Origin of the sequence: Endozoicomonas sp. ALD040, assembly GCF_049275945.1 — a bacterium.
Taxonomy (GTDB): domain Bacteria; phylum Pseudomonadota; class Gammaproteobacteria; order Pseudomonadales; family Endozoicomonadaceae; genus Endozoicomonas_A.
Map to the genome: position 1 here is coordinate 3,004,394 of NZ_CP184829.1, position 57,671 is coordinate 3,062,064.

Annotated in this window: 37 protein-coding genes, 1 pseudogene and 2 riboswitches (2 of these 40 running past the window's edge); of the genes and pseudogenes, 19 read left to right on the forward strand and 19 right to left on the reverse strand. The window is 47.3% G+C overall.

From position 1 onward, the window contains the following. The 10 genes and pseudogenes from ACOJUN_RS10715 to ACOJUN_RS10760 form a co-directional block, all read right to left on the reverse strand. A protein-coding gene (locus ACOJUN_RS10715; protein WP_422136620.1) for an RING finger domain-containing protein crosses the window boundary here: on the reverse strand, positions 1 to 3,282 show its 5' portion. The gene continues 12 nt to the left of window position 1, outside the view; 3,282 of the gene's 3,294 nt are visible here — the first part of the coding sequence; it begins with the start codon at positions 3,280 to 3,282; the stop codon falls past the left edge of the window. Positions 3,283 to 3,523: 241 nt separating this feature from the next. Further along, entirely contained in the window at positions 3,524 to 7,261 is a 3,738-nt protein-coding gene (locus ACOJUN_RS10720) for an RING finger domain-containing protein (RefSeq protein WP_422136621.1), read from the reverse strand. 267 nt (positions 7,262 to 7,528) lie between these two features. Beyond that, positions 7,529 to 10,384: a CHY zinc finger protein gene (locus ACOJUN_RS10725; protein ID WP_422136622.1), complete on the reverse strand. Its 2,856-nt coding sequence runs from the start codon at positions 10,382 to 10,384 to the stop codon at positions 7,529 to 7,531. Between the two features lie 534 nt (positions 10,385 to 10,918). Next, positions 10,919 to 13,744 carry a CHY zinc finger protein gene (locus ACOJUN_RS10730; protein WP_422136623.1) on the reverse strand — a complete coding sequence of 942 codons (2,826 nt, stop codon included), beginning with the start codon at positions 13,742 to 13,744 and terminating at the stop codon, positions 10,919 to 10,921. A gap of 268 nt (positions 13,745 to 14,012) precedes the next feature. Next, entirely contained in the window at positions 14,013 to 17,303 is a 3,291-nt protein-coding gene (locus ACOJUN_RS10735; RefSeq protein WP_422136624.1) for a hypothetical protein, read from the reverse strand. Between the two features lie 357 nt (positions 17,304 to 17,660). Next, positions 17,661 to 21,011, reverse strand: coding sequence for an RING finger domain-containing protein (locus tag ACOJUN_RS10740; protein ID WP_422136625.1), 3,351 nt, complete (start codon positions 21,009 to 21,011; stop codon positions 17,661 to 17,663). A gap of 330 nt (positions 21,012 to 21,341) precedes the next feature. Next, entirely contained in the window at positions 21,342 to 24,320 is a 2,979-nt protein-coding gene (locus ACOJUN_RS10745; RefSeq protein WP_422136626.1) for a CHY zinc finger protein, read from the reverse strand. Positions 24,321 to 24,559: 239 nt separating this feature from the next. Then, positions 24,560 to 26,521 carry an RING finger and CHY zinc finger domain-containing protein gene (locus ACOJUN_RS10750; protein WP_422136627.1) on the reverse strand — a complete coding sequence of 654 codons (1,962 nt, stop codon included), beginning with the start codon at positions 26,519 to 26,521 and terminating at the stop codon, positions 24,560 to 24,562. Between the two features lie 292 nt (positions 26,522 to 26,813). Then, on the reverse strand, positions 26,814 to 27,245 hold the full coding sequence (locus ACOJUN_RS10755) for a hypothetical protein (protein ID WP_422137151.1): 432 nt from the start codon (positions 27,243 to 27,245) through the stop codon (positions 26,814 to 26,816). A gap of 3 nt (positions 27,246 to 27,248) precedes the next feature. Further along, positions 27,249 to 27,386: pseudogene (locus ACOJUN_RS10760) on the reverse strand (RING finger domain-containing protein); the annotation flags it as partial. A 159-nt stretch (positions 27,387 to 27,545) separates the two neighbouring features. On the opposite strand from ACOJUN_RS10760, the gene xerC reads away from it, so the two are divergent. From xerC to ACOJUN_RS10780, 4 genes are all read left to right on the forward strand, one after another. After that, a complete protein-coding gene (gene xerC / locus ACOJUN_RS10765; RefSeq protein WP_422136628.1) occupies positions 27,546 to 28,559 on the forward strand; it encodes a tyrosine recombinase XerC in 1,014 nt (337 codons plus the stop codon). Beyond that, positions 28,559 to 29,266, forward strand: a complete 708-nt coding sequence (locus tag ACOJUN_RS10770; protein ID WP_422136629.1) for an HAD family hydrolase — start codon at positions 28,559 to 28,561, stop codon at positions 29,264 to 29,266. Before xerC ends, ACOJUN_RS10770 begins: the two co-directional genes overlap by 1 nt. A 155-nt stretch (positions 29,267 to 29,421) precedes the next feature. Then, positions 29,422 to 30,039, forward strand: coding sequence for a hypothetical protein (locus tag ACOJUN_RS10775; protein ID WP_422136630.1), 618 nt, complete (start codon positions 29,422 to 29,424; stop codon positions 30,037 to 30,039). A gap of 102 nt (positions 30,040 to 30,141) precedes the next feature. After that, a complete protein-coding gene (locus ACOJUN_RS10780) occupies positions 30,142 to 30,738 on the forward strand; it encodes a hypothetical protein (RefSeq protein WP_422136631.1) in 597 nt (198 codons plus the stop codon). Between the two features lie 62 nt (positions 30,739 to 30,800). On the opposite strand, the gene ACOJUN_RS10785 is transcribed toward ACOJUN_RS10780, so the two are convergent. The 5 genes from ACOJUN_RS10785 to mutM all read right to left on the reverse strand — a co-directional run bounded on the left by ACOJUN_RS10785 (position 30,801) and on the right by mutM (position 35,205). Next, a complete protein-coding gene (locus ACOJUN_RS10785; protein ID WP_422136632.1) occupies positions 30,801 to 31,757 on the reverse strand; it encodes an ABC transporter substrate-binding protein in 957 nt (318 codons plus the stop codon). Between the two features lie 21 nt (positions 31,758 to 31,778). Further along, positions 31,779 to 32,531, reverse strand: a complete 753-nt coding sequence (locus tag ACOJUN_RS10790; protein WP_422136633.1) for an ABC transporter permease — start codon at positions 32,529 to 32,531, stop codon at positions 31,779 to 31,781. Continuing rightward, positions 32,528 to 33,313 (reverse strand): ABC transporter ATP-binding protein, encoded by a 786-nt coding sequence (locus ACOJUN_RS10795; protein WP_422136634.1) that lies wholly within the window; start codon positions 33,311 to 33,313, stop codon positions 32,528 to 32,530. The genes ACOJUN_RS10790 and ACOJUN_RS10795 overlap by 4 nt, the downstream gene beginning before the upstream one ends. Before the next feature lie 10 nt (positions 33,314 to 33,323). Then, positions 33,324 to 34,142 carry a bifunctional hydroxymethylpyrimidine kinase/phosphomethylpyrimidine kinase gene (gene thiD, locus ACOJUN_RS10800; RefSeq protein ID WP_422136635.1) on the reverse strand — a complete coding sequence of 273 codons (819 nt, stop codon included), beginning with the start codon at positions 34,140 to 34,142 and terminating at the stop codon, positions 33,324 to 33,326. Positions 34,143 to 34,222: 80 nt separating this feature from the next. Further along, positions 34,223 to 34,325: riboswitch (TPP riboswitch) on the reverse strand. A 64-nt stretch (positions 34,326 to 34,389) separates the two neighbouring features. Then, positions 34,390 to 35,205, reverse strand: a complete 816-nt coding sequence (gene mutM / locus ACOJUN_RS10805; RefSeq protein ID WP_422136636.1) for a bifunctional DNA-formamidopyrimidine glycosylase/DNA-(apurinic or apyrimidinic site) lyase — start codon at positions 35,203 to 35,205, stop codon at positions 34,390 to 34,392. Between the two features lie 191 nt (positions 35,206 to 35,396). Between mutM and ACOJUN_RS10810 the strand changes: the two genes are divergently transcribed. The 5 genes from ACOJUN_RS10810 to ACOJUN_RS10830 all read left to right on the forward strand — a co-directional run bounded on the left by ACOJUN_RS10810 (position 35,397) and on the right by ACOJUN_RS10830 (position 40,329). Then, positions 35,397 to 36,770, forward strand: a complete 1,374-nt coding sequence (locus ACOJUN_RS10810) for an MATE family efflux transporter (RefSeq protein ID WP_422136637.1) — start codon at positions 35,397 to 35,399, stop codon at positions 36,768 to 36,770. 582 nt (positions 36,771 to 37,352) lie between these two features. Beyond that, positions 37,353 to 38,162 carry a hypothetical protein gene (locus tag ACOJUN_RS10815; protein ID WP_422136638.1) on the forward strand — a complete coding sequence of 270 codons (810 nt, stop codon included), beginning with the start codon at positions 37,353 to 37,355 and terminating at the stop codon, positions 38,160 to 38,162. 181 nt (positions 38,163 to 38,343) lie between these two features. Next, positions 38,344 to 39,354 (forward strand): tryptophan--tRNA ligase, encoded by a 1,011-nt coding sequence (locus ACOJUN_RS10820; protein WP_422136639.1) that lies wholly within the window; start codon positions 38,344 to 38,346, stop codon positions 39,352 to 39,354. Positions 39,355 to 39,565: 211 nt separating this feature from the next. Further along, a complete protein-coding gene (locus tag ACOJUN_RS10825; RefSeq protein WP_422136640.1) occupies positions 39,566 to 39,724 on the forward strand; it encodes a DUF5993 family protein in 159 nt (52 codons plus the stop codon). Between the two features lie 20 nt (positions 39,725 to 39,744). Next, positions 39,745 to 40,329: a disulfide bond formation protein B gene (locus ACOJUN_RS10830; protein ID WP_422136641.1), complete on the forward strand. Its 585-nt coding sequence runs from the start codon at positions 39,745 to 39,747 to the stop codon at positions 40,327 to 40,329. Here the strand turns inward: ACOJUN_RS10830 and ACOJUN_RS10835 are convergent. Together ACOJUN_RS10835 and ACOJUN_RS10840 are read right to left on the reverse strand one after the other, a co-directional pair. Continuing rightward, positions 40,314 to 41,846, reverse strand: coding sequence for a PhoPQ-activated pathogenicity-related family protein (locus ACOJUN_RS10835; protein ID WP_422136642.1), 1,533 nt, complete (start codon positions 41,844 to 41,846; stop codon positions 40,314 to 40,316). The two genes, ACOJUN_RS10830 and ACOJUN_RS10835, sit on opposite strands and share 16 nt — an antisense overlap. A gap of 60 nt (positions 41,847 to 41,906) precedes the next feature. Continuing rightward, on the reverse strand, positions 41,907 to 43,565 hold the full coding sequence (locus tag ACOJUN_RS10840; protein ID WP_422136643.1) for a hypothetical protein: 1,659 nt from the start codon (positions 43,563 to 43,565) through the stop codon (positions 41,907 to 41,909). A 172-nt stretch (positions 43,566 to 43,737) separates the two neighbouring features. On the opposite strand from ACOJUN_RS10840, the gene ACOJUN_RS10845 reads away from it, so the two are divergent. From ACOJUN_RS10845 to tal, 4 genes are all read left to right on the forward strand, one after another. Further along, on the forward strand, positions 43,738 to 44,118 hold the full coding sequence (locus ACOJUN_RS10845; RefSeq protein ID WP_422136644.1) for a hypothetical protein: 381 nt from the start codon (positions 43,738 to 43,740) through the stop codon (positions 44,116 to 44,118). Next, entirely contained in the window at positions 44,111 to 44,554 is a 444-nt protein-coding gene (locus ACOJUN_RS10850; protein WP_422136645.1) for a YbaN family protein, read from the forward strand. Before ACOJUN_RS10845 ends, ACOJUN_RS10850 begins: the two co-directional genes overlap by 8 nt. Before the next feature lie 122 nt (positions 44,555 to 44,676). Continuing rightward, on the forward strand, positions 44,677 to 45,240 hold the full coding sequence (locus tag ACOJUN_RS10855) for a hypothetical protein (protein ID WP_422136646.1): 564 nt from the start codon (positions 44,677 to 44,679) through the stop codon (positions 45,238 to 45,240). A gap of 221 nt (positions 45,241 to 45,461) precedes the next feature. After that, a complete protein-coding gene (tal, locus tag ACOJUN_RS10860; protein WP_422136647.1) occupies positions 45,462 to 46,412 on the forward strand; it encodes a transaldolase in 951 nt (316 codons plus the stop codon). A 78-nt stretch (positions 46,413 to 46,490) separates the two neighbouring features. On the opposite strand, the gene ACOJUN_RS10865 is transcribed toward tal, so the two are convergent. Next, on the reverse strand, positions 46,491 to 46,910 hold the full coding sequence (locus ACOJUN_RS10865; protein ID WP_422136648.1) for a hotdog fold thioesterase: 420 nt from the start codon (positions 46,908 to 46,910) through the stop codon (positions 46,491 to 46,493). A gap of 84 nt (positions 46,911 to 46,994) precedes the next feature. On the opposite strand from ACOJUN_RS10865, the gene ACOJUN_RS10870 reads away from it, so the two are divergent. After that, positions 46,995 to 47,420, forward strand: a complete 426-nt coding sequence (locus ACOJUN_RS10870; RefSeq protein ID WP_422136649.1) for a hypothetical protein — start codon at positions 46,995 to 46,997, stop codon at positions 47,418 to 47,420. A gap of 95 nt (positions 47,421 to 47,515) precedes the next feature. On the opposite strand, the gene ACOJUN_RS10875 is transcribed toward ACOJUN_RS10870, so the two are convergent. Beyond that, positions 47,516 to 48,862, reverse strand: coding sequence for a PhoPQ-activated protein PqaA family protein (locus ACOJUN_RS10875; protein ID WP_422136650.1), 1,347 nt, complete (start codon positions 48,860 to 48,862; stop codon positions 47,516 to 47,518). A 250-nt stretch (positions 48,863 to 49,112) separates the two neighbouring features. Between ACOJUN_RS10875 and ACOJUN_RS10880 the strand changes: the two genes are divergently transcribed. The 5 genes from ACOJUN_RS10880 to ACOJUN_RS10900 form a co-directional block, all read left to right on the forward strand. After that, complete coding sequence (locus ACOJUN_RS10880; RefSeq protein WP_422136651.1) at positions 49,113 to 49,628, forward strand: GNAT family N-acetyltransferase; 516 nt, start codon at positions 49,113 to 49,115, stop codon at positions 49,626 to 49,628. A gap of 97 nt (positions 49,629 to 49,725) precedes the next feature. Next, a complete protein-coding gene (locus ACOJUN_RS10885) occupies positions 49,726 to 50,556 on the forward strand; it encodes a phosphodiesterase (RefSeq protein ID WP_422136652.1) in 831 nt (276 codons plus the stop codon). Further along, positions 50,553 to 51,221: a phosphohydrolase gene (locus tag ACOJUN_RS10890; protein ID WP_422136653.1), complete on the forward strand. Its 669-nt coding sequence runs from the start codon at positions 50,553 to 50,555 to the stop codon at positions 51,219 to 51,221. The genes ACOJUN_RS10885 and ACOJUN_RS10890 overlap by 4 nt, the downstream gene beginning before the upstream one ends. 65 nt (positions 51,222 to 51,286) lie before the next feature. Then, a riboswitch (TPP riboswitch) is annotated at positions 51,287 to 51,391 on the forward strand. Positions 51,392 to 51,441: 50 nt separating this feature from the next. Next, positions 51,442 to 53,169, forward strand: a complete 1,728-nt coding sequence (gene thiC / locus ACOJUN_RS10895; protein ID WP_422136654.1) for a phosphomethylpyrimidine synthase ThiC — start codon at positions 51,442 to 51,444, stop codon at positions 53,167 to 53,169. An 87-nt stretch (positions 53,170 to 53,256) separates the two neighbouring features. Then, positions 53,257 to 57,671, forward strand: partial view of an HAD family hydrolase gene (locus ACOJUN_RS10900; protein WP_422136655.1) — the 5' portion only. 145 nt of this gene lie beyond the right edge of the window; 4,415 of the gene's 4,560 nt are visible here — the first part of the coding sequence; its start codon is at positions 53,257 to 53,259; its stop codon lies off the right edge, out of view.

The following is a 57,671-nucleotide window of genomic DNA, read 5'->3' on the forward strand; positions in this document are numbered from 1 at the left end:
CCATAGTTCAGTGATTTTTGCAGAGTGGTGGCGACCATATGACACGAAATGGGTGGTTACCAGAAAACGGCTATTGGCGCTGAAGTTGGCTGAGAGTACCGTACCACTGTGACAGGTAGAGATTTCTTTTTTCGATGATGCATCGCCCTCCAGGGTATGGATTTTTGTCTTCCTGTCGATAGTGAAGGTCGCCGCAAAGCGGCTATCGGTGCTGAAGGTGGCTGAAGGGAAACAGACCCAATCTTTATAAAGGGTAGGGCTGTCTTCTTTCCATGATCCATTGTCATTCTGGCAATACTCTTTGCTTGCCCTGTCGATACTGGTGGTTATCAGACGTCTGCTACTGGGGGTGAAGGTGGCTGAGAGGACCTTATGGTAGTGGCAGATAGTTATTTCTTCTTCCCATGATGCATCGGTTTTTTTGCCATAGATTTTCGCCGTATTATCGTCACTGGCGGTCGCCAAATGGCATCCATCGGCGCTGAAGGTAGCTGAGTTGATCCGATCTTCATGGGCAATGATGGCTTTTTTTACCCATGGTCCATTGTTCTGCCTGCCATAGATTTTAACCAGGTCATCCCTGCCAACAGTCATCACATGGCAGTCATCAGGGCTAAACCCGGCTGATTGGATCGGGCCATCGCTGTCGATATGGCTAATGGTCAATTCTTTTTCCCATGAGCCATCGTCCTGTTGGCCATAGATTATTGCCGTAGCATCGTCACTGGCAGTCACTATATGGTGGCTATCAGCGCTGAAGGTAGCTGAGTTGACAGCGTCATCATGGGTAATGATGGTTTTTATTTTCCATAATCCATTGGCCAACCTGCCAGTGATTTTTACCATGTTATCTTTACCGACAGTCATCACATGGCTACTATCGGGGCTGAAGGCGGCTGATTGGATCGGACCATTGTGTCTAATGGTGACTTCTGGTCCCCATTGTCTGTTGTCTTTTTGGCCAAAGATTATTGCCGTACGATCTTCACTGGCAGTCACTACATGGTGGCTATCAGCGCTGAAGGTGGCTGAGTTGACCTTACCAGTATGTTGAACACAGTGTTCTTCTTCCCATGATGCATCGTCCTTCTGGCCAAAGATTTTCGTTGTGTGATCTGTGCTGGCAGTTACTACGCGACAATTGTCGTTGCTAAAGCTGGCTGATTTGACCGGACCATTGTGGCGGATAGTGACCTCCTCTTCCCATGATCCGTCGGCCTTATAGCCGTAGATTTTCGCGGTACAGTCGTCACTGGCGGTCACCATCCGGCGGCTATCAGGGCTGAAGGAGGCTGAGTTGATCTCAAGGTCATGGGGAATGTTGGCTTTTGTAACGGGATGAATTATTGTCCTCAAGATATTGACGAACTGTGAGTCATCTGGACCCTGATTGTTGTGCCTGCAAAGTTGGACAAAATGGTATAGGGCTTCATAACATGTTTCTGTTATATTCCATTCCTTAACGGCTCTATTTGCACTGTCTAACGAATGACAATTGCCGTATTTTTTCAATAGACTGATAAAGTCGTTAAGTTTTTCTCTTAAGTCATTTAATTCTGATCGACATACAGGACAAGTTTTAACTGAAAGGTCAGATAGCCCTTTTTGGAGCCACAGATTTAAACAATGCACATGAAAAACGTGATGACATGGCGTTTTCACTAATCTTGCTGTGCGTGAAAAGCGCTTACAACATATTGGGCACTTATTATCAGTAATTTGTGCATGTTTCACCTTATCCACTTTAAATGTATTATCGCGAAAGGCATTGATATTTATATAATCATCCATTGTTTTCTTGCCAGGCACAGCCATGGCTCTACCCGCACCGACAAAAGATGATGTACTTGCCAGACGAGTTGAATGACCACCGTGTGATCGTCTTTTCTTTAATCGTTTTTGGCGCAGCCCATTTGCCTGATGAGTAAGGGCGGGTTGCTTTGGCCTTGCTCCCTGCTTTGAGTATCCAGTACCAGAGGCACTTTGGCAGCTATTAACTTGTGGGGTAGAACTCATTACTGGCTCATGGGGTGAAGGGTCGGTACGCAGCTGAATTAACTGTTCATTTACGAAATGTTGTAATTCATGAAGCGCCGGGTGTTGATGAAAATGTGCAAAGGTATCTGCAAAAGAGGCAGGAAATGTAAATGATTGTGCAACGGTTATAATATCAATCCTTATGGCTAAATCTGATATTTGTCCTGACAGATAATGAATAAGCTCAAGTGGGTTAGAGTAGGTCAGGAATAACTGGACGAAGTATTCAGCAAAGCAACGTTTTTCAAAGTGTCCTACAGGTGGCTGTTGGTCAGATTGATTGACTCTCTGGATTATGTCCTGAACAATCTTGTACAAAATCATCAGGTTGTTGTCACCAGCTTCGGGTATTGCCGGGTCCGGTGGAATTATTGTCTGGAGTGCAGGCAGAGTGTCAAGGTCATTCAAAGTCTGTTTTTTATCGCTTGTGGCTTCTATCAGCTGCTCGATAAATGGGTTGCGCAATGAATTCTGTTCGAGAGAACGCTGCAGTTGCAGTACCGTCTCAAGAGGAGTGATACTTTCATCCCTGCTGTTTGTGCCTTTTGTTTCCAGAACCTGCAAACGCTGAAGCATGTCCAGCTCATCCATTATTTTCCTGAGTTTAAAAACGGCACTGGGATCGCCGCTTTCAATGATGTTTATAAGCTGATTTGCAAGTACCTGAAGGTCTTGAGTGGAGTCATTATTTTTAGTCACCGATTCATCGTCGTCTTTTCCGTTATTGCCATTCCCATTGCCATCATGGCCTTCACCCGGTGATTGGTTTTCCTGATCTTGAGGTTCTTCTCTTGTTTCCTTTTGATGGTGGTTATTTTCGTCCTTTGGCTTTGGATCAGGTGCTCTGCCAGAAGGCTGCCCATCGCCGTTACCTGCCTTCAGGCCACCGTTATGATTTGTCTTCAAGACCGTTCGCTCAAGCCATGGTTTGAAACAACCAGGCTGCCATTGGAAGCTTTCGCTGGCGAGGCAGGAGAAGCCGCCACTCCCGCTACCGGGAAAATCGTCGATGCCAGCGAGCTTGCCACCTGACAATGTCTGTGTGTTATTGCGGGTTTGGCTGGTTTTCGGTCCGATGTCAGCCAGGTTGTCGGAATAGGTCAGAAGGGTCAGAATCCGAACCTCGTGCCCATCTGGATTATGCTGGTCAATGAGGGTGTAAGAGTAGCCTGACGGTGCAATCACCATAGCTGGTAATGACAGGACAAAGGCCATGAAAGCTATAAATGTGCGGTAAAACTGCACTGAAGTCTCTCTGTAACCTGGTCGATAATATCCAATCCGCCCTCTTTGTCTGATAGAAAATGCCGGGACAATCGGTGCTGACTTTTTGCTCTGGAAAAATAAAGGAACGGCATTGGCCAATCTCATCATTTGCAGTACAAACAGAGGATAGCCAAAAATTTCTGAATCGCTATAGGGACTACTTGTCTTGTGCCACAATGTCTTCCGCAACATCTTGAAGTCAGAGAAGGGCGGTTTGCTTTCATTCGTCCTTCCAGAGTTCAGTGATCATCGCAGCCTCCTGATAGCGACCAATATCTGAAATACAACTGGTGTTCACCAGAAAGCGGCTATCAGCGCTGAAGTTGGCCAAGAATACCGCACCATGATGATAGATAGTGATTTCTTTTTGCCATGATGCATCGTCTTTCAGGCTATAGATTTTCGCCTTCCTATCGATACTCGCGGTCGCCGCAAAGCGGCTATTGGCGCTGAAGGTGGCTGAACGAACCCAGCCTTCATGAAGGATGGTGGTCTTTTCTTCCCATGATCCATTATTATTGTGGCTATGAATTTTTGCCGTCCTGCCTCTGCTGGCAGTCACCACATGTTGGCTATCGGGGCTGAAAGTGGCCGATAAGAGTCTATGGTTGTGGCAGATAGTCATTTCTTCTTCCCATGCTGCATCGGTCTTTTCGCCATAGATTTTGGCCGTATTATCAGAACTGGCGGTCACCAAATGGCATCCATCGGCGCTGAAGCTGGCTGAGTTGATCCGATCTTCATGGGCAATGATGGCTTTCTTTACCCATAATCCATTGTCCTGCCTGCCATAGATTTTAACCAGGTCATCCCCGGCAACAGTCATCACATGGCGGCCATCGGGGCTGAACTCGGCAGATATGATCGGACCCCCGCTGTCGATATGGCTAATGGTCAATTCTCTTTCCCATGATCCATCGTCCTGTTGGGCACAGATTATTGCCGTACCATCGCCACTGGCGGTCACCACACGGCGGCTGTCGGTGCTGAAGGTAGCTGAGTTGACCGTGTAATCATGGGCAATGATGACTTTTTCTTGCCATGCTCCATTGGCCGACCTGCCAGTGATTTTCACCAGGTTATCTTTACCGAAAGTCACCACATGGCTACCATCGGGGCTGAAGGTGGCTGATTGGATCGGACCATTGTGGCTAATGCTGGCTTCTGTTTCCCATGGCCTGTCGTCCTTTTGGCCAAAGATTATTGCGGTACCATCGTCACTGGCAGTCACCATACGTTGGCTATCAGCGCTGAAGCTGGCTGAGTTGACCGTACCAGTATGTTGAACGGTGAGTTCTTCTGTCCATGATCCATCGTCCTTTTGGCCCAGGATTTTCGCCTTGTGATCCTCACTGGCAGTAACTACACGACAGCTATCGCGGCTGAAGCTGGCTGATTTGACCTTACCATTGTGGCGAATAATGGCCTCTTCTTCCCACGATCCATCGGCCTTATGGCCATAGATTTTCGCAGTACAATCTTCACCGGCGGTCACCACCTGGCGGCTATCAGGGCTGAAGCTGGCTGACGTGATCTCAGAGTCATGGCGAATGTTGGCTTTTATAACGGGATAAATTATTTTTCTCAAGATATTGGCATACCGTGGATCATCTGACGCCTGACTGTTGAGTCTGCAAAGTTGGACAAAATGGTATAAGGCTTCATGACTTGTTGTTCTATTCCATTCCTTAACGGCTCTATCTGCAGTGTCTAACAAATGACAATTGCCGTATTTATTCAATAGCCTGTTAAGGTTGTTAAGTTTTTCTTTTGAGCTTTTTAATTCTGATCGACATACAGGACAAGTTTTAATTGCAAGATCAGGTAGCCTTTTTTGGAGCCACAGATTCAAGCAAAGCACGTGAAAAATGTGATTGCAGGGTGTTTTCACTAATCCTGCTGTGCGTAAAAAGCGCTCACAACATATTGGGCACTTATTATGAGTAATTTGTGTATGTTGCACCTTATTCACTTTCAATGCATCATCGCAAAAAGCAATGATAGTCATGTCATCATCCCCATAAGATCGTTCTGTTTTTAATCGTTTTTGGTGCGGCGTATTTGACTGATGAGAAAGGGTGGGCCGTTTTGGCCTTGCTCCCTGCTGTGGGTTTCTTAATCGTTCATTTAAGAAATGTTGTAATTCATGAAACGAGGGGTGTTGGTGAAATTGTATAAAGGCATTTGAAAAAGAACTGGCAGATGTCAATGATTGTGCAGCAATTATAATCTCATGGGTTACCGCTGAATCTGATATTTGCCCTAACAGATTACCAATAAGTTCAAGTGGGTTTGAATAGAACAGAAACAATTGAACGAAGTACTGAATAAAACAATTTTTTTCAAATTGTCCTATTGGTGGTTGCTGGCCAGATTGATTAACTCTATGGATTATGTCCAGAACAATCCTGTACAAAATCATCAGGTTGTTGTTGCCAGCTTCGGACAGTGGTCGGGCTATCGGTTGCAGTGAAGCCAGAATGTCAGGGTCATTCAAAGTCCGTGTTTTATCGCTCGTGGCTTCTATCAGCTGCTCGATAAACCGGTTGCGCGATGAATTCTCATAGCAAGAACGCTGCAGTTCCAGTATCGCCTCAAGAGGACTGACAGCATTACCACTGGTGTTTGCGCTTCTCGTTTCCAAAACCTGCAAACGCTGTGGCATGTTGAGCTTATCCAGTATTTGCCGCAGCTTAAAAACAGCATCAGGATCGTCACTTTCAATGATGGCTACAAGCTGGTTGGCAAGTACCTGAAGGTTTTGAGTCCTGGCATTTTTTTCACTCTCCTCGCCATTGTCGTCTTTTCTGTTATTACCATCCCCGCTGCCATCATTGCCTTCTCCCGGTGAGTTGTTGTTCTGATCTTCAGGTGCTTCTTTTTTGTCCTTTTGATGGCTGTTATTTTTGTCCTCTGATCTTGAATTTGGTGCGCTACCAGAGGGTTGGCCATCTCCATTAGCGGCCTTCAGGCCACCGCCATGATGTCTCTTCAAGGCCGTTCGCTCAAGCAATAGTTTGAAACAGCCAAGCTGCCTAATAAGGCTTTCGCTGGTGGGGCATGAAGTGGCGGCATGTTGCAGGAGGGTGTTCCAGAAATCAACATCGGTCAGTTGTTCAACAGTGAGGAAGTCGAGCCAGCCAACAGGTATAGCAGCTTCGCTGGAAGAGCCATCGGCATTAACCCGTGTCATTATCAGACGCGCCGGGGAGGGTGGCTCTTCAAACGAAGCAGAATCTTTACCAATGGACATCAGCCAGTTGATGACGGGTTTCAGGATAACCAGATCTATTTCAAATAATCCCGATGGTCTCCCACCGCCACCTCCCCAGGGTGGGGGGGGCGGCAAAAAGAAGAAGCCACCGTTGCCACCACCGGGAAAATCGCCGATGCCAGCGGGCTTGCCGCCCGTTAATGTCAGTGTGTTATTCCCGGGTTGGCCGGTTTTCAACCCACTGTCGTTTATGTTGTCGGTATAGGTCAGAAGGGTTAAAGGGGCAGTATGGGGCTTATCGTTGTGAAGTTGATCGGTAGTGACAGAAGTTAATTCCGGTCTGTCTGCCGTCGTGGATCTTAAGTGAACAAGCGTGCCATTTTTAGACGCATGTTGAGAGATATGTTGGAAGTCGGGTGTTTGTTCTTTTGTCAGTATCATCAGTTGATAACAATAGTTGCTCGGGTCGTTCGTCACCAATATCGCAATACTGTTGGAATCTGCTGGCACCACAGGCGCCTTAAAGCAAAGGATACTGTTTTGGTCATCGAAACCCTTCGGTAGCAGCAAGTTCATTTGCCACTGACTCACAAACTGAGGATCTTTGCCATCATTGATCTCAATCCGAACCTTGTGCCCTCCCGGATTATGTCGGTCAATGATGGTTGAGGAATAGCACAAAGGCAAAACTGCCATAGCCACCAGGAAAAGAACAAATGCTATGAATAAGCGGTAAAGGTGCATTCAAATCTCACTAACTTATGATAACAACCCGGACCTGTCCTGTTTGCCTGACAGAGTACAATCAGAAAGGTCTGTGCTGGCCTTCTGCCCTGAAAAATAAAGAAACATTACTGGAAGGTCTTATTATTCGTAGAAAAAACAGATAATAGACAAGAATGTCAAAATTGCTAAATGGATTAATTGCTTTGTGCCACAGAGCCTTGTCCTCTTCCCGTGTTGCAATACTGAAGCGGTCACTGGCGGCGACTATTAAATCGAGCCAGATGGTTAATTATTTCTTTCAACCGGCGGAACGTATAGAGATTGTCTGCAAACAGGGCAGGTTCTTATCCCTTTACGGAGCATTGCAGCGTAGCAATCATCATGTACTTTGTGAGAGCAGTACATTATCAAGCAGCCGTCGAAGGAATCTTTCAGGCAGATGCAGCACTTATCGTGGCCTGAGTTTTCCCGGCATTCGTGATTACTTTGATACCTTACATAAAGGCAGATATTACAAACATCACAGTGAAAGGACTCATCCTTGTTTATTCGGCAAATTCCGCATTTATGGCAGTGGAATGGTTTTAGTTCCATATTGTCGAATTCTTTGCATTGTGCGCAGAAATACTCCGACATTAGTTCGTTGCATCCCGGGCACGCCTGGGAATCTTCCGTAATATCCCCCTCATAGTTACAGAGAGAACATTGAAGCCTTTTTGCTTGAAAAGCCTGACGATCTGTAAGGTCGCATTTCTTACTTTTGTTATGACATCTATAGCAGGGAAAATACCCTTCACAGCACCCAAAGTTTACACGACATAACCTATGGTAATGATTGCACAATGGCATTCGTTCTTTTCGCACAGGTGTCTTTAACTGCTCGTTTGACGGGTTTGCCTCCTCATTATGGGCACTCGACTGCTGGTCAGAAGCAGAACGCTCTGCGCCATTGCTTTGCATCGCCGGGCTGGCCGCTACCCTCTGTTGTTTTTCTCTCCCTGGTCTTGGATCAACAGATGAGGGTCCTGCCTGTAATCGCTCTTGGGAAACGTTATTTTGCTGATAGGCAAGGGCAGGCTGATTTGGCTCTGCCTCCAGCTCTGAGTATCTACCAGTCACTATGCAATGGGAACTGCCGGAAGAGCCAGAAGCTCTTTTGTTAATATCAGCTTGCTGGTGGATGGTACTTGTATCTTTATTGCTGACAATTGTTTCGTCAGAGATATTATCGCTTTTACCGGTGACAGGCTCTATAGAAGGCACTTGTTGTAAGTGGGGATTTTTTGCATAACCCATCAGCTCATCTGAGAGGCGTTCTAATTCAGAAATCGATGGGTGTTGGTGAAATTGTATAAAGGTATTTAAAAAGCGGTTGGGAAATGTCAATGATTGTGGATTAATCATAAGAACATGCCTTGTGGGCAAATCTGATATTTTCCCCAACAGATTACGAATCAGTTCAACCGGGTTTGAGTAGATAAGGAACAATTGAGCGAAGTACTCAGCAAAGCAACATCTTTCAAACTGACTCATAGGTGGCTCTGTGTCAGATTGATTGACCTTGTGGATTATGTCCAGAGCAATCTTATACAACATCAACAGGTTGTTGTTGCCCTCTTCGGGCATTGCCCGGTCAGGTGGAATGATTGGTCGAAGTAGAGACAGAGTGTGAAGGTTATTCAAATACTGTTTTGTATTGCATGTTGCCTTTATCAGCTGCTCGATAAAAAGGTTGCGCAGTGAATTCTCGTTGCAAGAACGCTGCAGTTTCAGTACGGCTTCAAGAGGAGTGACAGTATCCTCGGTGTTGATGCTTTTTGTTTCCAGAACCCGCAAACGCTGTGGCATGTCCAGTTCATTCAGTATTTGCCTGAGCTTAAAAACTGCTCCGGGATCTTGACTTTCAATGATGGCAACAAGCCGGTTCGCAAGTACCTGAAGGTCTTCAGTGGTAGTTTTTTTTTCACTCTCTTCGCCATCGTCGTCTTTTCTGTTGTTGCCATTTCCGCTGCCATCATGGCCTTCTCCCGGTGACTGGTTCTCCTGATTTTCAGGTTCTTCTTTTTTCTCTTTTTGGTGATCGTTATTTTCGTCCTTTGGCCCCGAATTGGGTGCGCTACCAGAGGGTTGTGCCTCCCCATTCGCTGCCATCAGGCCACCGCCATGATTTGTCTGCAAGGCACTACGCTCAAGAAATCGTTTGCAACAGCCAAGCTGCCATTGGAGGCTTTCGCTAACGGGGCAGGAAGTAGCGGCCTGCTGGAGGAGGGTGTTCCAGAAATCAACATCGTTCAGTTGTTCAATATTGAGGAAGTCAAGCCAGCCAACAGGTATAGCGGCTTCGCTGGAAGAGCCATCGGCATTAACCCGTGTCATTTTCAGACGTGCCGGGGAGTGTTGCTCTTGAAACGAAATAGAATCTTTACCAATGGACATCAGCCAGTTGATGACGGGCTTCAGGATAACCAGATCTATTTCAAATAATCCCGATGGTCTCCCCCCGCCACCTCCCCAGGGTGGGGGTGGGAGTAAATAGAAGAAGCCACCATTCCCGCTACCGGGAAAATCGTCGATGCCAGTGAGCTTGTTGCTTGTCAATGTCACTGTGTTATTCCGGGTTTGGCCGGTTTCCAGTTCACTGCCGGTCGTGTTGTCGGAATAGACCAAAAGGGTTAATGGGGTCGTATGGGGATTGTCGTTAAGGAGTTGATCGGTAGTGACAGAAGTTAATTCTGGTCTGTCTGCCGTCGTGGATTTCAAGCGAATAAGTGTGCCATTTTCAGAGGCCTGTTGAGAGAGGTGTTGGAAGTCGGGTGTTTGTTCTTTTGTCATTAGCAACAGTTGGTAGCAATAGTTGCTCTGGTCGTTCGTCAACAATATCGCAATACTGTTGGAATCTGCTGACACCACGGGTGTCTTAAAGCAAAAGGTGCTGTTTCGATTGTTGAAACTGTCCGGAAGCAGCAAACTCACTTGCCACTGACTGACAGCCTGAGGGGCTGTGCCGTGATTGATTTCAATCCGAACCTTTTGCCCACCGGGATTATGTCGGTCAATGATGGTTGAGGAGTAGCACAAGGTCACAACCAACATAGTCATCAGGAAAAGAACAAATGTTATGAATAAACGGTAAGAATGCATTCAAATCTTTCTGCACTAAATGTGTTATTAATACCAACCCGCCTTCCCTGTCTGACAGAAAACGCCAGGACAATCTGTGCCGACTTTCTGCTTTGGAAAAATAAAGGAACATTATTGACCGGTTTTATTATCCGTAGGACAAACAGAGAGTAGACAAGAATTTCCGAATTGCTATTTGTGTTACTTGTTTTGTGCAACAGAGCCTTCGTCAGTATCAACCTGAAAGTGACTTGCAGGACTTGATACCGGGCTGTGGTAGCAGTATGGTGCTGCTATTTTTAAAAACTCATTTTATACCAATCGAACGTTCTAAGTACCTGGCCAGTTGGTTTCGCATATTCTGGCGAGTGGATTTTTTCATCCTTCAAGGCGCAACGACGGGCGCGTAGCCTTAGCTACGCAACCAGAGTTGGAACGCAGAAGGATGGAAAAAGCCGCCGTCCAGAATAGGCGAAACCAACTGGTTAGGTACTTAACTCCCTATGTAAGTCAGACGCGGTCACCGGTAGCGACTATTAAATTCAGTCAGATGGTTTAATGATTGTTTCCAACAAACCAGGCGTCTGTAGGGTTTCTGCAAATAGGGCAGGTTCTTATCCCGTTTTTAAGCATTGCAGTGCTGCACTCACCATGTACTTTGTGGTAGCAAGGCATTATCTTGCAGCCGTGGAAGGTATCTTCCAGGCAGATGCAGCACTCATCGTGGCTTGAGTTTTCTCGGCATTTGTGATTGTCTTGAAACCTTGTATTCAGGCAGATATCACAAACATCACAGTGAAAGGCCCTATCCTTAAATGTTCGGCAAATTCCACATTTATCGCAGTGGTATGGTTTTTTTTCTAAATCGGTGAAGTGTTTGCATTGTGCACAGAAATACTCCGACATTAGTTCGTTGCATCCCGGGCATGTCTGGGAGTCTTCCGTAATATCCCCCTCATAGTTACATAGAGAACATTGAAGCCTTTTTGCATGAAAATCCTTACGATCTGTAAGGTCGCATTTCTTACTATTGTTATGACATCTAGGGCAGGGGAAATACCCTTCGCAACACCCAAAGTTTACACGACAAAACCTATGGGAATGATTGCACAATGGCATTCGCTCTTGCACAGGTGTCTTTAATTGCTCGTTCGAAGGGTTTGTCTCCTCATTATGGGTACTTGACTGCTGATCAGAAGCAGATCGGTCTTGTGCACTAGTGGTTTGATCATCACCGGATGAAGGTCCTGCCTGTAATCGCTCTTGGGAAGCGTTATTTTGCTGATAGGCAAGTGCAGGCTGATCTGACTCTGCCTCTGCCTCTGGCTCTGCCTCTGGCTCTGGGTATCTATCAGTCAGTATGCAAGGGGAACTTCCGGAAGAGCCAGAGGCTCTTTGGTGGCTATCAGCTTGCTGGTGGGTGGTACCTGGATCTTTATTGCTGACAAGTGTTTCGTCAGAGAGAGTATCGCTGTTATCGATGACAGGCTCTACAGAAGGCACCTGTTGTAAGTGAGAATTTTTTGCATAACCCATCAGCTCATCTGAGAGGCGTTCTGATTCAGAAATCGATGGGTGTTGGTGAAATTGTATAAAGGTATTTAAAAAGCGGTTGGGAAATGTCAATGATTGTGGATTAATCATAAGAACATGCCTTGTGGGCAAATCTGATATTTTCCCCAACAGATTACGAATCAGTTCAACCGGGTTTGAGTAGATAAGGAACAATTGAGCGAAGTACTCAGCAAAGCAACATCTTTCAAACTGACTCATAGGTGGCTCTGTGTCAGATTGATTGACCTTGTGGATTATGTCCAGAGCAATCTTATACAACATCAACAGGTTGTTGTTGCCCTCTTCGGGCATTGCCCGGTCAGGTGGAATGATTGGTCGAAGTAGAGACAGAGTGTGAAGGTTATTCAAATACTGTTTTGTATTGCATGTTGCCTTTATCAGCTGCTCGATAAAAAGGTTGCGCAGTGAATTCTCGTTGCAAGAACGCTGCAGTTTCAGTACGGCTTCAAGAGGAGTGACAGTATCCTCGGTGTTGATGCTTTTTGTTTCCAGAACCCGCAAACGCTGTGGCATGTCCAGTTCATTCAGTATTTGCCTGAGCTTAAAAACTGCTCCGGGATCTTGACTTTCAATGATGGCAACAAGCCGGTTCGCAAGTACCTGAAGGTCTTCAGTGGTAGTTTTTTTTTCACTCTCTTCGCCATCGTCGTCTTTTCTGTTGTTGCCATTTCCGCTGCCATCATGGCCTTCTCCCGGTGACTGGTTCTCCTGATTTTCAGGTTCTTCTTTTTTCTCTTTTTGGTGATCGTTATTTTCGTCCTTTGGCCCCGAATTGGGTGCGCTACCAGAGGGTTGTCCCTCCCCATTCGCTGCCATCAGGCCACCGCCATGATTTGTCTGCAAGGCACTACGCTCAAGAAATCGTTTGCAACAGCCAAGCTGCCATTGGAGGCTTTCGCTGGCGGGGCAGGAAGTGGCGGCCTGCTGGAGGAGGGTGTTCCAGAAATTAACATCGTTCAGTTGTTCAATATTGAGGAAGTCAAGCCAGCCAATAGGTATAGCGGCTTCGCTGGAAGAGCCATCGGCATTAACCCGTGTCATTTTCAGACGTGCCGGGGAGTGTTGCTCTTGAAACGAAATAGAATCTTTACCAATGGACATCAGCCAGTTGATGACGGGTTTCAGGATAACCAGATCTATTTCAAATAAACCCGATGGTCCCCCCCCGCCACCTCCCCAGGGTGGGGGTGGGAGTAAATAGAAGAAGCCACCATTCCCGCTACCGGGAAAATCGTCGATGCCAGTGAGCTTGTTGCCTGTCAATGTCACTGTGTTATTCCGGGTTTGGCCGGTTTCCAGTTCACTGCCGGTCGTGTTGTCGGAATAGACCAAAAGGGTTAATGGGGTCGTATGGGGTTTGCCGTTAAGGAGTTGATTGGTGGTGACAGAAGTTAATTCTGGTCTGTCTGCCGTCGTGGATTTCAAGCGAATAAGTGTGCCATTTTCAGAGGCCTGTTGAGAGAGGTGTTGGAAGCCGGGTATTTGCTCTTTTGTCATTAGCAACAGTTGGTAGCAATAGTTGCTCTGGTCGTTCGTCAACAATATCGCAATACTGTTGGAATCTGCTGACACCACGGGTGTCTTAAAGCAAAAGGTGCTGTTTCGATTGTTGAAACTGTCCGGAAGCAGCAAACTCACTTGCCACTGACTGACAGCCTGAGGGGCTGTGGCGTGATTGATTTCAATCCGAACCTTGTGCCCACCGGGATTATGTCGATGAATGATGGTTGAGGAATAGCAAAAAGGCACCACCGCCATAGCCAGTAGAGGAAGAACAAATGCTATGAATAAGCGTAAAAAAAGCATTCAAATCTCGCTATATAACTGGTACAACAATTCCAATCGGCCCTCTTTGCCTGATGAAGTGTGTGAGAACAGTCTGTGCTGACTTTCCGCTATGGAAAAATAAGGAACACCATTGGTTGTTCTTGTTATCCGAAGTAGAAACAGAGAATAGCCAAGAATTTCTGGATTGCTATGTGGGTAAATTGCTCTGTGCCACAACGCTTTCGGCAGCATCAACCTGAAAGTATCCTGCAGAGCCTGATACCGGGTTGTGGTACCGGTCAGGCTGCTAGCGGCGACTATTGATTACGGTCAAAATCCTGTCAATTAACTGAGCGGATAGAGGGTATCTGCAAACAGGGCAGGTTCTTATCTTGTTCGTAATCATCACCGTAGCGCAATCCTGGTGAACTTTGTGAGTGCAGGGCAATATCACGGAATTGTGGAAAACATCTTCCAGGCAGATGCAGCACTCATCATGGCCTGAATCTGGCCGACATCGGTGATTGCCTTGTGCACTTTTATCCATACAGAAATTGCAAACATCACAGTGAAAGGACTTCTCCTTTTCTGTTCGGCAAATTCCGCATTTATCGCAGTGGTATGGTTTTTTTTCTAAATCGGTGAAGTGTTTGCATTGTGCACAGAAATAGTCGGACATTAGTTCGTTGCATCCCGGGCATGTCTGGGAGTCTTCCGTAATATCCCCCTCATAGTTACATAGAGAACATTGAAGCCTTATTGCATGAATAACCTTACGATCAGTAAGGTCGCATTTCTTACTATCGTTATGACATTTGTTGCATGGGAAATAACCTTCACAGCACCCAAAGTTTACGCGACATAACCTACGGCTATGAATGCACAGTTGCCTTTGTTTTTTTTCCAAAGGCGTCCTTAACTGCTCATTCGACGGGTTTGCCTCCTCATTATGGGTGCTCGACTTCTGGAAAGAAGCAGAATGCTCTGCGCCATTGCTTTGCAACGTCGGGTTGGTCGCCATCATCTGTAGCCTTGCTATCATTTGTCTTTCCAGCTGTTTTAACTGTTGTCTTTTTTGCTCTTGTTTTGCCTCAGCGTGTCTTTCCAGCTCGGCGAGAACATGACTTGGCAACGGAGAGCTGACCGGCAACATCTGTCGCCTTGCTATCATTTGTCTTTCCAGCTGTTTTAACTGTTGTCTTTTTTGCTCTTGTTTTGCCTCAGCGTGTCTTTCCAGCTCGGCGAGAACATGACTTGGCAACGGAGAGCTGACCGGCAACATCTGTCGCCTTGCTTTCATTTGTCTTTCTAGCTGTTTTAACTGTTGTCTTTTTTTCACCCGTCTTTTCAGAGCGTGTTTTGCCAGCTCTTCGAGAAGGGGTCCATCGATCAGGAGGTTACTTAAGTGGTTTTGATTTGTCCTCAACACTGCCAAATCGGATCGTTCCTGTGTCCCGGTGGCTTGAAGATCACCAGATGAAGGTCCTGCTTGTAATCGCTCCCGGGAAGCGTCATTTTGCTGATGAACAAGGGCAGGCTGATTTGAACTTGCTTCCAGCTTTGGGTTTCTACCAGCCAGTAAGCAAGGGGAGCTGCCGGTAAAGCCAGAGGCTCTCTGGTTGCAGACAGCTCGCTGGATGGTACTTGTATCTCCACTGCTGGCAATTGTTTCGTTAGCGGTAGTATCGCTGTTACTGATGAAAGGCTCTATAGAAGGCACTTGTTGTAAGTGGGAGTTTTGTGCCTGCCTCATCAGCTCATTTAAGAGGCGCTTTAATTCAGGAAAGGATGGGTGTTGGTGAAATTGCGTGAAGTTATATAAAAAACAGGCGGGAAATGTCAATGATTGTGGATTAATCATAACATCATACCTTAAAGCTAAATCTGATATTTTCCCCAACAGATTACGAATCAGTTCAACCGGGTTTGAATAAATCAGGAACAATTGAGCGAAGAACTCAACAAAGCAACACTTTTCAAATTGTCCCACAGGTGGCTGTTGGTCAGATTGATTGGCTTTGTGGATTATGTCCAGAACAATTTTATTCAAAATCAACAGGTTGTTGTCGCCTGCTGCGAGCACTGCCTGATCAGGTGGAATGGCCGGTCGGAGTGTAGATAGAATGTTGAATTTACTCAAATTCTTTTTTGTATTGCAAGTGGCCTTTATCAGCTGTTCGATAAACAGGTTGCGCGATGAATTCTCGTTGCAAGAACGTTGCAGTTTCAGTATCGCTTCAAGAGGAGTGACAGTATCTGCGGTGTTGGTACTTTTTGTTTCCAGAACCCGCAAACGCTGAGGCATGTCCAGCTCATTCAGTATTTGTCTCAGTCTAAAAACTGCTCCGGGGTATTTATTTTCAATGATGGCAACAAGCCGGTTCGCAAGTACCTGAAGGTCTTCAGCGGTAGCATTTTTTCCACTCTCTTCGCCATCGTCGTCTTTTCTGTTATTGCCATTCCCGCTGCCATCATGGCCTTCTCCCGGTGACTGGTTGTCCTGATTTTCAGGTTCTTCTTTTTTCTCTTTTTGGTGATCGTTATTTTCGTCCTTTGGCCCCGAATTGGGTGCGCTACCAGAGGGTTGCCCCTCCTCATTAGCTGCCATCAGGCCACCGCCATGATTTGTCTGCAAGGCACTACGCTCAAGAAATCGTTTGAAACAGCCAAGCTGTCGTTGGAGACTTTCGCTGGCGGGGCAGGAAGTGGCGGCCTGTTGGAGGAGGGTGTTCCAGAAATCAACATCGTTCAGTTGTTCAATATTGAGGAAGTCAAGCCAGCCAACAGGTATAGCGGCTTCGCTGGAAGAGCCATCGGCATTAACCCGTGTCATTTTCAGATGTGCCGGGGTGGGTTGCTCCTCAAACGAAATAGAATCCTTGCCTATGGACATCAGCCAATTGATGATGGGTTTCAGGATAACCAGATCTATTTCAAATAATCCCGATGGTCTCCCCCCGCCACCTCCCCAGGGTGGGGGTGGGAGTGAATAGAAGAATCCACCACTCCCACCACCGGGAAAATCGGCGATGCCAGCGAGCTTGCCGCCTGTCAATGTCACTGTATTATTCCGGGTTTGGCCGGTTTCCAGTCCACTGCCGGTCGTGTTGTCGGAATAGACCAAAAGGGTTAATGGGGTCGTATGGGGTTTGCCGTTAAGGCGTTGATCGGTGGTGACAGAAGTTAATTCTGGTCTGTCTGCCGTCGCGGATTTCAAGCGAATAAGTGTGCCATTTTTAGAGGCCTGTTGAGAGAGGTGTTGGAAGTCGGGTGTTTGCTCTTTTGTCAGTAGCAACAGTTGGTAGCAATAGTTGCTCTGGTCGTTTGTCATCAATATAGCAATATTGTTCGGATCTGCTGACACGACAGGTGTCTTAAAGCAAAGGGTGCTGTTTCGATTGTTGAAATTGTCCGGAAGCAGCAAACTCACTTGCCACTGACTGACAGCCTGGGGGTCTGTGCCGTCATTGATTTCAATCCAAACCTTTTGCCCACCGGGATTATGTCGGTCAATGATGGTTGAGGAATAGCACAAGGTGACAACCAACATAGTCGTCAGGAAAAGAACAAATGTTATGAATAAACGGTAAGAATGCATTCAAATCTTTCTGCACTAAGTGTGTGATTAATATCAACCCGCCCTTCCTGTCTGACAGAAAACGCCAGGACAATCCGGGCTGACTTTCTGCCCTGGAAAAATAAAGAAACATTATTGACCGGCTTTATTATCCGTAAGACGTACAGAGAGTAGACAAGAATTCCTGAATTGCTATTTGAGTGACTCGTTATGTGCATCAGAGTCTTCGGCATTATCAACCTGAAAGTGTCTTGCAGGGCCTGATACCGGGCTGTGGTAGCAGTACGGTGCTGCTATTTTTAAAAACTCATTTTTACCAATCGAACGTTCTAACTCCCTATGCAAGTCAGACGCGGTCGCTGGTAGCGACTATTAAATTCAGTCAGATGGTTTAATGATTGTTTCATCAAACCAGGCGTCTAAAGGGTGTCTGCAAATAGGACAGGTTCTTATCCCGTTTATAAACATTGCAGCGCCGCACTCACGATGTACTTTGTGACTGCAAGGCATTATCCTGCCGCCGGAGAAGGTATCTTCCAGGCAGATGCAGCACTCATCGTGGCTCGAGTTTTCCCGGCATTTGTGACTGTCTTGAAGTCTTGTATTCATGCAGACATTACAAACATCACAGTGAAAGGCATTATCCTTAGATGTTCGACAAATTCCGCATTTATCGCAGTGGTATGGTTTTTTTTCTAAATCGGTGAAGTGTTTGCATTGTGCACAGAAATACTCCGACATTAGTTCGTTGCATCCCGGGCATGTCTGGGAGTCTTCCGTAATATCCCCATTGAATCCACACACAGAGCATAAAAGCAGTGTCGTGTGAAGAGCTTTTCGAGAGGTAACTTCGCATCGATCACTTTTGTTATGACATTTATGGCAAGGGAAGTACCATTGACAGCACTCAAATTTTACATAGCAGAGCCTGCGGTAATCTTTGCACAATGGCTTTCGTTGTTCTTGTGCAGATGTCTTTAACTGCTCTTTCGGCGGGCTTGCTTTCTCATTGTAGGTGTTCAACGGATGGAAAGGAGCTAAAAACACTGTGCCATTGCTGTTCATCGCAAGATTATTGGTTTGTACCCTCTGATTGGCCGATGCCGTCTGATAATCTGATCGATGGATCAAATGGTCTACTAATTCTTGTTGTCTTCTGAGATCAACGTGCAACTTTTTGATTTGTTCCTTCAAATGCAGCGCTTCAGTATTTGATTTGTCCATAGACTTGTATAGCTCCTGATTTTTTGTAATCAGGTTTTCATTCATCGCAACCAACACCTGATTCTCTAGTCTTAATCCTTGAGTCTCCTTAGTTAGCTCCTGAATCATTGTTTTTAACTTAGTTAGCTCCTGAATCACTGTTTTTAACGCTTGAACTTCTGCAGTTAAAGACTGCTTCTCTATTGGTAATTCTTGAGCCTGTTCAGTTAACTCTTTAGTCTGTTGTCTTTTTTTCTCTTTTTTTTCCTGAGCGCGGCCTTTCAGCTCAACGAGAAGGGAGTCATCGGTCGAATGTTTAGTTGAGAAGTTTTGATTTATTCCAGACGCCTCCAAATCGGATCGGTTGTGTGCTCCGTTGGTGAGATGATTACCATGAGAAGGCCCTGTCTGAAATCGCTTTTGGGAAGAGGGATTTTCCTGATCACCAGGGTCAGACAGCTTTGGCCTGGCCCCTTGCTGTATGTATCTATCGGCTGGCAAGACGACGGGGGAACTGCCGGTAGACCCGGAGTCACTTCGGTAGCTGTTAACTTGCTGGGTGTAGTGTGCGAATCTGTTTGAGTTGTTTGTGGCTCTGCCATTGGTATTATCATGGTTACTGATTACAGGCTCTACTGAAGACACCAGTAGTGGGGGCTCTTGCAGTATGCGGGAAGCGGGCGCCTGTCTCATCAGTTCATTTGAGAGGCGTTCTAACTCATGGAACGATGGGTGCTGTTCAAGTTGTATCAGGGTTTCTCGAAAAGGGATGGAGAATGTAAATGATTGTGCAAAAATCATAATATCGCGTCTTATCACTGAATCTGATATTTTCTCCAACAGTTCACGAATGGATTCAAGTGGGTTTGAATAGAGCAGGAGTAATTGAACGAAGTACTCAGTCAAGCAAGATTTTTCAAAGTGTCCTAATGATGGCTGTTGGACAGATTGATTGAACCTGTTGATGATGTCCTGAACAATCTTATACAAAATCATCAGGTTATTGTCACCAGCTTCGGGCATTGACCGGTCAGGTGGAATCATTGGTTGGCGTTCAGACAGAATGTTGACAGTATCCAAAGTCCTTGTTTGAACGCTCGTAGCTTCGATTAGCTGCTCGATAAACCGGTTGCGCGTTGAGTTTTCATAGAAAGAACGCTGTAGTTTCAATATTGCCTCAAGAGGCGTGGCAGTATTTCCACTGGTGTTTGTGCTTTTTGTTTCGATAACCTGCAAACGCTGAGGCATGTCCAGCTCATCCAGTATTTGCCTCAGCTTAAAAACGGCATCGGGATCGTCGCTTTCAATGAGGGCAACGAGTTGGTTCGCAATTACCTGAAGGTCTTGAATCCTGGCGTTTCTTGCACTTTCTTTTCCATTGTCGTCTTTTCTGTTATTACCCTCTTCACTGCCATGATTGCTTTCTCCCGGTGAATTGTTCTGCTGATCTTCAGGTTCACCTTTTTTCTCTTTTTGATGGTCGTTATTTTCTTCCTTTGATGCTTTATCGGATGCCTTACCTGATGGTTTTCCATCCCCATTACCTGCCTTTAAGCCACCAGCATGATCTGTCTTCAAGGCAGTGTACTCAAGAAATCGCTTCAAACAGCCAAGCTGCCACTGAAGGCTTTCGCTGTCCGGGCAAGAAGTGGCGGCACGCTGGAAGAGGGTGTTCCAGAAATTAACATCGGTCAGTTGTTCAATGTCCAGAAAGTCAAGCCAACCCAAGGTTATAACGGCATCACTGGAAGAATCATCTGCATTGATGCGTGTCATTTTCAGACGCGCCGGGGATGGCTGTTCCTCAAATGAGCTGGAATCCTTGCCCATGGACATCAGCCAGTTGATGACGGGTTTCAGGATAACCAGGTCTATGTCGAATAATCCCGATGGCCTCCCATCTCCTCCCCATGGTGGAGGCGGTGAATAGGAGAAGCCTTCATCACCGCCAGCGGAAAAATCTGTGTTGCCAGCGAGCTTGTCACCTGTCATTGCCAGTGTGTTATTTCGGGTTTGTCTTGTTTCCAGCACACTTTCCGTGATGTTGTCGGAATAGATTAGAAGGGTAAGAGGAGCTGTATGGGGTTTGACGGGTTGATTGCTGGTGACAGAAGTCAACTCTGGTCTGTTTGCTGTCGTTGATTTTAAGCGAACCCGTGTGCCGCTTTCAGAGGCCCGTTTTGAGATACCATGGAAGACGCGTGTTTGCTCCCCTGTCACTATGACTATCTGATAGCAATAGTCACTCAAGTCGGTCGTGACCAATAGTGCGATACTGCTCGAATCTGCTGGCACCACAGGTGCTTTAAAGCAGAGGATGCTTTTTCGGTCATTGAAGCCTTTCGGAAGCAGCAAACTCAATTGCCACTGACTCACACCCTGAGAATCTGTTCCCTCATTGATCTCAATCCGAACCCTGTCATTGGGATTGTGTCGGTCAATGATGGTTAAGCAATAGCATAAAGGCACGACCGCCATAGCCAGCAGTGAAAGAACAAATGCTGTGAACAGGCGGTAAAAATGCATACAAATTGCACTACAGAACTTGTGTCAATAATTGCGACTTGTTCTCTTTATCTGATAGACAGAATGGGCAAAAACAGTTCTGCTCTGAAAAATAAAGGAACATCATTGGTCAATCCCGTTATTTGTAGTAGAAACAGAGAATAGTCAAGTGTGTCAGAATTGCTATAAGTACCTGGCCAGTTGGTTTCGCATATTCTGGCGAGTGGATTTTTTCATCCTTCAAGGCGCAACGACGGGCGCGTAGCCATAGCTACGCAACCAGAGTTGGAACGCAGAAGGGTGGAAAAAGCCGCCGTCCAGAATATGCGAAACCAACTGGTTAGGTACTTATTACGGTTTGTACAGAGAGCGTCTGCAAAGAGGGCAGGTTGTTATCCCACTTTTAATCATTGCATCGCCGCAATCACGATGTACTTTGTGGGAGCAATGCAGTATCACGCAGCCGGAGAAGGCATCTTCCAGGCAGATGCAGCACTCGTCGTGGCCTGAGTTTTTCCGGCATTTGTGATTGTCTTGATACCTTTTATCCAGGCAGACATTACAAACATCACAGTGAAAGCACTTATCCTTGAATTTTCGGCAAATGCCGCATTTATCACAGTGGAACGGTTTTTTTTCTAAATTGGTGAAGTGTTTGCATTTTGCACAGAAATAGTCCGACATCATCTGGTTGCATCCCGGGCACGTCTGGGAGTCTTCCGTAATGTCCCCCTCGTAGTTACAGATAGAACACTTTAGCTTTATTGCTTTATCAGCCCGGAGATCTTTAACCTCGCAATAATCACTCATGTTATGGCAGATATGGCAGGGGAAATACCCGGCACAGCAACCAAAGTTTACACGGCATAACCTATGGTAATGACCGCACAAAGGCTTTCGGTTTTCTTGCACAGATGTCTTTAGCTGCCCGTTCGGTGGGTTTGTTTCCTCATTATGGTTGCTCGACTGCTGGTTAGAAGCAGAACACTCTTTGCCATTACTCTGCATCGCCGGGCTGGCCGCTGCCTTCCGTTGTCTTTCTATCTGTCTTATCCGTTGTCTTTTTTTCTCTCTTTTTTCATCAGCGTGTCTTTTCAGCTCGACGAGATGGGAATCATTGATCGGATATGGACTTAAGACGTTTTGATTTCTCCTCGACACTTCCAAATCGGATCGTTCCTGTGTCCCATTGGTCTGATGATTATGATGTGCACGTCCTGTCTGGAGTCGCTTTTGGGAAGAGGGATTTTGCTGATCAGAAAGGGCTGGAGGTTTAGGCCTGGCTCCCTGCTGTAAGTATCTATTAGCACTTAAGTCAGTAGAACTGACGGTGGACCCGGAGGCACTTTGGTTGCTATCAATTTGCTGGATGAAATCGGCGAATTTATTTGCATTGCTTGCAGTTGTGCAGTTGAAGGTATTACCACTGTGATTGATTACAGGCTTTATAGAAAGCACTTGTTGTGAGTGAGTAAGCGCCCGCCACATCAGCTCATTTGAAAGGCGTTCTAATTCATCGCGCGATGGGTGCTGTTTAAGTCGTAAAAAAGCGTTGCGAAAAGAGATGGAGAATGTCAATGATTTTGCAAAAAACATAATATCACAGATCATGACTGAATCTGGTATTTTCTCTAACAGGTCACGAATCGATTCAATTGGGTTTGAATAGAGCAGTAACAAATGAACCAGGTACTCGGTAAAACAACATTTTTCAAATTGTCCTAAGGGCGGCTGCTGGTCAGATTGATTGACCCTGTGGATGATATCCAGAACAATCTTGTACAAAATCGTCAGGTTGTTGTTGACAGCTTCGGGCAATGTCCGGTGAGGTGAAATGATCGGTTGGAGTTCAGACAGAATGTTAAAATCATCCAAAGTCCTTGTTTGCTCACTGGTAGCTTCTATTAGCTGCTCGATAAACCGGTTACGCGTTGAGTTCTCATAGAAAGAACGCTGCAGTTCCAATATCGCCTCAAGAGGCGTGGCAGTGTTGCCTTCGGTGTTTGTGCCTTTTGTTTCCAGCACCTGCAAACGCTGAGGCATGTCCAGCTCATCCAGTATTTGCCTCAGCTTAAAAACGGCATCGGGATCGTTGCTTGCAATGAGGGCTATGAGTTGGTTGGCAATTATCTGAAGGTCTTGAGTCCTGGTGTTTTTTGCACTTTTTTTACCGTTGTCGTCTTTTCTGTTATTACCCTCTTCACTGCCATCATTGCCTTCTTTGGTTGAATGGCTCTTCTCATCTTCAGGTTCACCTTTTTTTTCTTTTTGATGGTCGTTATTTTCGTCCTTTGGTGCTTTATCATTTGCCTTGCCTGATGGTTCTCCATCTCCATTACCTGCCTTTAAGCCGCCAGCATGATCTGTCTTCAAGACAGTGAACTCAAGAAATCGCTTCAAACAGCCAAGCTGCGACTGAAGGCTTTCGCTGGCCGGGCAAGAAGTGGTGGCACGCTGGAAGAGGGTGTTCCAGAAATTAACATCGGTCAGTTGATCAGTGCTCAGGAAGTCAAGCCAGCCAACGGGTATAACGGCTTCACTGGAGGAGCCATCTGCGTTAACGCGTGTCATTTTCAAACGCGCCGGGTATGGCTGTTTCTCAAAAGAGCTGGAGTCCTTGCCCTTAGACATTAGCCAGTTGCTGACGGGTTTCAGGACAACCAGATCTATGTCGAATAATCCTGATGGTCTCCCACCTCCTCCCCATGGTGGAGGGGGCGAGTAAAAGAAGCCTCCATTGCCGCCACCGGAAAAATCTGCGTTGCCAGCCAGTCTGTCTCCCGTCATTGTCAGTGTGCTATTTCGGGTTTGGCCGACTTCCAGCCCAGGGTCAGTCATCCTGTCGGGGTAAACCAGAAGGGTTAGTGGGTTAGCATGGGATTTGCCGCTCAGGAGTTGGTGGATGGCGACAGAAGCCAACTCCGGTTTGTCTGCCGTCCTGGATTTCAAGCGTACAAGCAGGCTGTTTTCAGAGGCACGTTTTGAGACATCCTGGAAGACGGATGTTTGCTCCTTTGCGGCTATTACCAGCTGATAGCAATAGTTACTCAAGTGGTTGTTGACCAATAGTGCGATACTGTTCCAATCTGCTGACACCACGGGTGCCTTAAAGCAAAGGGTGCTGTTTTGGTCATCGAAATCTTCCGGAAGCAGCAAACTCATTCGCCACTGACTCATACCCTGAGGATCTGTGCCATTATTGATTTCAATCCGAGCTCTGCGCCCATCGGGATAGTGTCGTTCAATGATGGTGGAGGAATGGCACAACTGCACAGTCATCATAGTCATTAAGAAAAGTGCAAATGCCATGAAAAAACGGTAAAAATGCATTCAAACCTTTCCAAATAACTTGTGTTAATAACACCAGCACCAACTTTCTGGTCTGATAGAAAAAGTCAGGACAATCTGTGCTGACTTTCTGCAATTGAAAAATAGAGGAACATTATTGACCGGTCTTATTATTCGCAGAACAAATAGAGAATAGACAAGAATTTCTGAATTGCTAAATGGGTTACTTGCTTATAAACATGAAGCGATCACGACGGTGATTATTAAATCCGGTCAGACGGTTAATTATTGTTTTCATCCAACGGACTGTATAGAGGGTATCTGCAAACAGGGCAGGTTCTTATCTCGTTTTGAATCATTGCAATGGCGCACTCATGATGAACTATGTGGGAGCAGGGGAGTACTTTGCCACCGCGGAAGACATCTTCCATGCAGATGCCGCAGTCATCGTGGCCTGCGTTTTCCCGGCATTTGTGAACGTCTTGTAAACAGGTATTGCAAACATCACAGTGATAGCTTCCATCCTTTTCTACTCGGCAAATGCCGCATTTATCGCAGTGGTATGGTTCTTTTTCCGTATCGGTAAAGTGTTTGCATATTGCACAGAAATATTGCGACATTTGCTCGTTACAGTTTGGACATGTCTGGGAGTTCTCCGTAATCGTCCCTTCATATCCACATACAGAACATAGAAGCCATGTTGCATCAACAGCCCTGCAATCTGTCACTTTGCATTTATCGCTCTCGTTATGACATTTGTGGCAGGGGAAATACAAACCACAGCACTTAAAATTCACACGGCAGAGCCTGTTGTAATGTTCGCACAATCGCTCTCGGGTTTTTTGAACCCGTGTCGTTAATTCTGCACCCGACGGGGTTGCCTCCTCATTATGTAGGTGGGAACCAGGCGCCTGCCTTATCAGTTCATTTGAGAGGCCTTCTAATTCATGGAACGATGGGTGCTGTTCAAGTTGTATAAGGATAGCGTGAAAAGGAGTGGAGAATGTTAATGATTGTGCAGAATTCATAATATCATGTCTGATAACTGAATCTGACATTTTCCCTAACAGCTCACGAATGGATTCAACTGGGTTTGAATAAAGCAGGAGTAATTGAACGAAGTACTCAGTAAAGCAAGATTTTTCAAAGTGACCTATTGATGGCTGTTGGTCAGATTGATTGAATCTGTTGATGAAGTCCTGAACAATCTTATACAAAATCATCAGGTTATTGTCGTTTGCTTCGGGCATTGACCGGTCAGTTGCAATGATCGGTTGGAGTTCAGACAGAATGTTAAAATCATCCAGAGTCCTTGTTTGGTCGCTCGTAGCTTCTATCAACTGCTCGATAAACCGGTTGCGCGTTGAGTTCTCATAGAAAGAACGCTGCAGTTTCAATATTGCCTCAAGAGGCGTGACAGTATTGCCACTGGTGTTTGTGCTTTTTGTTTCGAGAACCTGCAAACGCTGAGGCATGTTCAGCTCATCCAGTATTTGCCTTAGCATAAAAACAGCATCGGGATCGTCGCTTTCAATGTGGGCTACGAGTTGGTTGGCAATTAGCTGAAGGTCTTGAGTCCAGGTGTTTTTTGCACTTTCTTTTCCATTGCCGTCTTTTCTGTTATTACCCTCTTCGCTGCCATAATTGCTTTCTCCCGGTGAGTCGCTCCCCTTATCTCCAGGTTCACCTTTTTTTTCTTTTTGGTGGTCGTTACTTTCGTCCTTTGGAGCTTTATCTGATACCTTGCCTGATGGTTCTCCACCACCATTACCTGCCTTTAAGCCCTCTCTATGAGAAGTAGTATGGGGTTTCAGCGATTGATTGGTGGTGATAAAAGCCGACTCTGGTCTGTCTTCCGTCGTGAGTTTTAAACGAACCAGTGTGCCGTTTTCAGAGGCATGTTTTGAGACATCCTGAAAGACATGTGTTTGCTTCTCTGTCAGCTGGTAGCAATAGTCACCCGGGTCGTTCGTGGTCAATAGCGGGATACTGTTCGAACCTGCTGGCACCACAGGTGCCATAAAACAAAGGCTGCTTTTTCGGTTATTGAAGCCTTCCGGAAGCAGCAAACTGACTTGCCACAGACTCGCCCGCTGCAGATCTGTATCATCATTGATTTCAATCCGAACCCTGTGTCCATCGTGATTGTTTTGGTCAATAATGGTTGCACAATAGCACAACGGCAGGACCGCCAGAGCCAGTAGTAAAAGAACAAATGCCAGGAAGAAACGGTAAAAACGCATTCAAATCTTTCTAAACAACGGGTGTTAATAATACCAACCCGGCCCTTCTTGTCTGACGGAAAACGCCGGAACAATCTGTGCTGACTTTCTGCTCTGGAAAAAGAAAGGGACGCTATTGACTGATGTTGGTAGAACAGACAGAGAATAGACAAGAACTTCAGAATTGCCAGACGGGGTACTTTCCGTGAATCGCAGAGCCTTAAACGCACTCACTCGCTCGAATCAGGATAATTGTACGGTTCATTGCCTTAATCACGAGTCACTGCAAGGTCGAAGCGGATGAAAGTGAAACTCACCTCCTACTGTTATATGATGTAAAAGCTATTGAAGCCCCCGAAATGACCCCTACTATAACCCGTTCAGGGAAAGCTTTAACGAAAGAATTATTAGACACAGCCAAAGCCATGACACTAGCCCCGAATGCAGCCCCAGCAGCAGTTGAATAAACTCTGGGGACACCAGTAGCAGCCCCGAGAGCCCCGATAACACCTGTTGGAATAGACACGGCAGGATTCAAAATACTGGTAATATATGAAACTGAGAAAGCTTCAGACTTTAACTTAATTGCGGAAACAGCAACGTAAATGCAGCAAAACCTGAGATAAAACGAAGCAGTTTTGGTAAAGATTGGGGTAGCTTTTTTCAAAACATTTACAGTTCGATCATATAACGGGAGATCGTTTATCTGTGTTATTTCGTCATCAGTTAATTCTTTTCTACACATCGGGCAGTTCTTTTGGTCAGAACTTTCCATCCATACCCGTACGCACGATTTACCAAAAGCATGTCCGCATGTTAGTTTGAAGGGACTGCAATCTACTGAATCGTGGCATATTGCACATCTAACACCTTCGGTAGCATTCATATGAAAACCTCACTGTTTTAACATTTGACACCTGTATCTGGTTTTGGTTCCCTGCGGGTAACGGGAGGTTGGTCGCGAGCTATATTTCCCGCAAAAATGCAAAAGAACCATCGTTATCGATATTGCATGGACAGAGGGCTTGGTGAATGATGAACAGATGTGCTTACCAAAGGTTCTGTCATGGGTTTCCTGCAACAGGATATTGATGCTTTTCTCGATTATCTGAAGTTTGAAAAAAATAGCTCTGTTCACACCTGCTCGGCCTATCAGAGAGATCTGGGTAAATTACTGAAGCAGGCCGAAGTGCTTGGAATCACTCAGTGGCAAAAGCTTGAAGAACGTCAGCTCCGGACATGGCTGGCAGAGTTGCATGGCCAGGGCCTTGGGCAGAAGAGTCTGCATCGCCTGCTTTCATCCGTTCGCAGTTTTTATCGTTACCTTAACCGGCAGGGAAAGGTTGCGGATAACCCTGCCCAGAGAGTCACTGCACCCAAGGTGGGCAGAAAGTTACCTGTCACCATGGATGCCGATCAACTCACCAGGCTGCTTGATCAGGAGGATGATGACCCATTAGTGATCAGGGATCTGGCTATCCTGGAACTGTTCTATTCTTCGGGGCTGCGCCTCTCGGAACTGGTTGGCTTGAATCTCAATAGTTTCCAGGATGATTACAGGCAGGTGATCGTATTGGGCAAGGGCAAAAAAGAACGCTGGCTGCCGGTGGGTCGAAAGGCGCGTGAAGCTATAAAAAAATGGCTGTCCGTCAGAGTTATTTTTCCGGAAAAAAATGCACAGGCCCTGTTTCTCTCAAAGCAGGGTAATCGTATCAGTGCCCGTCAGGTGCAAAACCGTGTGAGTCAGCTATCCAGAGACAGGGGTCTCTCAGGGCGTATGCATCCTCACCTGCTGAGACACTCTTTCGCCAGTCATTTGCTGGAGTCCAGTGGCGATCTCAGGGCGGTTCAGGAGCTGTTGGGGCACAGTGATATTGCCACTACCCAGATATATACCCATCTTGATTTTCAACATCTGGCCGACGTATATGATAAGGCTCATCCGAGAGCACAGAGAGTCAGTAAGACGTCCTCTGTTAATGAACCGTCTGATAGGGAAGAGAGAGTTACCGAAGATCAGGAGCCTTCAGCAATAAAAGAACCCAAAAGGAAAAAATAATGATAAAGCTGATCACTTTCGATCTGGATGACACGCTCTGGGAAAACATGCCGGTACTGATTCGGGCAGAACAGAAAGCCTGGAAAAAACTCTGTGAGTACTGGCCAGCAACCCACGATAGAATGAACCCCAAGCAAGTGTTTGAGTATCGGGTCAAACTCCTGGAGGATCATCCGCAGCTCAAATATCAGATTACGGAACTGCGCCGGTTTTCTCTGCAGAAGATTCTGCAAGACTGCGATTGCCCGGAATCAAGAGCGGAAGAAATTGCCGGTGACTTGATGCGGGAGTTTATGGAGTGGCGTCATGATGTGAAGTGTTTTCCCGAAGTTCAGCCAGTCCTTTCTCATCTGTCAGCAGACTATACGCTGGCTGCGGTCACCAATGGCAATGTCGATGTTGGGAAATTGTCGGTCAGTGAGTTTTTTGACTTTGCTCTCAAGGCAGAGGATTACAACAGTCTGAAACCAGAGCCGACTCTGTTCCTGAAAGCCATGGAGCGTGCCGGTGTGACTCCCGATGAGACCCTTCATGTGGGAGATTGCCTGAAAGCCGATGTTGCTGGTGCCGGAGCACTGGGAATTGGAACCGTCTGGTTTAATCCTGCTGACAAGGCGTTCAATGGCGACCGCAGACCTGATTACGAGATACGATCGCTAACCGGTCTGCTCAGGGTTTTGGACAAGGATCTTCAGCCAGAATATTAAGGCTTCGCCTGACTGACCGGGTAATTAATTCCATCTATCACAAATTCATGGACAGCACGACAGTGCTGTCCTTCGGAATTTTTTGTCAGGTATCTATGGATTCCTAATATATATTTCACTGAACTGTATTTTTTTTGGATACCAGGAACCTGATAATGAAACTTAACTATGCAGCTTGCATAATACTACTTCTGTCTTTTACTTATTTACACGCCGATGAAGTGGAAAAGCAGATAATAGGCACTTGGCTTATCAGAGATAATTTACCCTTTAATAGATATATAACTTATCATCCACCTTGTCAGTTTGGAGGGTCGGCATTGTTCAATATTAGAGGATGTGGTGAATGCTTTAGCGAGGATGTATTATACGGCAGATATGATGTGGTTGTAGAAATGCCAATGCTCAGTAGTAAAGCAATAGCTTTCAGTGGTTTATGGTTCTTTCCCAGAGACTCACAGGAAAAAATGATTCTTGATATTAAGAGCAAAAACGTTGATTTAGATCGTCATAGAGTCAGAAAAGAAATTTTAGACCCAGCTCAAGGTTTATCTCTTACCAGAGTTGTACAAGTCGATGCTAACGAATTTATCTACGAAGAATACAATCCAGATAGCAAGGGATTTGACAAATTCAAAACTGTTAAACTTCCGGGTCAGTCAATGGAGCAGATAAAGCAACTACCGCATCTCGAAGATATCCGACTGACTTTTTTGAGGCCTGACAGGCAGAGCGGTTGGCCTCAGAACGGTTCGTCCTCTGCCCATCGGTGATTCAGCATGCAGTTTCTGGTGGATGGAATGTTTTTCAGGCATCTCTGGAACTTAATCCATATTCCGTTGGTCTATATGTTTTTGGATAGGAGAAACCTGATAATGAAAATTAACTATGCAGCTTGCATAATACTACTTCTGTCTTTTACTTATTTACACGCCGATGAAGTGGAAAACGAGATAATAGGTACTTGGCTTTCTGAAGATGATTTACCTTTTAACGAATATATTACTTACCACCCACCTCAGCGCTATAAAGGTCCGGTAAAGTTCATTATTACAGGGTATGGTGAACACTACAGTGAGGATATATTGTACGGTAGATATGATACGGTTATAGAAATCCCGGAACAGAATCTTAAATTAATAGCTTATTCTGGTGTATGGTTTTCCCCTGAAGACACGGGGGAAAGGTTGATCTTCGATCTTAGACATATTTCCCCCAAAGACACCTGGGAAAGATTGGAATTCGATTTTAAATATAAAGACGTTGATCTAAATGACTTTAAATCGAAAGCCAATATTATTAACCCGAAAGGTGGTTTGGATATTACCAAAGTTATTAAAGTTGATGGTAACGAATTTGTCTATGAAGTATTCAATCCAGAAAATAATGCATTCGACAGATTCAACGCCGTTAAAGTTCCGGTGCAGTCACCGGAACAGATAGGGAAATTACGGTATTACGATGAATTTTGATTGTTTTATCTGATGCCTGTCAGGCAGGGCAGCTGACCTGAAGCTGCTTTGCCCTCTGCTCATCAGAGATTCAGCATGTAGTCTTTAGCTTCTGGAATGTTTTTCAGATCGCCATGGGCCTCGAGAAATCGGGCAAAACGGTCATAGCGCCCTGTGTCTCTGGCCGAGGGTCTGAGAGCAAAGCGTGACACCGTATCAAACCATGCCCGTTGGTTAAGCTCGTTATCCAGCTTTTTGGGACTGTAATCCCTGAAAATTTCCCAGGAGGCTTGCGGATTGTTGACAATAAACTGGGTGCCCAGTTCGATGGCTCGCAGGAATTTCCTGATCACCTGCTTGTCATGCTTCTTGCTGTTGGCAATAAAAATCAGCTCGTCGTAGGGAGGGATACCATTTTCTTCGTAATAGAACATCTTGCCCTGTCGACCTTCGATGGCCAGCTGGTTCAGCTCAAAGTTCCGGTAAGCACCCATAATTGCATCAACACGGCCTGACATCAGGGAAGAAGAGAGGTTCCAGCCAACATTCACCATCTTGATGTCTTTTGAAGAAAACCCGTAAGGTTTGAACAGCGTATCCAGAAAAGCGTTCTCATTGCCGCCAATATTCAGGCCAATGGTTTTCCCTTTCATGTCTTTCAGGGATTGGATCGGCCCATCTTCCAGAACAATCAGTCCATCCAGAGGTGTCGCAACCAGGGTGCCCGCCCAGGCCAGAGGCAGGCCGTTGGCGACGCCGCGAGTCAGGCTGGGTTGATAATAGACGGCGAGGTCAACATCACCGGCGGCAACCAGCTTGGGAGGCAGGTTAGGATCAGCAGGCTCCTGTATATTTACTTTCAACCCCTGATCCCTGAAGTAGCCGTTTTGCCGGGCAATCACGATAGGCCCATGATCTGGATTGACGAACCACTCCAGCATCAGGTTCAGCTCTTTAACAGGTTGGGCAAATGAAAGTGAGCTGGCCAACAGAAGCGACAGCAGAACAGACACTTTTCTGAATAGTTTTTGTGCGAGCAAAATTATGAGTCCTCAGCAGAGTCAGGTGGCAGGTTGCCAGGGGATAAGTTTTTTCAGAGCCAGATCGGTCATGAAGTAAAGACCGACAGAGCAGATAGCCAGTACCGTCAGCGCTGCGAACATCTGGTCTACCCACAGGCGCGCATTGGCTTGCAACATGAGGTAGCCCAACCCGGCGCTGGAGCCAACCCATTCACCGACTACAGCTCCTATGGGAGCCACGACAACCGCAACCCTCAAGCCGGAGGCGAGGGCAGGAAGGGCTGCCGGCCAGCGGATATGACGCAGTGTGGAAAAACGGTTCCCGCCCATGGTCTTTGCCATGTCCAGCCAGCCCTGATGAGTGTGGCGCAAGCCGTCATAGCAGCAGGTGGCTACCGGGAAGAAAATCACCAGAATGGTCATGACTACTTTGGAAGCCAGGCCGTAGCCAAACCAGAGCATCAGTATGGGAGCCAGTGCAAAGACCGGAACCGCCTGGGTAATGAGCAGCAGTGGTAGAAGCCATGGTCGAAGTGTTACGAAATAAACCAGAATCATAGCCAGCAGGATGCCCGACAGAACCCCCAGAACCAGACCCAGCAGCATCTCTGTCAGGGTGACGAGTGTGTGTTCCCACAGCAAAGAGGCATTGTCGTACATACTGCTCAGCACTGCCAGCGGACCCGGTAATATATAGTTCGGCATAGAAAACAGTACGACAATGGCTTCCCAAATGACTAACAGGCCGAGAACTACCAGAAAAGGCTTGAGCAGCGGCATCCAGAATTTCATTTATGCTCTTCCTCATGTCTCAGTCGTTCCAGCAGTTCACCCTGCAGGCTCAGCAAGGTTCTGTTTGCCAATGATCTGGGTGGGGTACCGGGTGGCATAATGGCTTCGGTTAATTTTGCGGGGTGTCCCTGAAGGTGATAAATACGATGGCCCAGCCTCAGGGCTTCCAGAGGGTCATGGGTGATCAACAGTACCGTTCGATGAGCCAGTAGCTCACAGGCAAGGTCCTGAAGATTCAGTCGGGTGATGGCGTCCAGGGCGCCGAAGGGCTCGTCCATTAATACCAGGGGGCGATTTTCCATCAGGGTTCTGGCCAGGGCAACGCGCTGTCGCTGTCCACCGGAAAGGTTCTGGGGTAATTCGTCAGACTTATCCACAAGGCCAACCTGCTCGAGAATATGTCTGGCTCTTGCCATTTCTTCGGCAGGGACTTTTGTTCGTCTAAAGAAAGAGCCTCTGAGCCGTTCACCCAGCGTAATATTGTCAATGACTGAGAACCAGGGCAGCAGCAGATCCTGCTGGGCCATCCAGGCAATGCGACCTTCAAGGGAAAAGCCATCCTGGCAGAGCACAGTGCCGGCTGTGGTTAAGACATTTTTTTGGGGGGTAGAGGGCTGGCCTGTGGATAAACCGGCAATCAACCGCAACAGGCTGGTCTTGCCAACCCCGCTGCCACCGAGCAGACAGGTCCACTCGCCTCCTGCGAGAGTCAGGTCAAGACCATTAAAAATAACCTTTTCACCATAAGCCAGAGCAGCATTTTTTACTAAAACATCAAACATTCAGACCGGATCACCAGATGTTGTAAAAGTGGTGAACAGGTCCGCTACCCTGACCGATGTTCAGCTGATCGGCATGGGCAATGGCCTGGGCAATGTACTTTTTGGCCTCCGGAATGGCTTCACTCATGGAGTAGCCACGAGCCAGCAATGCGGTGATCGCTGAGGAGAGTGTGCAGCCTGTGCCGTGGGTATTAGCGGTTTTTATCCAGTTGGACTCCAGTCGGTGCAAAGAACTCCCGTCGTGATAAAAATCAGTGGCCTTATCATCGCTATTGCCAGCACTCAGGTGACCACCTTTAAGAAGAACTGCCCGGGAGCCAAGCGCCAGCAATGGCTCAATCATATCGATCATCTGATCCGGATTTTTGGGCACCGGGCAGTCAAGAAGCACCGCAGCTTCATGTAGATTAGGGGTGATCAGACTGGCTTTGGGAATCAGTAATTGCCTGAGAGTCTCAATAGCGCTCTGGTGCAGCAGAACGTCACCACTGGTAGCCACCATCACAGGGTCAAGCACAAGATAGGCCGGGCGGTAGTGAGCCAGACTATCCGCTACCGTTGTGATAACGTCTGGCTGGCTCAACATGCCCACTTTAACGGCCTTGATAGCCAGGTCGGAAAAGACTGAATCCAGTTGTTGGCGGATAAAGGTAGGCTCAACGTCAAAAATACCCTGCACGCCCTGAGTATTCTGGGCGGTCAGAGCGGTAATAACACTGCAGCCGTAGGCACCCAATGCTGAAAAGGCTTTCAGGTCTGCCTGTATACCGGCGCCACCACCACTGTCCGATCCGGCAATGGTAAGGGCAATTGGTGTTTCATTAGTCATCGTTCGGTTTACTTCTTCGAACTGACGTAGAAAAGGTATCTGAAGAACGGTGCCGGGGAAATCCTGTCGGGGATAGCGAGCCCGTTCAATCGTCGGTTTCCTACGCCAGTATAATCCGGTTCAGGTTCAATGGGTCTCTCTCAGTCCGGAAAACATTCATTCCGAACACCCCAACCAACGGTGCGAGTCTATTTTGTTTCTGTAACTATGTCTAATCCTCAAAAGGTCGGTTAAATCCCGGTTCAGATTAACGCTGGCATTTTTTACAGTAACAGGTACTGCGATTACCCAGGCGGATCTCTACTATAGGTGTTGAACAGTGCACGCAGGCTTCTCCCTTGCGTCCATAGACGGCTAGTTCCTGCTTGAAGTAACCGGGCTTGCCGTCGCCTCCGACAAAATCCCTCAGTGTTGTTCCACCCTGTTTAACGGCTTTTGCCAGAGTCTCTTTGATGCTTTCGGTCAGTCGCTCGTAACGGGCTTTGGAAATTTTTCCGCAGGGCCTGTCAGGCCGGATGCCTGCTTTGAACAGGGCTTCATTGGCGTAAATATTCCCGACCCCAACAACAACATGGCTGTCCATGATGAACGTTTTTACCGGCTGTTTTTTCCCCCTGGATTTGAGATAAAGCCTCTGGGCTGTAAATTCATCACCGAGTGGCTCCGGGCCGAGTTTGCTTAACAAGTCATGTTTCATAACATCGTCGTCGATCCACAGAACCGCTCCGAACCTTCTTGGGTCGGTGTATCTCAGCCTTATCCCGTGACTGAAAACCAGATCGACATGATCATGCTTTCGGGCTTCCTGCGGTTCTTTCAGTATGCGCAGGCTTCCGGACATCCCCAGGTGAACCAATAAGGTTCCGGCGTCGGTTTTGATCAGGAGATACTTCGCCCGTCGGGTGACTGCACGGATAACCTGCCCGGACAAATGCTGTTGCAAATGTTCCGGAACCGGCCAGCGCAGTTGTGGATTGCGAACAATAACATCCGATACGGTGTGACCAATAATATGAGGTGCAATACCTCTTCGGGTCGTTTCAACTTCAGGTAATTCAGGCATCCGCCGACAGTAGCAAATATGTCATCAAAAGGCGATGTAACCGGCTAAAGGAAATAGGTAAAAATCCCGCGCAGGGCCCCAAAAAGTCACGGCAAATTAGCCATATCAAATGTTGTTATGTGACTGGTAAGATGGTTTAACTTTTACCCCGATTCAGTATTGGTAAAAGCACATCAGAACAGTGAGTAAAAATGACAGCCAGCCCAACGTTATACCAACGATATTCCAAGGAACTTAAAGAGCTTATTTATTTATCTGCCCCGATTCTGGGTGCGCAGCTGGCAACTACCGGTATGGGCTTTGTGGATACCAGTATGGCGGGTCAATACTCTGCAGAAGATCTGGCAGCGGTGGCTATTGGCTCCAGTATCTGGGTTCCGATTTATCTGTTAATCAGAGGTATCCTGATGGCGACAACACCGACTGTCGCCCATCTGTTTGGTGCCCTAAAAATTGACCAGATTGCTTCACCGGTTCGTCAGGCCATGTGGCTGTCTCTGGTGTTAAGTGTGGTCGGTATGGTGTTGATGATCAATGCCATGCCATTGCTCAATGTTCTGGAAGTCAATGCCGAAATGGCTGCCAGGACGGATGCTTATCTGGATGCATTGGCCTGGGGTGTGCCCGGGATCTGTTTATATCAAACCATGGTCAGCTATTGCGAAGGGCGCTCCATTACCAAGCCGGCCATGCTTATCAGCTTTGTCGGTTTGCTGATCAATATTCCGCTTAATTATGTGTTGATTTATGGCAAGTTCGGCTTTCCGGAAATGGGTAGCGTAGGTTGTGGCTATGCAACAGCCATCTGTTTCTGGGTGATGTGCCTGTTGATGTTCTGCTACACCCGGTTTAATCAAAAGCATACAGAAGTGAATCTGTTCGACCGTTTTGAATCGCCCGACATGGGGCGAATAGCTGCTCACCTGAAACTCGGCGTTCCCATCGGTCTGGCCATCTTTTTTGAAGCCAGTATCTTTTCGGCGGTCGCTCTGGTTATTGGCAAACTGGGCGCAGTGACCGTCGCGGGTCACCAGATTGCATTGAATCTCGCCAGCATGGCCTTTATGGTGCCGTTGAGTCTATCCATGGGAATCACCATACGGGTCGGTCAGGCTCTTGGGGCTGGTGATCCTCAGGCCGCGAGGTTCTCGGGGTATTCGGGTATCGTAGCGACCCTGCTGACAGCCACCCTGATTGCTGCTGTTATGTGGGCGTTTGCCGATGCTCTGACATCGCTTTATACCCGGGATACTGCGGTTAAAGCTTTGGCTGCCCAGCTGTTGATCTTTGCTGCACTGTTCCAGTACGCCGATGGTATTCAGGTCGCTTCCAATGGTGCATTAAGGGGTTACAAAGACACCCGGGTACCTATGATCATTATTCTGATTGCCTGCTGGGGTATAGCTCTGCCACTGGGTTATACGCTGGGACTGACGGATTTTATCGCCGATGAACCTATGGGTCCCCATGGTCTCTGGATCGGATTAGTGCTGGCACTGACGCTTTCTGCTGTATTCCTGCTGCTGCGTTTCAGATCGCTGAGCAAGAGAGCCATTGTGACGTAATCGTTTGCCATGAATATTGATTGAAAAATGTGCAATCTGAGTGTCAGAAAGGGCCGACGAATGTCGGCTCTTGTCAGTATCCGGTGCCTTGAGAGCTATATGGACAATGTCTCAATTTTACCAATCAGTGCACACCTGTTCTGTCAGGGTTGGCAGTGTGATGCCGGATGAGATAAAACCAATAAGAATAAGTACGACACATCATGAGAATGTCTCTATTTGGGCAGACTTATCAGGGGTTTGCTATTATCAGTCGGTGCATGCGTAGTCTTGGCTGCTCAGAATCAAGCTGACGAATTCTGATCCAATCGAAAACACGAGAGCAAGGCTCTTACTCCCCAGACTTTCAGTGCATGGTTAAAGTGACTTTTGTTGTTCACTTGTACTTTGATTCTATAAAAAAGTCGCTTGACGTTTTTTACTCTTTCCCTGCATCCGTTTCACTGAACAATGAAAAAAGAGTTATTTATGAAACCCCTCATGCATAGGCTTTTTTTCACGCTGCTTTTATTGTCCACAATTACCCTCAATGTTCGTGCCGATACCTGTCCCGGGAACACGCAAGCTGATTTCAGCTCTGGCATGATGAAAGGTGCTGGCGAATTAACGACAGATATCTTTGAGGCTGCTCATCCCGATGTCCTGATGTGCATGCCTTCCGACACTCGAGCCGATGCTGGCGATTTGATTGGTAAGGTCATCCCCGGAACTGAACCTGATTCGTTTGTCTGTGCATACCCGCGACTACTTGGTGTTGTCGTCCAGGACACACAGTACACCGCTAACTTCGATTGGCTCGATGCAAACTATGAGCAGCTTGCCACCTGGCTTACTTCATTTGCCCATATTGAAAAAAACGACAATGGTTATTATTACGTATCCAGGAGCTATTACGTATTCAAAAACAGAAATCAGAACGCAGGTCACCTGGACATCTGTGTGCAGTCTACCGTTGGCAAAGGATTTGAATTTGGATATGAAACGCTATCGGATAATGGTGAGAACTCATGTGGGTTGTTTGTTGGTGCCTTGTATTTCTCGCCCTTCTTCCGACCAGCTTTGAACGACCAGAGCGAGAGTGATGAAGGTAGCAATGAGGGTAGCAATGAAGTTAGCTATGCAGCTAACGATGAAGACGATTTTTGCTCCAAATGCGAGAGCCCATCGTTCCATGGTGACTGCCCCAGATGTACATGCACTGTTGAACAGTTTTCTCCTGCTTGCCATTTATGTAATGGTGATGGCTGCAATCCTTTTCGTTGCTCTATTTTTACAACCTGGGATTCTTGCCCTTCAGGTTCCACCTTCTATGAAAATATCCTCTGCTTCGGTTTGAGCTGCCCAAAAAAACCTGTTTGTAGTAGGAAGCGCTGTCACAAGAAATCAGAATAGTCTTCTCGTCCGGTTAAAAATATTCAAGCTTCAGACGCCCCTGATTATGGAGCTTGAATGTGTTTAACCGGACAGCAGTGCCGCCTGTGGTTGAGATGCCTGCCTTGCCTCTTCTATAATGCCGCCTTCCCGTTTCCAGTAAAGTGCCCATTGCCACTTCGTGAGGCCTATGAGTGACCCCATGACAAAGACCAAAGTATTAACCGGTATTACCACCACAGGCACGCCGCATCTGGGCAATTATGTGGGTGCTATCCGTCCTGCGATTGAAGAAAGCCGTGACGAAAACATTCAGTCCTACCTTTTTCTGGCGGATTACCATGCCCTGATCAAGGGGCGTGACCCCAAGCGTATTCACCAGTCCGGGCTGGAAATTGCCGCGACATGGCTGGCTTTGGGTCTGGATACCGATCGTGTCACTTTTTATCGTCAGTCTGATATTCCGGAAATTATGGAACTGAACTGGATTGTCGGTTGCATGACCGCCAAAGGTCTGATGAATCGTGCTCATGCCTATAAAGCAGCTACCCAGAGCAATCAGGAAGCGGGCGAGTCTGACCCGGACAAGGGCGTGCTGATGGGGTTGTTCAATTACCCGATCCTGATGGCGGCGGATATCCTGATGTTCAATGCCAACCGTGTTCCAGTGGGTCGTGATCAGGTTCAGCATCTGGAAATGGCCAGGGATATTGCCGGTCGAATGAACCACCACTACAAAACCAGGTTTGTGCTGCCAGAAGCCGTGGTGGGTGAAAACACTGCGGTTCTCAATGGTCTTGACGGTCGCAAGATGAGCAAGAGCTACGACAACACCATCCCGTTGTTTGTGCCAGAGAAAAAGCTGCTCAAGCTGATCCGCAAGATCAAAACCAACTCTCTGGAGCCCGGTGAACCTAAAGACCCGCAAACCTGCACTCTGTTTCAGATCTTTTCAGCCTTTGCGACGGAACAGGAGGTGGCTGAAAAACGGCAGCAGTACGAAGCCGGTGCTGGCTGGGGTGACCTGAAAAATGAACTCTTTGAATACATCAACAATGTACTCAGGGAGCCTCGTGAACGCTATAACGCGTTGATGGCTGACCCGGCATTTATTGAAGCTGAGTTGCAAAAAGGTGCAGAAAAAGCCCGTGCTGAAGCAGTGCCGTTCCTGCAGGATATTCGCAATAAGGTGGGTATCCGTCCTTTTGCCTGATTTTTTTCCCACGCCAGACATTTGCTTTCTTAAGAGCGTCCTTTCAACAGACGCTTCTTATCTGACAATAAAGAATGACAAAGCTATGCTCTTATGAAACTTTCATGTTCAGGAGCCTGCCCGAGATTGGTGCCCGAAGACACTTTTTAACGTCTTATCAGTGCAGCGCGGCATTGCTGAAACAGTCTCGTCGGGCCGGGGAGCACGGTTAATGCCTTACGCTTTGTTGTCTTTTATCTTCATATTATTTGCGATGCTTGTCGCCTGGTTCAATCGAAGATGGGGCATCGTTTTGTTCAGCATTTCTCTCGTTCTGATTGCATTGATTTTTATGCATCATATTTCTGAGCACCTGGAAATTTATCTATAGACACCTGTCGGAGATCGGTCATGAACTCTCGCAGTGAGATCAATGATTTTGTGAAATTTGCCAGTGTTTTTGAATTGACAATCACCTGCCTTCTTCTGGTTGTCGCTTTCTGGTTTCAATTTGTGATGGGGGAGTTACCCTGCCCTCTCTGTATATTGCAGCGGCAGGGAATACTAATCATTGCCTCAGGGTTTCTGCTCAATATGAGGTATCATATTCGACCTGGTCATTACAGTCTGTCGCTGCTGGCAGCCGTCTTGACGAGCTTTATTTCTCTTAGGCAAATTGCACTGCATGTGACAACACCTCAAGGATATGGTGAAGCTATCCTGGGGCTGCATATGTATACCTGGTTGTATATTCTGTGCTCTGCTTTAATCGTGTACATCGCACTGGTCATAGGCTACTCCAGACAATTTGAATTGTATGCATACAGGAACGAGGTTTCAGAAGCGAGAGACCCAAGAATTCGAAGGTTTTCCCATTTGGCCTTTGCGTTTCTAGTGTTTCTGGTTGTTGCCAATATCGTTTCAGTCTTCTTTGAGTGTGGCCTTGAGCAGTGCCCGGACAATCCGCTGCGTTATATGTTTTATGGATGGCTCTGACCATGAGACGCATTGCTGCCGTGCTCAGGATAAACATCCGGAGTGACAAACACCCGGGTAGTAAATGACAGGTCACGATAAGGTGGATTGGGATAGATCAGTTCTACAAAGCTGGCTTTCCAACCTTTTTCGGGAGCTTTTAACGCAACATCGGCCCGACAGCTTTTATGGCAATGGAATTTGAGTGTTTCGGATTTAAACCGGGTGACTGTGGGGTTGTCAGGGCTGGTTCGGAAATCTTTGGTTTCAGGATTTTCTGCAGTCCAGAGTTTCATGGCTTTGGGGGGCATTGAGGCTTCCACTTTCAGGTTTTGCTTAGAGACATCCCAGTTGATCCTGGGCATGGGACGATCTTCAATGGTGGCTCCGTAAAAGGATTCGATGGTTTCACTGACCAGTGTTTGATCCATTCTGAGAATGTAATGCCGCAGGTCAGGAAGAAATCTCAACCATTTTTCGCCTTTCAGATCATTAAAGTAATAGCGGCTGGAATCGGGTAAGAAAAAATCATCGCCCGTGGCATTGATGATGTATTTTGGCATGGCCAGCTGAGGAAGGTAGGAATAGGGGTCGATCACTTCCATTAACTGAGTCAGAGGTTGGGTACCGAGTGTGTGCATCAGAGAATAATAGTCTTTGATAGCCGGAGCCCAGCCCTGGTAGCTATTGAAATGGTGGCGCATACTGTCTTGCAGGTTAAGCACATCAATGACCATGGGTATAATGGCGGAGACCCTTTTGTCCATTGCTGCAGTCAGCCAGACTGTCCAGCCTCGTTTTGACCCCCCGGCTAATACAAAACGGTCAATTTTTATATGTTTTTCTTTCATCAGTGCCTGAACTGTATCCATGGCTCTGACGGAAGCCTTGACCATGGGCAGTCGGAGTGGCCAGTTATAGTTTTTCTTCGGGTTATCGAGGAATTTTTGCCAGGTATAGGCAATCAGAGCATCCTCCTTCAGTGGTTTTTTGTCTCCAAATTGCAGGAACTGGTTTGGAATATCTTTCAGGTCAACGACGACTGACCGTGTTCTGGCAGCTATATGGGAAAAATGCAGGGCATCGGTGAACCTCTTGTTGTTATCGGGCTGACCTTCAGGCCAGTGGATGATGCCGCCGTTGATATTGAGCAGCGCTGTGTCGGCGCTGACCTTTTCCGGTACATAAACCATGACCCGGTGCTCCCAGACGGGGTCAGAGACTTTGTCCTGCTCGCCAACAGTCCAGCGCAGAGACTTCATATTGACAGGGTATACTTTGACCTTCAGCACTTTTCCATCCAGCTCAACGCGCTCTTCAGTTGCTGGTGAAACACTCCACTGATAATTCTTATCTTTCTGCTTCAGGTAGCAGGGCAGCACGTCATGAAAGTGCTTACCCAGGTAAGAAGGGGTACAGTTTCCGGGAGAGACTTTCAGGTGATCTCTGGCATGAACCTGATGCCTCAGAATCAGAAGACAGAAGCAGAGCAATGTCAGTAAGCCGAACCGAGATCTGGGGATGAATTCTTTTGCCATTTTGTTACTCTTGTTTTGCAAGTTTCCTGGTCGTCCTGAAGGGTGTTAAATCATGGTTTCTTACTCTAAAGGTGCTGTTAACATGAAGTCTTTCAGCCTTGATTCATGATCTCTTTGAAACCTCGCCTTGGTATTACCGCTAACAAATTTCTTGCAGGCTTCTGATCCAAGATCCAGGCAGGCCGGAACCCTTTTTTGATATCGAGACTGACCTTCACTCTTTAACCAGAGGCTCTGACCAGGCAGAAAACTGAACTCCAGGCTGTTGCGTGCGAACTCAACAATCTGGTCAAAGGACAGGAGAAAACTTTCGCCGGTCTGATCAGGGCTGAAGCCGTGGACGGCCTCAACGAACTGACTGGTCAAATCGACTTTCAGAATACCCGGATAGTCAGTAGCCAGCGTCACTGCAATATTACTATTGACATAAACAGGAAAGGGGTGACCGCTCCTGGGCCCGGTAGCGCTCAATCGCTGGTTACTGGTGAATGGAATTTCAACAGCAATGTCATGATCCAGCATGGTTTTGAGCAGTTCGGCACTGCAGTTGGCGTATTCTTCATTACCGGAGCCGGATTGCTTCAGACAGTTCTGTGCCATGAGGCTTATTCCGTGGCCTACACGCTTGGGCTTAACGATTTGAATAGCATCTGCCATGGCGGTTCGATAGTAAAAATCCTCAACTGTGGCCCTGGCCATTTCTCCTGCGTTAAGGCTGATACGCTCTTTCACCAGAGGGTATTGTTTGTGGTTTTTCAGAAAACTCAGCATTTTCATATGACTGGGGTAATCATTCAGTGCCGTATCACTATTTTCAGATCCGCTTATGTTAATGCCCAGCACCTGAGGGTTGCTGCCGGAGAGACTCAATTGAGCCAGTTCAAAGGCAAAGATCATCTGGGCGTAAACCTGGGGCAGGGGTTCGGTCCGGTGAACCTGGTGCAGAAACCGGACGCTAACAGAACAGGCAGGGTGAGAGTGACTGTGGGAGCAGTTCAAATGGTCGTCAGAAGCTTTCAAGGCGTTGGCTATCTTTCCGGCAGCGGTCTTTAACTGGGTATGAAAATCTGACTGGGAACTCAGTTTGGCACGAAAGTCTTCCAGACTCTGGGTGCTGTCAGGGTTTGGTGTGGGAAGGTGAGTGATAAGGGAAAATAACTTATCAGGTCCGTTCGCTTCATCGAAGTAGACAGTAGATTCAATGTAGGAAAGTCCATCAACAGCGGCCTTTTTTCGTATATATGAAATGAAACGGGCATCTATCCCATCGAACAGGGCTTTAAGGGTGGGAAAGTAGTTGAAGAAAAGCTTGTTACGAACTTCGACAGGATCGTGACTGTCAGGAAGTGATAGCTGCCTGATCAGAGCTGCATGGTTTTCTTCATTATCGACATACTTCTTCACGGACTGGGTGCAGCAGTCACACGGAGCCATGTGATGGTTTTTGTACATGCAGAACCCACGTTCTATCGCAATATCAATGATTTCTTTGGGTTCGATGGCCCCCATGAGGTGATGGTGGAGATTACCGCCTTTTGGCAGTTTATTCATAAACATCTGGAGCAGTGGACGGTTGTTACGAATACTCTCCAGGTAGTCACTGGTCCGCTGATGCCCTCTGGTTAACTCGGAAATCTCAAAGTCAGAGGCTGAAAAACTGCTGTTGGCCGTCAGGATCAGTATCACCAGAGCGGCTCGAACAAGAATATTGGAATGCATAATTTAACGATGCTGAGTGCAGAGGATATCAGTATAGATATATTTTGTGTGATCATTCTAATGTGGATTATTTCTGTTGTTAGTCGTATGTGCATCCTTTTCGTGATTAACCACCATGAAGCAGAGAAAAGAGTTACTATAGTCAAGCAGTTAATCTTTAAAGGTTTTGCTTATGTCATTGAAAACTCCTGCTTTACTCCTGCTGGCTCTGTTTATGAGTGGTTGCTCCACGCTGGGCTGGAAAGCGGGGGATATGGCCAAGATCCAGTTTGATCTCAATGAACTCAACAGGGAGGGTCTGCGTGGTAAAGATGACAGCTTGACGGCAGTGTCCTATGAATTCTGTATTCCTGACAATATCGAGTATGTTGATCAGGTTATGGCGATTGATCCAACGCTGGTTGTTTACCGGGTTTCGCCGGGAAAAATACAGTGCCGCTCAGGCGAGTATCTGGCCGTCGGTGACACCCATCAGCAGGATTACTATGAAGTTCTGAAAAAACTCACAGAGCTGGAGTACGTTAAGCGTATTCAGGAAGCGACATTTGAGTAAGTGTAAAGAGCCCCGTTTGGCTGATCAGGTAGCAACAGAAAAAGGCAACCTTCTGGTCAGAAATCCATTGTTGCGACTCTTGTATCAGGGGTTGGCAGTACTTTGCATTGTGCTCGGCATTATAGGTGCTGTGTTGCCTCTGATGCCAACGACGGTGTTTCTGTTGATGGCATTGTGGCTCAGCGTTCGCTCTTCACCAAAATTGAATCAGTGGCTGCTGGGGCACCCAAGGTTCGGTCCGGTCCTGAAAGAATATCTGCATGACAGGGCACTCTCACCCAAAATAGGGTATCGGGCTCTGGCATTATTATGGCTGGGCATAGGGATTTCAGTCTGGCTGGTTCCCCAGGTTGTTCTGAAAATATTGCTGGGACTGATTGCACTGGCGGTGAGCAGTTATCTGTGGGTACTAATGCGCAGATACCAAAAACAGTGAGTCAATAGCACACTGATCTTTGTAATCATGCCACGGGCAAGAATAAGGGAGCAGGTCGTTTTGATATTCATTTTCCAGGCTCTGACTATAGTGAAGAAAAGGTATTAAGTCAGGGCATCATCATGGATTTGAGAAAACTTTTGCTGGGCGTCGGCATTTTATTGATTCCGGTTACAGGGTACGCGAAGCCAATTTACAAATGTCAGGTAAATGGCGCTGTGGTTTTTACAGAAGAAAAGTGCGACAGCAATGCCAAACCTATTGAACTTAAGGGGTTGGCGGCACCCCTTGAGCCATTTGATATGGATAAACTGCGGGGAATGGACGAAAAGGCCCGCGCCCGGATGATCGAAGATCGTATTGCTCTGAGACAAAAGCGCATTCGGACCTACCGTGATCGCATGCAGAGCGAGCTGAAACAGCTGCAGGCCAAAATCAATAAAAAGACCCCTCAGAATAAAAGCCAGCCCCGAAACAGTGTTAAGGAAAAAGACATCAATACTCAATCGAAGTCTATTGCAAACAGTGTTGATCAGAAGACCAAAGGAACCTTGTCTGATCAGATGAATGCGGTGGTAGCCCGTTATAAAACTCTGATTGAAGCGGAACAGTTTCAAATTGAACTGTTGCTGCAGGAGCTCAGGGTTAGCCAGATGATGCACCAGAACACCTCACAGAATAATTGATTTATAAATTCCGGGTGCCGGATTCATTTCATCACGCAGGATGCAATGAGGAAGTTGTGGAAGCCCGAAAGGCTGCGTTATCAGCTCTGGCCATTGGGCTTTGTTAGAGTGCCTATCGTTATTGTTATGAACTTTTCTTGAATGTAGACACGGCCCTGAGTAGTTCTTGACTATTTTGACGAAATCGATTGCCATAAAAAAAAGTGAGGATTGAGAGTCCAATGAATCAGTTAGAGCAACTCAAGGGAATGACGAAAGTAGTGGCAGACACCGGCGATATCGAAGCCATTCGTCGATATCAGCCTGTAGATGCTACAACCAATCCATCCCTCATTCTGAAAGCGGCTGAACTTCCTGCTTATGAGCCACTTTTCAATAGTGCTCTGGAGTATGGCAAATCCAAAACTGATGATGGAGTGGCGCAGGTCAGGCATGCCTGTGATTGGCTGGCCGTAGCGATTGGTAAGGAAGTCCAGCAGGTCGTACCGGGTGTTGTCTCAACAGAAGTCGATGCTCGTTTATCATTTGATAAGGATGCCACCATTGGCAAGGCTCGGGAGCTGGTTGCCCTTTACCGCGAGCAGGGCGCGGACCCTGAACGTCTGCTCATCAAGATTGCTTCTACCTGGGAAGGCATTGAAGCTGCGAAGGTTCTGGAGCAGGAAGGCATCCGTTGCAATTTGACCCTGTTGTTCAATTTTGCCCAGGCTCAGGCTTGTGCTGAAGCTGGTGTATTCCTGATTTCTCCATTCGTTGGCCGTATTCTTGACTGGTACAAAAAAGCTGAAGGTCGTGACTTTGAAGCGGCTGAGGATCCGGGTGTGGTTTCTGTGACCCGCATATACAACTACTACAAGCAGCATGGCTACAATACTGTGGTCATGGGTGCCAGCTTCCGTAACACAGCTGAGATTATTGAGTTGGCGGGTTGTGATTGTCTGACGATCGGCCCGGGTCTGCTGGATGATCTGGAGAAGACAGAAGCGACGGTTGTTCGGAAGCTGTCTCCGGAGAGTGCCACATCCAGTCATGAAAAAGTGGTACTGAACGAACAGGCTTTCCGCTGGGCAATGAATGAAGATGCGATGGCCACAGAAAAACTCGCCGAAGGCATTCGTAATTTTGCCAGAGATCAGGTGAAGTTGGAGAGCCTGATCGAATCCAGACTGTGATTTTTTTCCCAAAACAACACGACATCAGACCCTGAAGCAGATACAGAAACGCCCGGTATCTGCTTTTCATCAGAACTTTTATCTGCCGACTGCGGCCATGGTAATTCTCGAAATACAGGTGAGCCGCCCCTGTTCATTTTCGATCCTGATTTCCCAGACCTGTGTGCTTTTGCCAATGTGAACGGCTCTGGCGGTACCAGTCACCCGTCCGGAAGTGACTGACTTAAGATGATTGGCATTGATCTCAAGGCCGACACAGTATTGATCTTTTGCGCAGCAGAGGTTGGCTGCAATGCTGCCAAGGGTCTCAGCCAGAACCATCGATGCGCCACCGTGTAAAAATCCAAGGGGCTGTTTGGTTCTCTCGTCTACCGGCATGGTGCCACGAAGAAAGTCGTCGCCTATTTCTACTATATTGATACCCACATGACTGCACATACTGCCTTCACATCTCTGATTCAGGCTTTCTGGAGTAGCTTGGGTCTTCCATATCGACATGGCAGGCACCTTTCATGTTATGTATCACACACCTTTTTTGCTCTTCAAGGTGTATGAGCAGTCAATTTCACTGGAGGAATTGCTATGAAAACCGGGGCATCTTTTTATTCTCTGGACAATCATTCGATACCAGGAAGCATAATCTTCTGTCTATCGGTGGTTTCCATTCTGCTGGTGTTTTGCTCTGTCGAAGTAGAAGCGGCTCCGAGCAAAGCGCCCGTGAATATGGAAGAAGCATACAGTCAGCTGGAGCAAAAACTCAATCTCACGGATGAACAAAAGCCCAATGTAAAGGCCATCCTGAAGGAGAGTAGGGAGAATGTGAAAAAGATTCAGGCCACCGATCAGGACCGGCTTGCAAAAGCCAGGGCTCTCAAGGCAAACAGGGATGAAACCAATAAGAGACTGGCGACGGTACTCAACGATCAGCAGATGCAAACCTATCGAGAGTCACGCAAGGAACTACGGGATAAACTGAAAGAATATCGGGATATGAAAAAGTCTGAGTAGCCCCCTGATATCGCTCAGTGCTATTGCGATATATGATCTCTGATGGGCTGTCCGGTTATCCTTTTTTGTCGAGTGGATAAACAGTCAGGGCTGCTCTAAGGATAAACGTCAGGAGTCACCCGAACGCCTGATGTCAGGATCAGATCCGGATAAGGCGCATTGTTGAAGACCAGCTCGATAAAGAAGGCAGTCCACCCATTCTCGGGCGTTGCAGGGTAAAACTGATAAGTCCAGGGCATTGAGACGACAGGTTCTATACGGGTTGCCTGATAGCGGATACCTGCCTGTTGCAGTACATCTTTTCGGAAGTCTCTGGCCTCAGGGTTATGGCAAACCCAGGCACGGGCTAATTTAGGTTCAAGGCTGGTTCTGATTTCCAAACCACCTTCATCCAGCAGTTGCCAGTTCATGGCGGGCATATCCTGCTCCGAGATCAGCGCACCAAAGACAGAAGCCATGATCTCATCGGTGTTTACGTCACTGTCCCGGCCCAGGTAATGGCTGGCATTCGGTAAATACCTCAGCCAGGTTAATTCGGATAACTTCGGGTAATAGAAACGGGCAGAGTCTGGTGGAAAGAACTCGTCGCAACTGGCGTTGACAATAAATGCAGGCAGATGAAGCTGACTTCTGTAGACAAAGGGGTCAATATCATTGAGCAATTGCTGCATACCCTTGGATTCCAGGCTTGACAGAATGTCATGATCACTGTCTGCATAATCGCTGATAGCGCTGGCAAAGCCGCCATAAACATTCAGATGATGATTCATGCAGGCTTGTACGTTCAATGTATCGATCACCATTGGAATAAGAGCCATGACCCTTTGGTCAGCGGCTGCCGTTAACCATGAAATCCAGCCCCGTTTGGAAGCCCCGGCGATAATGAAGTCATTTATTCGGGAGCATTTTTTTTCACTGATCTCTTCACTGAACTCGCACAAAGCATCCATGGCCCGGATAACACTTTTCACCATGGGCCATTGAATGGGCATAAGACCATTGTGTTCAGGATCTTCCAGAAAGGCTTGCCAGGAAAAAGCAACAAGATCATCTTCCGACCTGGGAACACCATCCCGAAAGGTCAAAGGCTGGTTGGGAACATCTTTGAGAACGGCTACCGGGGCTTTGGTGAGTTGGCATAAATGTGCGCCATCGACATTATGCGAGGGAGTGAGTTCAAGGGATGGATCGTGCCTTGATCCACCATTAATCATTAACAGACAGGGACTCTCTGAACCTCCTTCAGGCCAGTAAAGTGTGAGGCGGTGTTGCCATTCCGGCTGAAGGAGGCCAAACCCTGAGCCTTCCTGCCAAGTCTGGGAAATCAGTTCTAAATGGCTAACGGAGACGACCGGAAACTCTTCGCAATGAGAAGTTTCAAGGCAGCGCCAGCTGAAGCTTTCGTCTTTTCTATTCAGGTAGTCCAGAAATATAGGGTTCAATGCCAGACCTCATAGTTACTCAAGTTCCTTTAAGTTTCATCGGCGGTTCTGGAGTGAATAACAGCCGGGAGTCACTTTGCAGTCAGTCTATCGTGTCTGGGAAAAAAACGTTCGATCTGGCGAACTTTTTTTATCGGTTCAGGGTCGAAGAGAGCAGTACTCTTTTTATTAATTGGGTACAGATTCTGGTTAAAGCGAAAAAATCGACTAAACCTTATCTTGCCTGGTCATGAAGTTTCTGGAGTCTCATGTGCTGATTGTTGCCGAAACACCCCGACTGATCCTGCGAACCTGGCAAGAAGCTGACTTAAAGCCGTATGCCGATATCATTGGAGCAGTTCACCAAGAACTGCATTACAGTATTCACTCCCCCGCCAGCGAAGCAGAAACCGATCTCTGGCGTTTTCAGATCGAACTTGACCATAAAGGCTGGTCTCGTTGGGCAGTTGTTCTAAAAGAGAGTAACAGGCTGATTGGCAACTGTGGATTTTCGGCCTATGGCGATACCATAGAGATGAGCTGGCGGTTCAGTCAGGAGTATCGCGGTCGTGGGCTGGTCATCGAAGCGGCTGAAGCTGTGACCGATCTGGGGTTCAAAAGATTGGGCTTCAAGGAAATCATCTCTTTTGCTTCACCCCAAAACGAGTTTGCCCTTGATGTGATCGAGTCACTGGGTATGAGTCTGGCCGGTTATGAGGGATGGTGTAATTTAACGGTTGCCCGGTTTTCTCTGAGTTCGGCAGAAGCTCTCAGTCACTCTCATTAGTCTGGATAGACCATCAAAAAAGTAAACAAACTTCCTCTAAAGCGATACCTTTTCCGTGCGATCATTTAGCTTGAGAATAATGACGGGATTGCATTTTATGGTCTATCGATTTGTACACTTTTCTGATCCCCAGTTGGTTCCGGCGGGCATGTTGAATTACGACATTGACCCACAGGCAAGGTTGAAAAACTGTGTCGATACACTTGTGCAGCAAGTGCCGGAATCCAGCGCCTGCATTATTACCGGTGACCTGACACACTGGGGCGAGAAAGAGGCTTATAGAGCCCTGAAAGAAGAGTTGGACAGGTTGCCTTTTCCGGTTTACTGCCTGATGGGCAATCATGATCACAGGCAGAATTTTCTGGATGTTTTTTCGAGTCACCCAAGGCAGCAGGAAGGTTTTATCCAGTTTAAGCTCGAAACAGAAGGGGTCAACCTGATCTGTTTGGATACTCTGGATGACAGAAAGCGCAGCGGGATTCTTTGTGAGCAAAGACTGGCATGGCTTAGAGATGAACTGAAGGCATCAGACAAACCGGTTTGCCTGTTTATGCACCATCCTCCTTTTGAAACGGGGTTGGCGAGTATGGACAGGGACAATCTGATCAACTCAGCAGCACTCTGGTCAGCGATCAAGCCCCATAAGGAACGGATCAGGCATTTGTTCCTGGGGCATTTGCACCGCTCTGTTTCAGGCAGTTGGCAGGGGATCAGCTTTTCATGCCCACCTTCACTGGTACACCAGACACCTTTTGATTTTGATAACCCCAGGCCAGACTCTGTTTCGCCGGAGCCTCCGGTTTATAATCTGGTGGATATTCACCCGGACAGAGTGGTTGTCCACACTCACAATTTTTTGCATGATTTTCCGGCTATTAACAGCAGAACCTGTCAACGTTACCAAAGGCCTGTGGATCCCGAATCATGAACTTTAATGAACCTGCACTGCTGAAAAGCTGGGAAGAACGTTTTGTCGAATACCTGCAAGACAGGGACTGCGATGATGCCTCGCACGACATTTCCCATTTTCAGCGGGTCTGGAAAACCGCTCAACAATTGATGGATGAGGGGCGTTTTGACATTAACCGGCTGGTGGTTCTTGCTGCCTGTTATTTTCACGACATTGTGATGTTGCCAAAAAACCATCCGGAGCGCTCCAGGGCTTCCACCCTGGCGGCTGAAAAGACCCAAGTCTGCCTGAAATCTCTGGCCTTTCCAGAAGAGCTGACGGCTGCCGTGTGTCATGCAGTAAAAACTCACAGTTATTCCGCTAATATCACTCCTGAAACTCTGGAAGCTGAAGTGGTTCAGGATGCTGACAGGATGGAAGCTTTGGGCGCGATTGGTATTGCCCGCTGTTTTTATACGGGCGGCAAGCTGGGCCAGAAACTGTTCGATCCCGAAGATCCCATGGGGAAAAACAGGGCGCTGAACGATCGTCAATACTCGCTGGACCATTTTGAAATCAAGCTTTTACAGATTCAAAAGACCATGAAAACAGAGCCCGGGCGTAAAATGGCGGCACGTCACAGTGATTTTTTGCAGACCTTCAGAACCCAGCTGTGTAAGGAGCTTTCAGGCGACTACAGCTGAATAAACCCTTGGTTTTTTTGTGTCTTTATACTATTAACCTTTTAGAAATCTACTTATACTTTCCGGCAATCTTGTCGGAGCGCCACAGGCTGAGACCGAATTGCTGTTTTTCGGAATCCGTAGAACCTGCTCAGGTTAACACCTGCGAAGGGAACAAGATGGCCTATCCGGCAAGCTATATCGAAACCGTCATGAACTCAACGTGAAGGATACAGAAACGATGGCTTGCGAGAAAAATGCGTCCGGGTTTGACCGGCAGTTGCTAATGGACGCCTGTCGCCCTTTTCCCAACTCTCAAAAAACCTATGTAACAGGCAGTCGCGAAGACATTCGTGTGGGTATGAGGGAAGTTCGCCTGCACGATACCCCCGAACGTTTTGGTGGCGGCAAGAATGAACCGGTGCGTATTTATGACACTTCGGGCAGTTACACAGAGACCGGCGTTCCTCATGATTTGAATCAGGGCCTGCCTGGTTTGCGCTCACAGTGGATTGAAGAGAGAGCGGATACTGAGCTGCTCGACGATCGCTCCTCGGAATTTGCCCGCTCCCGTCAGTTCGACCTGCGCTTGCAAGATATTCGCTTCAAAGCACTGAGAACGCCACGCAGGGCCAGGGCTGGCCAAAATGTCTCCCAGCTGCATTACGCCAGAAAGGGGATAATTACTCCGGAAATGGAGTTTATTGCGATTCGCGAGAGTATGGGGCGCACTGATGGCTCCCATATCACCCCGGAGTTTGTCAGAAAAGAAGTCGCTGAAGGGCGTGCCATTATCCCGGCCAACATTAATCACCCTGAGTCCGAGCCCATGATCATCGGGCGTAACTTTCTGGTGAAGATCAATGCCAATATTGGCAATTCTGCGGTGACCTCTTCCATTGAAGAAGAAGTTGAAAAGATGCTCTGGTCGGTTCGCTGGGGTGGCGATACGGTGATGGACCTATCCACAGGCAAGAACATCCATGAAACCCGTGAATGGATTATCAGGAACTCGCCTGTGCCTATCGGTACTGTGCCTATCTATCAGGCTCTGGAAAAGGTCAGGGGCAAGGTGAAAGACCTGAGCTGGGAGGTCATGAAAGACACCATTATTGAGCAGGCAGAGCAGGGTGTGGATTACATGACGATCCATGCCGGTGTTCTCAGGGAACATGTTGCTAAAACCAGAAACAGGGTAACAGGCATTGTTTCCCGGGGTGGGGGTATTCTGGGCCAGTGGGCAGAGATGCATGATGCTGAGAATTTCCTCTACGACAATTTTCGGGAGCTGTGTCAGATCTGTCAGGCGTATGATATCAGCCTGTCTCTGGGGGATGGATTGCGTCCCGGCTCTATCGCCGATGCCAACGATGAAGCGCAATTTGGCGAACTGAAAACCCTTGGGGAACTGACAAAGATTGCCTGGGAATACGATGTTCAGGTCATGATAGAAGGACCGGGTCATGTACCCATGCACCTCATTAAGGAAAACATGGAGATGCAACTGGAGCATTGTCATGAAGCGCCTTTCTATACCCTTGGACCTCTGACTACCGATGTGGCACCCGGCTATGACCATATTACTTCGGGCATTGGTGCTGCCATGATTGGCTGGTATGGCTGCGCCATGCTCTGTTATGTCACACCCAAAGAGCATCTGGGCCTGCCTGACAGAGATGATGTAAAAGCCGGTCTGATTGCTTATAAAATTGCCGCTCATGCTGCTGATTTGGCCAAAGGTCATCCCGCTGCCCAGGTTCGGGATAATGCCCTGTCCAAGGCGCGCTTCGAATTCCGCTGGCTGGATCAGTTTAACCTGGCTCTGGACCCTGATACGGCCAAAGCCTATCACGATCAGACATTACCTCAGGAAGGTGCGAAAGAGTCTGAGTTCTGTTCCATGTGCGGACCCGATTTCTGCCCTATGCGCATGACCCAGGACGTCCGTGAACTGGAAGAAACTGCCTGAAAATAAACTTCGGGAGTCAGTCCTCTGGCTGACTCTCTGTCGCCTGTCGAATAAGTGACGTAACCACAGCTTGCTAAGCTTTTGGGAATGCTTAGCTATGCCAATGACAAGGAGGTCATAGTGGTTCCGTTTTCTCCCCTATCATTTCTTGATTTCTATAAATCCAATAAAGACGTTCAAGGCAAATACCCCATTCTTGATAATGGTCGCTTGTCATCGGAAAAAGTCGGCTGGGTTCTGGGGCCGTCCGATAAGTACAATGCCTTTTGTCGCTCCGTAAGCATTTATTACCAGCGACACAATGAGCTTATGGATAAACCGGAGCTAGTGGGCGTTAGTCGTGAAGTACGGACGGCCACCGGGGCCAGAACCCCGCTGTTAAAAAGAGATGTATCCATCACAGATCCGGCTACGCCAAGAAAGGCCAGTGTCTGGAATGATGAATGTGTAGCCTTAAACCAGGCCAGTCTGACCGTTCTGCATGAGGCTGAGGTTGAGCTGGTTCAGCTACTCCTGAAAAAAGCACCAGACAATGAAATAGTGGCAGCCGTCGAAAACCTGATCTCAAAGTTCTGTTTGACCACTAAAGCCCGAGACAAAGATGACTGGGAATCTCATTTAAAGGACTTTATGGAATCCGAGAAAGTCGATATCCGGATTCAATGTGCGAAACATCGGGCTCCTGATGAAGAGAAGCCTTATAGGGTTACATTACTTCAATCAACAACGGATACAACTCGCAAAAATGTGTTCACTTCCCGGCATACTGGCGATCTGGACCAATATTTTTACGTCATGGATCAGGCTATTGATTATTTCAAGACAAACCCTCCCAGAGAGCTTCGATGTACCAGACGGGAGCGGGCGAATGCCCGCCGTAGTGATGCACTTGATACTCAGCGCCTGTCTGCGATTACTCCGCCGCAAATCAGAGAGAAGCTGGTTCACAGGGCATGTCAGATATTTGTGGATATTCTCGGAGACAGACAATACAGTTTGACCGTTCAGGATATGAAACAGGCTTATCGGGATAAAGTGATGACCGATGAAATGGTCAATGCCTGCCTGGATAATATGAAATTTAATGATCCTCTGCTCAACGAATTGGGGCGCACGGTTAATGAGGGTAAGTTCCTGTACGGCGTTCTCCCCGCAGAAGATGTTCAGGCAGCTTCAGAGGCTGCTTCAAAGACCGTAGAGGACGACAACGCAATACCTGTGTTTACCAGCCTTGAGAAATTCTATAGCTACCTGAGACAGTCTTCTGCAAAGCCCCATGACATCAGTGACGAGCTGGACGACGATTATAGGCAAATGGGTTTTAGCCCATTGGGCGAGGAGTTTGTTGGCCCTCAGCAACCAGCAACTAGGGAACAGCTGGAAGCCTTTAAAAAAGCCAGGGCATTCAACCCGGATATAAAGGATGCAGACCTTGCAGTGGCTATTCATCTTTTAAATACCGATGAGAGGCTGGCCCGGGGAGTTTTGAACAGAAGCCCTCGTCAGCAGGACTACATCCGTGAGTTTTCCGGGAAAATTGTGGTAACAGCCAAAAAGGTGATTGCAACAACGGATGGAGCGTCTGTTGTTCCGCAGACAGTCACGATACCGCCTCCTGTTTCTGAAAAACAGCCAGAAGCTTCTGCTGCGAATACTATGCCCTCTGAGCAGTCTTCATGGCAGTTGCCGGAAATGGACGACGCTCAACAACAATTCCTGACCATGAAAGCTCAGTGGGATCGTATACAGCCATCCGGCCAGCAACCCGACCGGGTTGTCAGTGGCCGGTTTAATCAGCATAGGGTTCATGCAGTTTCTTTTGAGGATGCTGTGCGTGATCTGGAAAAAGAGCGTCGACAGATGCTCATTAATGTCCAACCGAATACGGAGGCAGAAGCATTTAACCAGATTAAGGAAGATATTGACCGTGGTTATAACCGTTCCAAAATTGATCTTGAATACCAGTACGGACGGATTGATAAGGATGAAGCCACACGACAGATAACGGCTGGAACTTTTGGCGCTGATAGAGTCAATCGCCTCGCCGATCTGGATAAATTGACAATCCACAGGCAGACCCTGATTTCAGCCGATGAAGAAGTTGAATTTGAACTCCTCAATAACGTTGTATCCGAACTCTATAAGAGACAGGCAGCGGGTAATTCAAATTGTCAGGGCTTTGCCAACTCTCTGGAGCATTTTGCCAGAGGCAAGGGGTATAACCAGGTCCATGCCATTTCAACGCCAATAGAGATTCCTTTTGATAACAGTGAGACGACGCCTATTGTGGGTTGGGCCCAGATCGACGGTATTGAAGAAAAACAGCATCACCATCAATTTCAGAATCATGTCGGTGAGTTTTTCGAAGCCATCAAAAAAGGTCAGCAGAGACAGCCCGGTGCCGCCAAAAGGCCATTAGCCGAGGCGTTTGATAGTGACCGGTATGTTGTCCTGAAATCAGGCGAAAGCGGTGGTGCCGGTCATTACACCTTTCTGCAAAGACTGAAGTCATCCGGGCGATTTATCGTAGTGGACGCGCAAAACCGACAGATGTTCCCTGTGCTTAATCCCGATGGAACACCGACGGATGAAGCCAGAGATTACTTCAACACTGTCTCCGTCCAGGCGTACTCTCCAGAGTTTGTCACTGATGAGCAATATGACAGGGAGATTGACAGCACCAACCTCTGTCTGGCCAGTGATCGAAATTATGGCCATCTGATAGGCGTGTTTGAGCAGCTGGATAAGGTACCTGAACAGTGGCAGGTCAGCATTGAAGCAGCTGCTGACTGGTTATCCAGCCATGTCAATGGGGCGCCTGCCAGGGTTGAAATTATCAAAGGTCTGGAGAGAGCTCCGGGACGTGAGCTGTGGCCTTCTTTGTGGGATGGCACCTACCAGCTGAGAAGACCCGCTGAAGTCGAACCTTTGAAGCATCGTTTTGATGCCTTCGATCCAAACAAAGGGCGAGAGTCGTGCCGTGATCTGATAAAGAATCTGGTGCTTCTGTCACCTGAGCAAAGAAGCAGTCGTCGTACGGCTTATGAGGCATTTCAACAGCTCAGAGGCAGATATATACAGATTGATCAGGCAATGAGGGATGTTCAGGAAACCAACTTTAATGCAGCTTTTCCAACGGAACGGGAGTGGAATGAGTATTGTGGTCCCGATGTCGATATGAGGCTACAGGCTAATATCGACAAGGCTGAGCAACAGGTGATTAATGCTCAACCGATAAGTAAGTCGACTGCAATGAAACAACTAATGGACGACTTATGGAAGTTATCTCCCGCAGCATCACAAAGTCGAAAGCAGGCTGCTGAGGAATTGGTCCAGATTCGACCTGAACTCCAATTGAGTCCAGCGGAGGTAGAAGCGAATCTATCCAGATGTTTCTCTGAAGCGGGTTGGGATTTCCTCTGGGGGGGATTGAACCTCAAACGCAGCCAGCTGATCTCTCTGCAGATGAAAATGGACCAGGCGCAAGTTTCCAGAGCAGAAGACATGAAAGCATTGATGCATGAGATGTTGAGGCTTTCTGATCCTGCTGCCAATAACATAGAGCTTGCTTCGCAGGAACTGGCTCAGATACGACCCGATTTAGGTCTTGATCCTCTGGAGATTGAAAGAAACCTGAAACAGGTATTCCCAGATAATGACTGGAAAACAGAAAACCGCGCGCTCAGGGGGAGGGCCAAAGAAGTCAAAGATGATATCAAGCTGAATTTGATGGGCCGGGGACGTCAGGTCATGACCTGGGGGCAGAATGAGCTTCCAGCTGCTCAGGCAGTCACGGTTCCACCTGGCGAGGTCACAGTACCTGAAGCAGCGAGTGCTTTACCAGAAGCTCTGAAAGTCCGTGAGTCAGTTAGAGTGCCGAAATCACAAGACATCAGGGAAGTGCTGGCACATATCAAGCCCGGTGAACCGGTCCTGGTCTGTTTCGATTTGGATGAGACGCTGATCGCCAAAGATTTAGTGGCCGAGGGTCGTCAAGAGAGACGTCTGGTCAATCCTGATACGGCCAAAATCATTCAGGATATCCGAACAAAGGCGGGTCCGGGCAATGCCAGAATTATTCTGCTTACTGCCAATGACGAAGACTCTTTGAGAAAAAAAATTGAGGAAACACAACTCGATAGAAATCTGTTTGATGATGCAATCTCGATCAAAATCCAAACGGGGCCACTGAAAACCAAGGAGCAGGGCTTGCATCACTACCTCGACAAATCCGGGCATCCGGCACAACACATCGTCATGGTGGACGACTTGCAGGACATGCTGAAGTCTGTTGAAAAAGCCGCTGATGACCGAGGCATACCCTATACGACATTCCACTTCTATGGCGCTAAACCGATGATTTACAGGGTCGACTTTGCTGCCGACCGGGAAATGTTCACGTCTGGAGATGGAAGAGGTCCTGATATCAGTTTTGAGCGATTTATCGAGCTGCAGGAGCTAGCTGATGATAACGGTTGGAATTCTGGTGATTTGACAGCGAT

Bases quoted from the DNA above. Each gene is read 5' to 3' on its own strand.
- ACOJUN_RS10790 (WP_422136633.1), bottom strand. From the start codon at position 32,531: ATGAAATTCTGGATGCCGCTGCTCAAGCCTTTTCTGGTAGTTCTCGGC.
- ACOJUN_RS10835 (WP_422136642.1), bottom strand. From the start codon at position 41,846: ATGGCAAAAGAATTCATCCCCAGATCTCGGTTCGGCTTACTGACATTG.
- ACOJUN_RS10815 (WP_422136638.1), top strand. From the start codon at position 37,353: ATGATGAAAGGTGCTGGCGAATTAACGACAGATATCTTTGAGGCTGCT.
- ACOJUN_RS10830 (WP_422136641.1), top strand. From the start codon at position 39,745: ATGAACTCTCGCAGTGAGATCAATGATTTTGTGAAATTTGCCAGTGTT.
- ACOJUN_RS10770 (WP_422136629.1), top strand. From the start codon at position 28,559: ATGATAAAGCTGATCACTTTCGATCTGGATGACACGCTCTGGGAAAAC.
- ACOJUN_RS10865 (WP_422136648.1), bottom strand. From the start codon at position 46,910: ATGTCGATATGGAAGACCCAAGCTACTCCAGAAAGCCTGAATCAGAGA.
- ACOJUN_RS10720 (WP_422136621.1), bottom strand. From the start codon at position 7,261: ATGCACCTTTACCGCTTATTCATAGCATTTGTTCTTTTCCTGGTGGCT.
- mutM (WP_422136636.1), bottom strand. From the start codon at position 35,205: ATGCCTGAATTACCTGAAGTTGAAACGACCCGAAGAGGTATTGCACCT.
- ACOJUN_RS10735 (WP_422136624.1), bottom strand. From the start codon at position 17,303: ATGCATTCTTACCGTTTATTCATAACATTTGTTCTTTTCCTGACGACT.
- ACOJUN_RS10885 (WP_422136652.1), top strand. From the start codon at position 49,726: ATGGTCTATCGATTTGTACACTTTTCTGATCCCCAGTTGGTTCCGGCG.
- ACOJUN_RS10775 (WP_422136630.1), top strand. From the start codon at position 29,422: ATGAAACTTAACTATGCAGCTTGCATAATACTACTTCTGTCTTTTACT.
- ACOJUN_RS10845 (WP_422136644.1), top strand. From the start codon at position 43,738: ATGTCATTGAAAACTCCTGCTTTACTCCTGCTGGCTCTGTTTATGAGT.
- ACOJUN_RS10810 (WP_422136637.1), top strand. From the start codon at position 35,397: ATGACAGCCAGCCCAACGTTATACCAACGATATTCCAAGGAACTTAAA.
- ACOJUN_RS10825 (WP_422136640.1), top strand. From the start codon at position 39,566: ATGCCTTACGCTTTGTTGTCTTTTATCTTCATATTATTTGCGATGCTT.
- ACOJUN_RS10755 (WP_422137151.1), bottom strand. From the start codon at position 27,245: ATGTGTAGAAAAGAATTAACTGATGACGAAATAACACAGATAAACGAT.
- ACOJUN_RS10745 (WP_422136626.1), bottom strand. From the start codon at position 24,320: ATGCATTTTTACCGTTTTTTCATGGCATTTGCACTTTTCTTAATGACT.
- ACOJUN_RS10780 (WP_422136631.1), top strand. From the start codon at position 30,142: ATGAAAATTAACTATGCAGCTTGCATAATACTACTTCTGTCTTTTACT.
- ACOJUN_RS10730 (WP_422136623.1), bottom strand. From the start codon at position 13,744: ATGCTTTTTTTACGCTTATTCATAGCATTTGTTCTTCCTCTACTGGCT.
- ACOJUN_RS10820 (WP_422136639.1), top strand. From the start codon at position 38,344: ATGACAAAGACCAAAGTATTAACCGGTATTACCACCACAGGCACGCCG.
- ACOJUN_RS10870 (WP_422136649.1), top strand. From the start codon at position 46,995: ATGAAAACCGGGGCATCTTTTTATTCTCTGGACAATCATTCGATACCA.
- ACOJUN_RS10750 (WP_422136627.1), bottom strand. From the start codon at position 26,521: ATGCGTTTTTACCGTTTCTTCCTGGCATTTGTTCTTTTACTACTGGCT.
- thiD (WP_422136635.1), bottom strand. From the start codon at position 34,142: ATGACTAATGAAACACCAATTGCCCTTACCATTGCCGGATCGGACAGT.
- ACOJUN_RS10795 (WP_422136634.1), bottom strand. From the start codon at position 33,313: ATGTTTGATGTTTTAGTAAAAAATGCTGCTCTGGCTTATGGTGAAAAG.
- tal (WP_422136647.1), top strand. From the start codon at position 45,462: ATGAATCAGTTAGAGCAACTCAAGGGAATGACGAAAGTAGTGGCAGAC.
- thiC (WP_422136654.1), top strand. From the start codon at position 51,442: ATGGCTTGCGAGAAAAATGCGTCCGGGTTTGACCGGCAGTTGCTAATG.
- ACOJUN_RS10740 (WP_422136625.1), bottom strand. From the start codon at position 21,011: ATGCATTTTTACCGCCTGTTCACAGCATTTGTTCTTTCACTGCTGGCT.
- ACOJUN_RS10890 (WP_422136653.1), top strand. From the start codon at position 50,553: ATGAACTTTAATGAACCTGCACTGCTGAAAAGCTGGGAAGAACGTTTT.
- ACOJUN_RS10840 (WP_422136643.1), bottom strand. From the start codon at position 43,565: ATGCATTCCAATATTCTTGTTCGAGCCGCTCTGGTGATACTGATCCTG.
- ACOJUN_RS10725 (WP_422136622.1), bottom strand. From the start codon at position 10,384: ATGCATTCTTACCGTTTATTCATAACATTTGTTCTTTTCCTGATGACT.
- ACOJUN_RS10855 (WP_422136646.1), top strand. From the start codon at position 44,677: ATGGATTTGAGAAAACTTTTGCTGGGCGTCGGCATTTTATTGATTCCG.